This window comes from Sinorhizobium americanum (assembly GCF_001651855.1).
Taxonomy (GTDB): Bacteria; Pseudomonadota; Alphaproteobacteria; order Rhizobiales; family Rhizobiaceae; genus Sinorhizobium; species Sinorhizobium americanum.
Window position 1 is genome coordinate 1 of the sequence record NZ_LNQC01000059.1, and the last position, 46,664, is coordinate 46,664.

The window sequence follows — 46,664 nt, forward strand, 5'->3', positions numbered from 1 at the left end:
CCAATGGCTGGCCGAGCAGCGAAATCGACGCACTCATGCCGTGGAACTACGTCGGCTGAATGGCCTCAGCTTGCCGCTTACGGTCGAGCGGATGAACCGGACGCGCAGGACCGCCTAGTGAAGGAACTGCGGCTGCGCGGCATCGACACGATCGAGGCCGCCAATGCCTATGCACCGGAATTCATCGCCGACTTCAATCGTCGCTTCGGCAAGGTGCCGCGCAATCCGAAGGACATGCATCGGCCGTTTGTCGCCTTGTGCCGCAAGGAGCTCCGCAAGCTGTCGCAGGGCCTGGCACTGCGCTATGACAAGGTGATGTTCCTCCTCGAACCGAGCGATCTTGCCAGAACGCTCGCCGGCCAGAAGGTCATCGTCTGCGACTATCCCGATGGCCGCCTCGAGGTCACCCAGGATGGGACCTCCCTGCCCTACAGAACCTTCGACACCCTGCGCTCCGTGCACCGGTCCGAGGTGGTTGAGAACAAGCGTCTCGATGACATGCTGGCCGTGGTCACCGAGATGCAGGCCGGCGAGAGCAACAGCGCAGCAAGGGAGGACCGCGCCGCACCGGCCAGACGAACCATATGTTCGGGATTCCCGACGGCAGCCAAAGCAATGGCTATCAGAAGCGTGGCCGCAAGCCGGGTCCAAGGACGGATTTCACCAACGATCTTGTGGTGATCGCCCGGCGACAGCAAGCCCTTGCGCAGCTGAAAGCGGCGGAGTGATCGGGCGAGCGAGCTGTCAAAGCTAAAGTTTATCTTGCAGCTGGAGCAATCCGCCGCCGACCGGCCCGCGCAACCCTGACCAGCTCCAGCCGGTCGGCGGCTTGCGTTTGTGTACTGAAAAAATCTAAGCATATGCAGTCCTAGTTCCGCTTCTCCTGCAGGAAAACCATGCAATTGCAGCAAATTGCAATCTGTTTGACGACTGCACAAATGCACCCGCTGAAGCCAACAAAAGATTTCCGACCTGCCAGGGTACGCGAAATATTAGAGGTCGAATTTGGCAGTCAATCTGGAACAACATGGAATGTCTATGATCCACACACACCAGCGCGCACCATTGGCACAGCCGCATCTAGGAGAGTGATGAAAGGCTGCCTCAAAACTGCGACCAGGAGAAGGATCGCGAATGCGATGAACGTTCTCAGCAAGAAAGCATGGGCCATTTTGATATAGGCGACTTTTGCATTCACTTCGTCGCGGTTCATCCGCGTCGTAACCAACAAATCGCGTATCAGGGCGCTGTTGGCGTCGGGCTCGCCCCAGAGGTGAACAATGTCTGTCGCATCGATGCGGTTATGGGTCGAGACAGCCAAGGTGCGGAAGGCCCATATTCCACTTCTCACGAGGTATATGACGCCCAAAACGAACAGCCCTAAAAGCACAGTCTGCCAGCCAGGGCTCATGTCGGGAAGTTCCTCGCCGTAGAGGTCTTTTGGCAACGAAACCAGGACTGGGAAGATTGCTGCAATCACCGCCAGGTAAATGGAGGCTTTGCTTTCAGATGACCTCTTCCTTTCGGTTTCTTGTTCGTTAAGCGCCCGCGCGCTTTCGAGCGCTATCTCCGGATTCTTATCCCATTTCGCGCCTTTGATCAGCTGCATTTCCTGGTCTCGCAACTTGGCTTGATCTTCAAGCTGCAACGTGGTCGGGCACGAAAGCCGTGGCCAAAAAAACTCAAAGATGCGGATCATTCTGCTGCAATCCTTTCCAGCACGTCTACGATTGCTGCCGATACGGGGAGCCCGGTGCGATTTTCGATCCAGGCCCACTGACCGTTCGGATTGCATTCAAGAAACCAAAACTTGCCATCCTCGCCCAACACGAGGTCTATGGCACCGAAGCGCAGCTTCTGCTGCCGGACGAGTTCTATACAGGCCGACTGAATGTCGACGGGAAGAGTTATTACCTCGTGCCTGATGTTCGGGTTTGTGCCGCGTCGCCAATCCAAAGACGATTCGTCATACTCTTGCGAGTGGATTGCCACGGGAAACACTCGGTCGCCGACGACGGTTACCCTGATGTCGAGCTGTTTGGGTATGAGCCTCTGAAAAATCACCGGAGCGCACTGAAGAGATTCACGGTCCTCCTCCGCGAGCGTCTCGATCCGGCTGGTGAACATGACATGCTCAACCCCTTCGATCTCGACGAGAGCTTGCCGATGAGGTTTTCCAACAATCGGTCCTTGCGCAAACAACCTGCGAGCAGCATCCAGATCGTTCGTGATGACCGTATCCGGGACATTGAAGCCGAGCATTTTGGCCAGATACATTTGCGATGGCTTATCTTCAGCAATGAGAATGTCACGTGGATGGCTGAGCCATCTGCTTCCAATCAACAAATAGAGTGATTTCAGCAGTGCTGACCATTCCGCCGCCGCATACGCCCTCTGTCCGGCGTCACGATCCAGGTTGTTCAAGTCGGGGAGTTCTGGCCTACGAAAATATGCTGCTTTTGCCCGATCAAGCTGGACAGTACGCTCTCCAACGGACACTGCCAATGACTTGGAAGCTGGCTCGAGGGCAAACGATATGTCATCGATTGCATTCGTGTTAAGTCGGAAATGGTCCCGCTTCCTTCTTTGCAGCTCCCTCACAACAAAGTCGGTTGTCAAGTCCCTTTCATTGCTGACAATCAATATCATGGAGAGATAGGCTCGCTAGAGAAAGCCATGAACGCGCGGTGATGTGTCGTCGCTTTCCATCTGCACATCAGTCTTTGTCGTGATTTCAAGCAAGTGGCCTGCAGTGTGCTGAACCTGGTCGTCTCCCTCGACGTGAGTTGAGGTCTTCGTCTGTATTTCAAGGAACGGCGCAGGCGTGTCGTCGCTCTCTTGCTCGACCTTGGTCTTCGTCGTGATTTCGATCAAAGCAGACTTGGTCCCGATGAGAGGAACAATTCCCAGGGGGCTTGTAACCACCCACATTCCAAAGTCATCAGAGTATTGCCCAGGGATGGGCTCGCCTGCAGTTCTAGGGGAAGCGAACCGCGTTAGAAACGCACGTTGACCGACGGTCTCATTAGTCACGAGGGAACTCCGGGATGATTTCGTTAGAAGTCATTCAACTAAAACGCATGAAAGACAATGGGTTGTGGCTCTGCTGAAGCCTTTGTCAACAACCGACTGCAATGATGTCCCATTGAAGATATCTCATAGAAAGATCGTCACCAGACATCTATCGTGTATCAATTAGGTCAAATTAAAATACACAAAAACTATGCGCCAAAAAAGATCGAACGTGAGAAAGCCACCGCTCTGGCTGGCGACAAAAGTTTTGCTGCATTACTAGGGCCTGTATGGTTATCCCAACCGCCAACCATAAAACAGAACGCCATGATGTAATTCAGGCCTGCAATCAGTCAACTGATCGAAGGATGAACGCCCGTCATCCGCGCTAGACTTGGGCGAATTCCGCCGTTAATCATCGCCAGCCATGTCGTCTAAGTTATTAGATTTCTTTCCGTCCGGATTGGTTCGCAAATGCGGCTTAGCGTTGCTGCGGCGAACGGAATGTGCATTAGAAATCTCGCCGCGATCCGCCATTTCCATCGCCTTCTTCAACGGAGTGAAATTCTTGTTTCCTTTGAGCTTTACGTGCGTGATGTCGCCTTCACCATCCGCGCGGGCGTCGATTACCTTCCTTGGTGCCATATTCCATCTCCTGATCTTTCCTGATGCTTCAGTTTCAGTCCAGTCGCCGGTTTCCTCTCCGGAGCAAATGTTAAAGCAACTTATCTCATTCGATGTGAACCGGAATGCCTTCCTTCTGCATCCTAAGCTTGTCGGAAATTGCCTTCTACGTCAAAGTCCGTGTCGGAGGCTGAGACATGCGAAAGCGGTATTGGATTACCGGGGCAATTCTATTCTATGTCGACCGTCGGCTGATAGACGGTGGCCCTGGTGGGGACGATGTCAGTGTCGCGAAAGTTTGCGAGGAAACTTGCAACGTCGTAGCGCCCACTATTTTGTGTCCGCAATGCCTTTACGGGATCGTCTTTGCTCATAGATTCTCTCAAACAGCTCAGCGCGCCGACGTTCAGCTACAAACTTGTCGCGTAGCTTGAACAATTCGCAAAGCTCTTGCCCGGTCGCATCGTTGAAAGTTGCCTGGTAGGCTGGTTGTTCCGCCATTGACGGTATCTCACCTCGAAGCCAGTCGAGAAGAAATTCCTTTGACTTCCCCGACACCCACCCCTGATTCACAATCATGGAAGCTTGCTCGACTAGATGCACCATTTGGTAGGCGTGGAATTCTTCGCTTTTCCACCCGTAGATGCCCGCCACATGAGCTTTTTCGCGCTCTGATGACAGCTGGCGCGTCAACTCAATAACCGTTGCAAGGTTTCGTGCCTTAGCAGATTGAAATATGGCGACGGCTGCGCCGATGACCGCTAAAAAAGACCCAAATGCGCCTAGCGCGGTGATGACGTCTAACGCATTCACACTATCGGGAAACATACGCCATTGGGTCTGCTTCTCGTATTCACGCAGCAAGCAGGATACGGTTGTCGATATCTCTGAAGCGCTGCCCCACAGATACTCAATCAATTCTGGTATCATTTCTTCTCGGAGGAGGCGGGCCCGGTCTGTGCCGTCGTCTGTTCGGTGCTCGTAGCCGCCGGTCTTATCACAGGCGTTTTCATGTAGCTGTTTGTTTCCAAGTTCGGAGGGCTTGTGGCGCGCCCATGAGACACAGCGATGTCGGCTGGTGTCCTGGAGTCATTATTCGACAAAGAATTCTCCTATTTTTTGAAGGCGTTGAAGATTGCGAAGGTGGCGTCGAAGAAGCCGCAGGACTACCCACCGGGGCGACGATGACCGGAGTTGGTTTATAGCCTTCGGTTATAAATACATGCTTACCGCCTTTCATAGTATTCTCCTATCGTAATTCAACTCGAATACATTATTCAACAATTAGTCTCTTTTATCCTTCTCCTTCTCTTGTTCTCTCTCTTCGCGCTGCTGCGAAGTTGTGGTCGGTCTGATAAGCGGAGTAGAGAGATAGCCGCCCTGCGGCTTTGAAAGTCCACCACGAGGGATCATCAGTCCCTTCAGAGGATCGAACGGAAATCTCTTAATCATCGTCATTCTCCGCTGACAGGAAGGTTAAAACCTGGCGCTCTCGACTCGGCAGCCGAACAATCCGCAAACAAAATCATCTTAGAGTGAGTCGCGCTTCAGTCCAGACCGGATCTGCGGTTAACAGGTCGCCATTATCACTCATTGATCTTTGCGCTATAGCCCTCCGGTGGAAGGCGACGAAACGCCTTTTCGAAACTGTCGAGTTGTTCGCAAATCAACTTAGAGATTGTATTTAGTTCCGCTATGTACGTGGTGGTCTCTGGTCCAATGCGCGTCACGAAGTCGTGGAGAAGCTGGCGGTATTGCTCGTGCTCGAATTCATAAGGCAGCTCCAGCCTCAATTCGCTGACCTGGGGCAGGACCGGATCGGCAAAAAGCTGCTCCAGGATTTGCTCCGACGTGCCGACGACAGCGGGCGAACAAGGTGCGCCGCTCGCCCTGCGGCGAAAGCGTCCGCTGATGACGGCCGTCAGCATAGGCTTGATATCGGCAGCGTGTTGCCCCCTCGGCGCTGTCGAAAGGCACGATCACCCGGCCGAGTGCGACACGGCGCCGAGGCTCGGCGGCGCGATAGGTTTTGATCAACCTGTATTGAGCGACGAAGAAATCGTCGGTCCCCTCCCCAGTTATCACGTTGCCGGTCAACAGGTTGAAGCCGTTGCGGCCAGCCCAATCGGCCGAGCGCTGCGACCCGCCGCCGTACCAGATCCGGTCGACCAGGCCCTTGGCGTAAGGCTGCAGGCGCGGTCGCTGCGGACCGGAGGGCGTCTTGATCAGGGTCTGTTCGTCGCCGAGATAGGTACCGCGCAGCTTGTCGGCCAAGCGCAACACCCGATCATGCGAGAAAGCATAACTTCTCCAGTCGCCGTCGAAGGCGAGCGGGCCAATCAGCTCGGCGTGCAGGGGCTTTCCGGCGCTGACGCCGATATTCAGCCGCCCGCGCGAGAGAACATCGACGGTGGCGAGATCTTCGGCCAGCCGATAAGGGCTTTCATAGGCGATTGGAATGACCGCCGTTCCGAGCTCGATCCGGCTGGTTCTCTGTGTGGCCGCCGCCAGGAAGGCGCTTGCGGAAGAGATCCCCGGCTCTAGATGCCGCTGGCGGACCCAGGCACTATCGAAGCCCAGCTCCTCTCCATATTGCAGTTGCTGGAGCGTCTGCTCAAGTCCCTGCAGGGGATCGTCATCAGGATAATTGCCGGGGGTGAGGAAGCCGATATGGCTGATCGATACGATGCGGTCGCTCATGTCATTCTTCCCGTCCGTGCCGTCCGATCCTCAGTATTTCGGTAGGCCGGGCGGGTTGGTCTCCGATGCCGGCAAGGCTTCCTCGGTCAGATGCCAGTGGTCGAGGATTTTCGCGTAGGTGCCGTCCCTGATCAGACCGTTGGTGGCGATGGTCAGCGCATCGGCGAGCCCACTCCCCTTGCGGGTGGCGATGGCGACGTCCGAACGATCGGGCCAGCCGGCGCTCAGCGTGCCGACGCGCTTGATGTTCTTGTCGCGCGCGGCGATGAAGACGAGTTGCGCGTGCGGCTGAACAATGACGTCGGCCCGGCCCGAATGGAGCGCGATCAGGCTTGCTGCCTCGTCGTCGTAATATTGCAGTTCGATCGGCTTCAGGTCGGCGGCGAAGTCTTCGTCGCTCCACCTTAAGAGGATGCGCTCCTGGTTGGTGCCGGCGCCGACGATGATCCTGAGGCCGGCGGCATCTTTCGGTTCCTTGATCGAGGCGATGGGGCTGTCGGATTTCACGAAAAAGCCATGCAGGCCCTGACGGTAGGTGGAGAAATCGAACTTCTCCTTGCGCTGCTCAGTAACCCCGACATTGAAGATGACGGCCTCATACTTGCCCGAGGTGAGGCCGAGCGGCCAGTCGATCCAGGCGACAGGCAGGATTTCGAGCGTTAGGCCGAGGCTGTCGGCGATGGCGTAGGCATAGTCGGGATCTGCTCCGATCACGGTCTTGGCATCCGTGGCATAAGTCGCAAGCGGCGGACCGCCGGGACTGACGGCGATGGAGAGCTTCCCCGGTGTGACGAACTTGAAATCCTTCGGGATCGCCGCGATCGCCGCATCGTTTCTCGCGGCATGAAGCCGGCCCGGCTGTTGTGGACTGAGGTCGAAATCATCGGCCGCATGGCCAGCGCTGAGGGAAAGGCCAAGCGCCGTGGCAGCAATCAACAAGGTCCGGGATGCCTGAAGGGCAATCATCGTCTTCTATCTCCAAGTTGTCAGGCAGGATGGGGCCGGCAAGAATCCCGGCCGGCCCGGTAAGGAGCCATCAGGAGCCGCTCTTTGGCAGGCCGGGCGGATTGGTCTGAGCCTTGTCGATCGCCTCAGGGCCGAGATTCCAGATATTGAGGATCTTCTCGTAAGCGCCACTGGCGATCAGGTCATTGATGACGGCAGTCAAAGGAGCCGCCAGACCGCTGTCCTTGCGCGTGGTCACCGCGATCTCGGCCGTAATCGGCCAGCCGCCACTCACAGTGCCGACAAGCTTGGTCTTGCCGTTCAGTCCCGAGGCGTAGGCCTGCGTCGCATTGACGCTGAAGACGGCATCAGCTCTGCCGGATTGGACAGCCAGGTCCTTGACCGCGTCGTCGTCGTAATATTGCACCTCGATCGGCTTCAGCCCAGCCGCGACGTTATGGCGGTCCCATTCCAGCAGGATCTTCTCCTGGTTGGTGCCGGCATCGGTGATGACCCTCAGTCCGGCAATATCCTTCGGTTCCTTGACCGAGGTGATCGCACTGTCGGCCTTGACGTAGAAGCCGAGCTCGTCCTTGCGGTAGGTCGAGAAGTCGAATTTCTCCTTGCGCTCCTCCGTTACCGTCACATTCGAAATCACTGCATCGAACTTCCCGGAGGTCAGTCCGAGCGGCCAATCGGCCCAGGCGACGGAAACGAGATTGAGCTTCAGACCCAGGCTGTCGGCAATCGCCTGCGCCAGATCGACGTCGTAGCCGATGACGGTCTTGGAATCGGAGGCATAATCATGCAGCGGCAGATTTCCGCTCGTGCTGATGCCGATGGTGAAGACGCCGTTCTCGACAAACTTGAAGTGCTTGATTTCGGCGATGCGCTTCTCGTTCTTTTCGACCCGCACCCGGTTCGGCTGCTCCGGGCTGAGATCGAATTTCTGCTGCTGCGCCTGAGCGGAACCAAACCCGATCGCGCCAATGGTTACAGCTCCCGCTATGAGAAGCCTTGCCCTATTTGCAAATGTCATGCCCCTTCTCCATTTCGTTTTGAATTGTCGTGGTTGCTAGTCAACCGGAGCAGCCAGTCGCGGCCCGGCATTTCACCAGCGCTGGCCGGCGCTAGAGAACCTTGGCGAGGAATTCGCGTGTTCGGGGATGCTCCGCTTGCGTGAAGACGCGGGCCGGCGGTCCGGCCTCCAGAATGCGGCCGCTTTCCATGAAGACGACGGTGTCTGCAACCTCCCGGGCAAAACCGATTTCATGCGTGACGATGACAAGGGTCGTGCCGGTGCGGGCCAGTTCCTTGATGACGTCGAGCACTTCGCCAACAAGCTCCGGATCGAGCGCGGAGGTCGGCTCGTCGAAGAGCAGCACCTTCGGGCGAAGCGCCAGCGCCCGGGCGATCGCCACACGCTGCTGCTGACCGCCGGAGAGCTGGCGCGGATAGGCGTTGATCTTGTCGCTGAGGCCGATGCGAGCAAGCAGGTCCTGCGCCAGCTGCACGGCTTCCTGCCGGCCGACGCCGCGGACCTGGATCGGCGCTTCGATCAGGTTTTCGAGCACGGTCAGATGCGGAAAAAGATTGAAGCTCTGAAAGACCATGCCGATGTCGGCCCGGCGTTTGAGGATGTCCTTCTCCTTCAGCTCGTAGAGCGTGTCGCCCTTTCTTCTGTAGCCGACGAAATCACCGTCGACCGAGATGAAACCCTCGTCGACGCGCTCTAAATGATTGATGGCGCGAAGCAGCGTCGACTTCCCTGAACCAGAGGGGCCGAGCACGGCGGTCACGCTGCCGGCCGGCAGATTGAGCTCAACATCGTCGAGCACCCTCAGCGAACCGAAGCTTTTTGAGATACCGTGAATCCGCACAATTCCGCCCGCTGCCCGCAGGGCCGCCGCATCATGGAAGCCAGTATTGCGGACTCTGTCGGTCGCGCGATTGAGGATAGGCAGCGGGCGGCGGAAACGGTCGAAGAATGCCTGAAAAGGCAGCGGTGCCGGGTTGCGCACGGCCCCCTTGGAGAAATAACGCTCGATATAGTGCTGGGCGACCGACAACCCGGTCATGATGATCAGGTACCAGACGGTCGCGACCATCAGCAGCGGAATGACTTCGAGATTGCGGCGGTAGATCACCTGGACCGTGTAGAACAGCTCCGGCAGCGCCAACACGTAGACGACTGACGTGCTTTTCGCCAAACCGATGAGTTCGTTGAAGCCGATCGGCAGGATGGAGCGCATCGCCTGGGGCAGCACGATGCGGAAGGCCTGGCGGCGGCGCGGCAGGCCGAGAGCGGCGGCCGCCTCCAGTTGACCGTGATCGACCGAGAGAATGCCGCCGCGGACGATCTCGGCGAAGAAGGCCGACTGGTTGAGCGTGAGCCCGAGGAAGGCGGCGGCAAAGGGCGTCAGCAGCTGCACTGTGGGATAATCGAGCAAGACCGTATCGGTGAAGGGAATGCCGATTTTGATCGTCTCGTAGAGATAGCCGAGATTGTTCAGGATCAGCAGCAGCACAATGACCGGGATCGAGCGCAGCAGCCAAATGTAACCCCACGAGAGACCGGAAAGCAGTGGCGATTTGGAAACGCGGGCAAGCGCCAGCGCGGTTCCGAGGATCGAACCCGATATGGCGGCAAGCGTGGTCAGGAGCAGCGTCCTGCCGAGGCCGACGAGCACCGGCTCGGCGAAAAACCATTCCGCAAACACGCCCCAACCCCAACGCGGATTCGTGAAGGTGGAATAGAGCACGGCGATGATGACGACGGCGGCGAATATCGTGCCTGCCAGCCGCTCCGGATGGCGCGCTGGGACGATGCGATACCGGGAATGATCCTGCTTCGGGTCTGCCGTCCTGCTGTCGGGCCTGATGCCCGCGAAATCCGTCGTCAGTGCCATTCTTGCTGCCCTTTGCTTGCCGGCCCTTGCCGGTTTAGAGACTTGCGCCTGCCGCGCGCAGGCGCGGTTTGGCCGCTGCGGGTTCGAAACCTGACGGAACGAGGTGGGTGATGTCTTTCTCGAAGGGCAGGCTCTTGTAGACCTCGGGATCGACGGCCGTGTCGAAGAGCGCCGAGTAGCCGTTAGTAAGGTAGAGGCCGACCGCTTCCGGCTGGCGGAAACCGGTCGTCAGGTAAATGCGGGTATAGCCTTGCCGGGCCGCCTGTGCCTCCAGTTCCACCAGCACCTTGCGGGCAAGGCCCTGGCGGCGCAGATCCGAGCGCGTCCAGATGCGTTTGAACTCGGCCGTGTATTCGTCGTAGTGCTTGAAAGCGCCACCGCCGATGGTTTGGCCATCGCGGATCAACAGGACAAAATTGCCTTGCGGCGGCGCGAAGGCTTCCGGGGGATAGCGGTTCAGTTCGGCCGCCGCACCTTCATCATTGAAATAGGTGCCGTAACGGCTGTCATATTCATGGATCAGTTCGTCGATCAGCGGCTTGGCCAGCGGATCAAGCGGCGTTGTATAGAGGAATCGATCGCTCATGTTCGCTCCTTTGGCTGATCAGGACAGGAAGGCCTCGGCGAGACCCACCCAGAACCGGGCGGCAGGCGCGATGATTTCGTCTTTGAAATCATATTGCGGGCTGTGAAGGGCGGCGCTGTCGCCATTGCCGACGAACAGATAGGAGCCCGGCCTCGCCTGCAGCATGTAGGCGAAATCCTCGCTTGCCGTGCGCGGCCTGAAATCATTCGCGACTTGCTCTGCCGGGAAGATTTCTTCGGCAACGCGGCGGGCAAAGCGTGTTTCCTCGGGATGATTGATCACGGCCGGGAAACCGCGCCGGTATTTCACTTCCGCCTGGGCGCCAAAACTCTCCGCCTGGGCGCGCGCCAGCGCCGGCACGCGCTCTTCAAGCTTGTCGCGCACCGCCTCGCAATAGGCACGCGCCGTCAGCTTCAGCTCGACGCTTTCGGGAATGACGTTGGAGGCCGAGCCGCCATGGATCGAGCCGACCGTCAGCACCGCCATTTCGAGCGGATCGACATTGCGGGCGACGATGCTTTGAAGCGCCGTGATGAAGGACGCAGATGCCAGGACCGGATCCACCGTCTCGTGCGGGGCGGCGCCATGACCGCCCCTCCCGATGATGCGGATCAACGCCTGGTCGACCGAGGCCATGGCCGGCCCTTCGACGAAGCCGAACTGCCCCGCCGTGACACCCGGCCAGTTGTGCAGCCCGAAGACCGCATCGACGGGAAAGCGTTCGAACAGTCGGTCCTGGATCATCTTCCTGGCGCCGGCACCAACTTCCTCGGCCGGCTGGAAAATCAGCGTCAGCGTGCCGGAGAACTTGCCGTGTTCGGCAAGATAACGGGCAGCCGCGAGCAGGATCGTCGTATGCCCGTCGTGGCCGCAGGCGTGCATGACGCCGGGGTTGCGGCTGGAATAGGCGAGATTGGTCGCCTCTTCGATCGGCAGCGCATCGATATCCGCCCGGATACCGATGCGCCTGCCGCCCGGCCCCCGCCTGAGTGTCGCGACCACCCCATAGCCGCCGACGCCCTCTACCACCTCGTAGCTGTAGGAGGAGAGGTATTTCGCCACAAGCTTGGAAGTCCGCCCTTCCTGGAAGGAGAGTTCCGGATATTGATGCAGGTCGCGCCGGATGGCGACGAACTCGTCGATCGAGGCAAGGATTATCCGTTCGGCGTCGTCGCGATGACGCGCGCCGTCAGTATGGATATTCATGGTCTTTGTTCCCGAAGGTTGAGCCGCGCGCGGGGCGCGGCGGGTTACCTCGTCAATGCCTCAGGCCCGGGCCCTTTCCGCCGCATCCCCGCCGCCCGCATAGATGCTTTCCCGCCGCGGAAGTCCGAGGTGATCGCGCAGCGTCTGGCCTTCGAGATGCGGATCGAAAAGCCCACGTTCCTGTAGGATCGGAATGACCAGCCGGATGAAATCGTCGAGGCCCTCGGCAATCACCGGGAAGCTGAGGATGAAACCGTCTGCCGCATCCTTCTCCACCCAGTCGATGATCTTGTCGGCAATGGCTTCGGCCGTGCCGACGAAACCCTCGCGCGGCGTCGCGGCCTCGAGCGCCGCTTCTCGCAGCGTTTGCCCCTTTTCCTTGGCAAGCTGTTTGATACGGTCGGTCGTCGAGCGGAAACTGTTCTTGCCGATATCGCCGAGTTCCGGAAACGGCGCATCCAAGTCGTAGACGCTGAAATCATGGTGGTCGAAGAAGCGGCCAAGATAGGCGAGCGCCTCATCGATCGAGATCAGGTTGCGGATGATCTGATATTTCTCCTCGGCCTCGGCCTGGGTAGCGCCGACGATCGGGCCAATGCCAGGGAAGATCTTCACGCCGTCCGCCGAACGCCCCTGCGCCACGGCCGCCTGCTTCACCCGCCGGGAGAAGGTCTGGTTGTCTTCGAGCGAAACGGCATGGGTGAAGACCGCGTCCGCGTGCTTGCCGGCAAGCCCGACGCCCGCATCCGACGAGCCCGCCTGGAAGATGACCGGCTGGCCCTGGGGAGAACGCTGGATGTTGAGCGGCCCCTCCACCTGGAAGAAGCGGCCCTTGTGGTCGAGCCGATGCAGTTTGTCACCGTCGAAGAACTTGCCGCTTGCCCGGTCGCGGACGAAGGCATCGTCATCCCAGCTGTCCCAGAGGCCGTTGACGATCTCCAGATATTCATCCGCCATCTCATAACGCAACGCGTGTTCCGGATGCGGGCGGCTGTAGTTCTTCGCCGTGCCTTCAAGCGGCGTCGTCACTGCGTTCCAGCCGGCCCGCCCGCCGCTCAGGAGGTCGAGCGAGGCGAACTGGCGGGCAACCGTGAACGGGTCGCTGTAGGAAGTCGAAACCGTGCCGGCGAGACCGATCTTCGACGTCACCGTCGCCAGTGCCGAAAGGATCGTCAGCGGCTCGAACCGGTTGAGGAAATGCGGGATCGATTTCTCGTTGATATAAAGCCCGTCCGCCACGAATGCGAAGGCGATGCCAGCCGCTTCCGCCTTTAGTGCCGTTGTCTTCAAGAACTCTAAATTGACGCTGGCGTCCGCCGGTCCGCTCGGATGCTTCCAGGCATTCATGTGGCCGCCGGCGCCCTGCAGCATGATGCCGAACGTGATCTTTTTTTGAGCCATGGATCAATCCTCCTTGGAAACGATCAGGCGACGAGTGAAAGCCGCTCTTTCGCGAGCAGCTCGATGGAGGCGAGGCGCTCGGCAGCCGAGAGCGCCGGCGTGTCGAGGACGAATTCCTTGACGCCGTATCGGCGGTGAAATTCGTCCAGTTCCTTGCGGATCTGTTTTGCCGTGCCGTGCAGCACGCTCGGCACCTTCTCCTCTATGCGATAATCGGTGACGCCAGCCTGGCGGGCAAATTCGACGGCCTGTTCCTCGCTGCCGACATTGACGGTCTGGCCGTTCGGCAGGAACACCTTGACAACACGCAGATTGCCGACGCGCGCGCGGGCATGTTCTTCGCTTTCGGCGGCAAAGGCTGCGAGCGCCAGGATCGGGCGCTTGCCACCGGATGCGCGCTCGTAAGCCTCGAAGGTCTTGCGCAGATTGTCAGGATCGCCGTTCAGATGGCCGGCAAAGACGAGCTCCCAGCCTTTCGCCGCAGCGAGTTCGGCGCTTCCAACGCTGGCGCCGAGCAGGAAGCGCTCGGGAGCGGTCGGCGGAAATGGCGTCGCCTGCGGACCGTCGGAATTCGGGTCTGCGGCAAGATAGGTGTTGAGATCGGAAAGCTGGTCCGAAAAATCCGGCCTCCTCGCCGGATCGACACCAAGCTGCAGGGCGCGCGTTGCGAGCGGAAAGCCGCCCGGCGCCTTGCCGACGCCGAGATCGACGCGGCCGGGTGCAAGCGATGCCAGAAGATTGAAAGTTTCGGCAACCTTGTAGGCCCTATAGTGCTGCAGCATGACGCCGCCGGAGCCAATACGGATCTTCGACGTCCTGGCGAGAAGATGTGCGATCAGCGCCTCCGGCGCGGAGCTCGCCAGATTGGACATGTTGTGATGCTCGGCGACCCAGAACCGGTGATAGCCGAGTCCCTCGGCCCGGATGGCAAGCTTTACCGTGGCCTGCAAAGCATCCGCTGCGGTGTGACCCTGTTCGATCGGGCTTTTGTCGAGAAGGCTGAGGAGGTAGGTCATGTGGCCGCAATCCGCTTGCTGGTTGCATTAGTCCATAAAATCAGTAGACAAACCTCATTATAAGAAATGACATTCTCTTTCGCAGGCATAGCGAGGAAAAAAGCAGCCGCGGCGGAAATGGGAGGTCGCGCGCTGGAAATGACGATCCACGGTGTCGTGGCAGACCTTACAATTGACCATTTGTTGATCTATATTGTGGTCCAATGGAGTAACCCGCATGAAATTGTCAGAACAGGTAAGGCCGATCAGCTATCTCAAGGCGCATGCGCCCGAGATCATCCGGACGTTGAAGGATAATCCTCAGCCCGTTGTCATTACCCTTCACGGCGAGGCGAAAGCGATCCTTCAGGACGTCGGTCAATACGAAGAAACGCAGGAGACGCTAGCGCTCTTGAAGGTGCTGGCGCTCACCAACCGGCAGGTCGAGGAGGGCAAGCTGCGGCCTGCTGCCGAATCCTTCACCCGTATTCGCAAACGTCTGGCTGACAGCCAGTCCTGATGCCGTACCGTGTTCTTTTCGCCGAGGACGCGGAACGCGACATCGAGGATCTTTACCGGTTCATCGCCGGTCGCGACGGCACTGAAACGGCAGAGCGCATCTTGAAGGAAATCGAAACCGCCTGCGCCGATCTCGAAGAGTTCCCCGCCCGCGGAAACATTCCGAAAGAACTGGAGAGTATCGGGCTCGCCGAATACCGGGAACTGCATCATAAGCCATGGCGCATGATCTACCGCATCATGGGCACCGACGTCGTCGTCTACTGCGTCGTGGACGGACGCCGCGACATGCAGACCTTTCTCGAGCGAAGGCTCATCCGCTGACTCCTGCAAGTGGCCTGCCTGCGATCACCATTCATCGACCATCCGCAGAGACCTTTGCGGGACCGCCGCACCGGTGAATGCCGGCACCTTTCCGGCTTCCGGCCGGCCGGCGCATTGCCGAGAAGCCCCATCAGCATCGGGGCCGATCGCGAACTCTCACTTTTCGCTTTGCAGCGTCCGCGAATATAGCCGAAGCCAAGGAGCGCCTTGGTGACGTCGCTTCGGAGGCCAAGGGTGGCCGCCGCCAGGAAACCGAGAAGGAGCGCCGCCGCCCCGCGATGACGCCGTAGAGGTTGGACCCGGCTAGAGGCGGGCCCCGAAAGGCAGATATTTCTCCAAGCGGCTGCACAACTGCACGCATGAATTTGGCCCCCTGTATTCCCAAATTCTCATAGCAATCAGCGGTTATCGTAAGCCCAGGAAATCTCTCGAAAGTTTCACTTTTCGGCGTTTGGATTAAGCTCCCCAGGGGTTCCGAGAGACCTCGATTTTGACTACCGATAAGGGCACGACATCGGAGGTCGTGCCTGCGGACTTCCCCGGCCTCGCCAGCCTGTATTGGCAGAGGAATGCCGCTCGGTCCATCGAACCGCATGGGCGCTCTATCGCGCCAACTGGCAGTTCATCTACCAAGACGATCTTGATGACGAGCGGGCTTTGATCGAAAGCCTGGTGGTCGAATTTGGGAATGGGGTGGGAATGGGGAATGGCTGCTCTGCACCGACGGCCCGCCGCCTCCGTTGCCAGTCGGGAGATCAAACCGTAGGAAGCGGACGAAAATGGCGGTGTTTATTTGGAACTGGGTTCGCGAAGACGCGGAAAACGGTTAGCCGCCCGACGGCGGCTGGCTTCCTCCTAGCTCGGGGATGGACTAATGGCGTGCTCCCCCCGGGGCAGTACAGAGTCACGACGGTAGTCGTCCTTCCAAATGACGGTTCCACATCACAAGCCACCCTTTTCCCCGGGCCTCTTGTAAACCGAATACTGGACGTAACACCACATTCCTGGATAGTCGGAAAGGATCAGCACGTTGCCGTTATCGGAATCCCACCATTTCGCAAATCGTCCCAATGAGGTCGTAGAGACTTTCGGCGGGCCGTAGATGTTTGACAGTGTGCCCTGCAGTGCGGGGCAGCTATGTATGTTTCGCAGCTGTAGTTTCACGGTTTCCAGTCTCCGAAACCTGTCAAAGTTGAACTTGGCCACGAATGCGAAATCGCCAGTTTTGTAAGGTGCCTCCAGCAGATGCAGCGGGCTGCCGCCCTCATAGGTATCCGGTCTCTTAGGCTTACGCGCCTGACCTTCCGAAGCCGCGACGACTTCCTGTTCGGTCATGCCCCAGCGTGTATACTGCCAGTCAGCTTGAGCCGCCGATGACCCCAGAAGCATCGCACAGACTAACCCAGATAATCTCAGCATCGCACCCCCTCCCCCAGACACGCGACAACACGACCCTAACGCGCGAATCGTCACCGCGCTTAATTTCCCGCGCACTAGGATGCCGCCTCGGGTTCGAGGTGAGCCGTTTCCCACGCAAATCCGTCCTTTGCGTTCGCCAACTCCGCACGTCGCGCAATGACCCTTTCCAACAGATTGAGAAACCGCCCATTCTCCTGCGCGCACTTCCAGAAATTCACGAAACGGCAGACGAGCTGGACATTCCCGATCTCATAGTGACCGTTACTGTCGATCCGATCCGCAGAGGCGAGCATGTCGAAGTCAATGTTCTCATTGCCATCGAGATGCATCGGCAGCTTCGTGATAGCGCATAACCCCTGCTGTTCTTTAATGAGCTCAGCCAGGTGCGCCGCTTCCGAGCAGAGGAGTTTTTTGTCCCTTAGAATCTTCAGGACCTGCTGACCGTTGGAGTTCTTTACGGTGTCCCTTATCGATTGCATCATCCGCGTAATAGCGAAGTCGGATAGTTCCACGTTGCGGCCGAGCGTCTTGCCTTTGTCTTCGCCGAGGCGTTCTCTCCAATCGGGACGGTTGTGCCATTCATCGAGCTGGTCACCGTCGATAAGTGCGCGGATGTAGGCTTTCATGTCGCCATTCGCGATACGGAAAACAGCCTGCTGAGAAGATAAATAACCCTTGGCCTTCGGGTGAATAGAGTTCCATGTTAGAGCCGCGAGCCTTTTGTTGCGCCGCGACCAACCGCGGACTGGCTTGGCGACCATCACTTGATCGCCATACGGCTCAAAGATCGCAGGCGGAAGGGTGCTCAAAAGCGCGTTCCCTCAGCGCTTGCCAGCCCGATTGGTCTTCGGGGACAAATGCCACGACGCCCAACTCCTTCAGGCCGCCGGCAGGTGTCCAGGACCATTGCTCCCGACCCTTCCCTGGGATGTTGTTGGTCGAGAATACGACCTTGTCCTCGAAGACCTCACGTCCAATTTGTGCACAACCCTCGATCGGGCCATCAAAACGTGGCTTGCCGCCAGTCGAGAACGAAATAACGAAAGGGCTGGCGTCGCAGGCATTGCCCCCATTCGAACTGCTGCCGATTAATGCCGGAATGCTGTCCACGATGACCAGTTCGTCGAAATGGAGAATGGCATTGCGGTGCAATTCGCGATCATCGAGTTTCAAGGCGCGCTCAGGGTATTCGCCCTCGATCCGAACGGTGTGTCCGAACAGACTTTCGATGTCGATCGCGTTCGCTGACTGAACTCCAGCAATGAAAACGGCAATCGCCACAACTGAAATGCTTCGTCTCATGCAGCCCCCTCGCAATCAACGGTAGTTTGTAACGCACCGTAAACGTCAGGGCAATTCGCCTTTGTTCCTTGCATCGCCAACTTTGGCGGTCCGGCACGCGAATGCGCCTCAGCGGGCGGCACGTGTCCCTGAGAGCAAATCCAATTTCCGACACTGGCGTCGCGCCCGGTCGCTGCGGGGAAATCGGCCTGTTGCAATATGGTGGCCGTTTATAAATCTCGGGTAGACACTTACCGACGTCGCTAGCAGTCGGGAGTGGAGCATGGACGTAAAGTCATCACAGGTAACGGGCAACACTGCCATGCATTATTCGGCATGGCAATTGTCCCGTAGGGGCTGGAACGTCATGTTGACTTCCAGAAATGCCAAAGGCAGCGACCTGTTTTGCTCGAACGATAACGAAACGATGTTTTTCGGAGTTCAAAGCAAAGGGCTGACGAAGCGCGACCCCGTTGGGCTTGGCGCAAATCTCGCCAACCTGAGGTCGGATTGGTGGATCATCACGATCAAGGCTAAAACCGAGGCTCCGATCTGTTTCATCATGTCGCTTAAAGAGGTCAAGGAGCTTTGCCACCACAGCGATCCGGCGAAGAGCAGAAATGGTGCGGCCTCGATCTGGCTCCAGCCATCCGCATATGACCAGCCGCATTTTAGAGAGGCTTGGCACAGGTTCGAAACGCTGACCTAGGCCATCGATCGTTGGCGTTGCAGGCCGAATCTAACGCGTTCCTCGCTGGCTACCGATAAGGAATGTTATCGGCATTCAGGATTGAAAATCCGCATATCTCGGATTGGAACCCAAGGGCCATCAGCTTCACTACCAGCGGTGTTAACGCTGGATTTGCAGGTGAAACCTATGCTTGCCTGACACGATCGACGCGACAGGATGCGAGGAAAGCTATGGCACCCCTGAGATGGTTTCTGGTTACGATGCTGGTTTTTTTCGGGGGGCCAGGCTCCGCGCAGGAGAACCAGCGAGAAGATCAACAGCAGACCTGCGAAGCCATCCTCGACATCCAGCCAGCGGCGGCGGAATGCAAGAAGGTCTTCGCAAAGGATGCCGATTGCTGCATCCAGTATGACGAGAAGAGACTGGCGAAGCGCTGCGAGAAGATGTCGAGCAAGGAGTTCGCTCTGATCTGCTTCACAGAAATCCATGAAGTTGGCTTATGGAAAACCGACCTAACGGGCGAAAACGAACCTGGTCTCGGTGCCCAGCAAGCGAAGCAATGGAAAAAGAACGTCATGCGCGAGTGCATGAAGGAGCCGACGAAGGCAGACGCCCTCGCCTGCGCAGTCCTGCAGAAGAGCGGAACGAAGTTCGTGTTCGGAGAAAAGAACGCCCAGGTCGGACGCGATGCTACGGAGGCCGATCCGATCATGAAGTTCTGCCGCAAAACCTTCGGAGACTACTGGGAAGGCGTCGAGCAGTGCGTGAAGGATCAACGGGCGGCCAAGAAGCGCTTGGGGCTATAGGGGAAGAAGGTAATGGCCGATCTCCCCGCCGAGCCTGTCATTGCAGGCGTCGACAGGCCATGCCTATCGCCGAATGACCGAAATCACTCTAGCGAATTGAAATAGCGCTGCCATATTGACGCAGTTTTCGCAGATCGGATGTCGATAAAATCTGGAAAGGAGACGCCTTACTCCGGAGTGTATTGGCGGAATCAAGTAACAGTCTTAGGTTGAAACAAATACCAAGCCGGGATTCGTCGATGACAAGTGTATATCAGGGCCGTGAGCAGACTGAAGCCAAGCATTTCATCCTGCGGCGGTATCTGCAGACACTGGCCTTCAAAACGCTTCATGGAGGCTGGGGCACCCTCGCGTATATCGACGGCTTCTCCGGGCCTTGGCAGTCAAAGACGCCGGATCACTCTGACTCGTCTTTCATGATCGCGGTCCAGGTGTTGAAGGATGCGCAGGCGAAGGTTCGCCAGTCGGGGAAGCGACCCCGTATCAAGTGCTTCTTCGCTGAAGAGAACCGAGATTCATTTGCCCAACTTCAGGCAGCGGTGGCATCGCATCACGATCCAGCGAATGGTTTCTTTATCGAAACGTTCAACGGGAAGTTTGAAAACGCGGTCGGCCATATCCAAAAGACAATGGCTAATTCGTTTGCTCTCACTTTCATCGATCCGACTGGATGGACTGGCTACGAGTTCGACAAGGTAAAGCCGATTTTTGAGCACGCCCCAGGTGAAGTGCTTCTCAACTTCATGTTCGACTTCGTAAATCGATTTACCGCCTCCTCAGACCCAGCAACTCTGGCGTCGTTCGACGGGATACTCGGTGCCAACTGGAAGGAGCGCCTCGATCTTTCACTGCCAAGAGAAGAGGCGCTGATGGCCCTCTTTACCGAACAGTTTCGGAAGGCGGGGAAATTTGAATATGTGCTCAGCACCCCTATCGAAAAAATATCGGATCGTACTCACTTCTACATTGTCTATGGGACGAGAAGCCCGGAAGGACTGGCAGCCTATCGCAACGAAGAGTACGCGGCGCTGAAAAATCACGGTATGCGGCGGGCAGCGGCTCGCGAGGAAATTCGCGAGAATAAGACGGGGCAAGCTGGTCTCTTTGGAGCAGAGGAAATGGCCTCCATGGCTGAGATTTCCATGGAGGTCCAGATCGCGAATATTAGGAACCAGGCAAAGGATTGGCTCCGCGCCCAACTGCCAGCCTGTCCCAAGCCATTTTCCGAAATCTGGCCACCTATGCTGGACAAATTCATGTTGAGAAAAACGGATGCCAAGCAAGTTTGCGTCGAGCTTGGAAAAGCAGGTGAGATTAAGGAGACGTGGCGGCTGAACGGTTCTAAGCGCCGCACGCCTGACGACGCGGATCGGATCGAGCGAACTTAGGCCGCGATTGCCGGCATGTTGTCCCACGTTCTCCCGCGATATGAGCGCCCAGTTTTCTTCTTATTTTGGCCTCCCCACTGTTTGAAGAAGAAGGCGATGTCAGCGTCGGTGCACATATCGAAGATTTCGTCGATCCACGCCGGGTTCATGGGGCGTGCCTTTGGGCCAGATTCGCCGCCGACGATGGCCCAATGAATGCTCTTAAGACTTCCTGCGGAAACCGAACCGATAAGCGGTTCGAAGGATACAAAGCGGACGGCTGCAGGGACGTGCCTTAATTCGTCCAGACGGTGAATTACCCGGCCATCTTCTACGCTTGCACCGAGCCAAACGTTCGGCAGCACATCGAAACCATGCTGTAGAATGGCAGCCATTCTGTCCGGCCTCTTTGTTAAAATCTGGTAGGTATGCCGAGGCGTCTCCGCCATAACGGACCAAACCTTGTGGACGAAGTCGACCGGGACATCCGGATGGAATAGGTCCGACATGGAGTTGACGAAGACGTTCCGTGGCCGAGACCATGTCTTGGGAATTTCGAGGGCGTTCTCATCGAGATAAAGCGCACCAGTCCACTTTGGGCGGCCGCCGCTCTTCCGTGTCAGGCCCCGGTACTTCTCGACGCCCATTGCTTCCAAACGCGCCGCCATGCGCATGGCGTAGCAGTTAGTGCAGCCAGCACTCATGATCGAGCAACCCGCGACCGGATTCCAAGTTGCATCTGTCCATTCGATAGTCGTCTCTGCCATCATACGCTCCCGAGGTGCTCGGGGAGTCTATCACGGTTGGTAAACAAAGCCGTAAAGGAAAGCGCCCAAGGCCACTTAGCAAAGGGCAACTTGGCCTTCTGCTCACCTGGGGTAACGGCGTCGCCTATTTGGGCAGGTGTGCAACTTTGAATCAGGTGTAATCTCTACAACCTTGATTGTAGAAGGTGTAAGCCGCGGTGGCCGATCCAAAATGGCTCTGCTTCTACAACGAGGCCTATCTGGTCGTCGCCGTCGTCTATTTCTTCATCTGCTTCGGAGCTTCCCGTTACAGCCGCTGGCTGGAGCAGAGGCTGGCCTCGTAGTGGGTTATTAGGACGCCATGAACATGTCTCTCAATTCTCAACCCAAAGCGGCTCTTCTCGCCGCTCTGGGTGGGCGCTGCATAGTGCTCATCGGCATGATGGGCTCGGGCAAGACGTCGGTCGGCCGGCCTCTCGCGGCGCGGCTCGGGCTCAATTTTGTCGACGCCGATGCCGAAATCGAAGCGGCGCACCGCATGACGATCCCGGAAATCTTTGCCCGGCACGGCGAGACCTATTTTCGCGACGGCGAGCGGCGGTTGCTCGCGCGGCTCCTGGCCAAAGGGCCGAAAGTGGTGGCGACCGGCGGAGGCGCCTTCATGAATGCCGAGACCCGCGCGCGGGTCGCGGAGCAGGGGGTGTCGATCTGGCTGAAGGCCGATTTCGACGTCTTGATCCGCCGCGTGCGCCGACGTGCCAACCGGCCGCTGCTGCAAACGCCTGATCCCGAAGGCGCCCTGCGCAAATTGATCGATGACCGTTACCCAACTTATGCTCTGGCCGACGTCACGGTGGTGTCCGACGAAGGCCCGCACGAAATGGTCGCGGCGGAAACGATTCGGGCTTTGATGTCCTATTTGAACGTTCACGCCGTGCCGTAGCCGCCCGGCCGCGACGGAAGAGAGTATCTTCATGACCGAGGTGCGGCTCGATTACGGACAGCGTGGCCCGATACTCCTGGTCGGCGAGCGATCGACGGAGGGGGCCGGCGCGGAAATTCTAGGTCCGCTCCCGTGCAGCCTGCGCGCTCGTTACGAAAGCCGCCTCGCGCGTCATCAGAGCGCGTCGGTTTCCGCCGATCATCTCACTACTCCGTGTGCTCACTCCTGTTGGCGCGGCCTGCGAGGAAACCTTCGTGCTGGCCCCCAACCGCGCCGACGCCCCTGTTCACCCCAAGGGCGACAGGCGGGCGAGCGTGTCGGCGCGCCGATCGCTGTGCAGCAGCTGCAGGCAATGCTGCTTGAGGCGCACGAAGTCTGCGGAAGCCATGATCCCCGTTCCGCGCGGCCTGTCAAAAGGCACCACGATCTCCTCCTGGATTTTGCCCGGCTCAGCCTGCATGACGATGATGCGGTCGGCGAGGAGCAGCGCCTCGTCGATGTCGTGCGTCACGAAGACGATCGTCTTGCGGAACTGTTCCCAGATATCGAGCAACAGTTCCTGCATGCGCAACCGCGTCAGCGCATCCAACGCGCCAAACGGCTCGTCCATCAGAAGCAGGCGGGGCTGGTTGACGAGCACGCGGGCAATCTCCACCCGTTGCTGCATGCCGCCGGATAGCTGTCGCGGATACCGATCGAAGAAACCGGAAAGGCCGACGAGGTCGAGCATGCGCTCGGCCTCGCGCCGCCGCTCGTCGCGGCCCACGCCGCGCATCTTGAGGCCGAAGGCGACATTGTTGCGCGCGCTCTTCCATGGAAAGAGCGTATGGTGCTGGAAGACGATCCCGCGCTCGGGTCCGGGCCCCCTCACGACCTCGCCGTCGACAGTGAGCCGTCCGGCGGCGGGAGCGATATGGCCCGCAAGCGCGCCGAGCAGGGTCGACTTGCCGCAACCGGACGGGCCGAGCAGGCAGACGAACTCGCCAGACGAGACCGCGAAGCTGACGTCGCTTACCGCCTCGAAGGCGTTGCTGCCGTGGCCGAGGCGAATGGAAACGTTGCTCGCCTCGATGCGGCCGGTCAGTGCGTGAAGCTTTCGGTCATGGCTGTTCATCATCTACCTTCCTTCGCATGCCAGGGCAGAAGTGCTGCGCCTGCCGCCTTGAGCAGCGCGCTGCTGCCCATGCCGATGAGACCGATGAGGATCATGCCGACGATGATGTCGGGGTAGTTCTGCAAGGTATAGGACTCCCAGGTATAGTAGCCGATCCCGAACTGACCCGAGATCATCTCAGCGGTCACGATCGATGACGAGGCCGGTGACGATGTTCGGCGCAGCGCCCGGGATGATGACCTCGAAAAGCATCGCCGTTCGCGTGCTGCCGAGGCTCAGGGCGGAAGCCACAAGCCGAGGATCGACGTTTTCCACCCCGTGAACGGTGTTGATAAGGATCGGGAACAGGGCGCCCGTGAACGTGATGAAGATCATCGATGCTTCGGAGGACGGAAACATCAGCACCGCGAGCGGGATCCAGGCAACGGCCGGGATGGGACGCAAGAGCTCGAGCGGCGTCTCAAGAATATCTCCAAGCCAGCGGGACCGGCCGATGACCAGGCCGAGCACGACGCCTGCGATGGCCGCGATGACATAGCCGGCCAGCACTCGTCGAATGCTGCTGGAGACATGGTCGTAAAGCCGCGGCGAACGTAGGAACTCCAGCGCCGCCGCGGCGACGTCAACCGGTCCCGGCACGTTCTGGAAGGTGACGACGCCGAGATCGAGCCTGAGGGCCGATGCCATCTGCCAGGCGATGAGGCAGATGGCAAGAGATCCGGCGCGGCGCATCCAGCGCCCGAGAGGACGGGTGCTCATGGCCAGCCTCAGTTGCTGGCCACGATCGATGCCTTGACGGCGTCGAAATCGAGCACGTCACCGCCATGCGCCTTTGCCCAGGCGTCAGCCCTGTCCTTCAGCAGGAAGGCGTCGACCACGCCGCCATCCGTGCGCACAAACCAGGCCTGCGCGCCGAGGAGCTTGATGCCGCTTTCGCGATCCTGCGCGTAGAACACGCGGACGGTCTTGCCTTCCGCCTCGAGCCCCCTGAAGGCACTCAGCGCAAGTTCAGGGGACGCGTAGCTGCGAACAAGCGGCTCGCCCGAGATCCAGAGCTGTGCAACGCGCTTGGCGTCGGCGATGGTCTCGCCTGTCGCCACGTCCTTGGCTTCGAGTGAAAGCTGGGCATAGTTCTTGAGTGCAGCCTCATAGTCGAGGCCCGAGGCCTTGAAGGCGGCGCGGATGAAGCGGTCGTCGATGAAGCTATCGACATCAAGCGAGCGGTCCGCCTTTTCAGGGACTTGAGCGTTTCGATGGCCGTACCGACGGCCTGGCGATACTCGGGCTTCCATGTGAGGTCCCGGGTCTGGAGACCAAGCGGCCCGTGGAAGAGGTAGTCGACCTCCGCCTCGACGCCGCTCACCTTGGCGATCAGTTCGCTATACTTTTCCGGTTCCCTGGCGATCAGCTGATCGGCCTCGATCGCGGCGCGCAGGTAGGCGACGACGATCTCGGGATATTTTTCCGCATAGTCCGCATCGACCAGCGCGCCATGGAAGGTCGGCGTCTTGGCCTGTGACCCGTCGTAGATCTTGCGGGCGATGCCGCGCCACGGGAACAGTTCGGCAAATGGAACGAAGTCGGCATGCCCCTCGATCTGGTTGGCCTTGAGAGCCGCGCCTGCGACCTCCGGCGCCTGGGTGATGATCTTGACGTCGCGCTCGGCGTCCCAGCCTTCCGCCTTGACGGCCCGCAGGAGCATGCCGTGCGAAGTGGAGGCGAAGGGCACGGAGATCGTCTTGCCCTTGAGTTCGGCAAGCGATTGAATTTCAGAATCGATAGGCACGACGATGCCGTTGCCGCTGCCGCCAACACTGCCGGAGAGCGGCGTGATGAAGAGGCTTCTGCGGCCGGCGTTGATATGGGCGAGGCCGTTGAAGGAGCCGGGGAAGTCGGCCATGACGCCGAAATCGAGCTTGCCGGCGATCTGCTCATTGGTGATCGGTGCACCGCTGGTGAAATTCTTCCACTGGATGTCGTAATCGACGCCCCGGTACTTGCCGTTATGCGGCAGGTATTTTTCGAGGAGCTTGAGTTCCCGGATCAGCAAGCCGCCCGTGGCGGTGTTGATCGTCGTATCCTGCGTGCCGATAGCAACGCGGATGGTTTCAGCATCGGCTGTTGAAGAGAAGCCGGCGGCCGCGAGCGCGATCGCAGCCAGATGGAGGCGAAAAGTCATGATCATACCTCTTGGTTTGCCGCAATTGGGCGACTGAAGCCTCCTGACCCCAGCGTCGATCGCCGAGCTGCTGTCGCGAAATTTATGAGGCGGCGGCCCGGAAGGAATAAGCAATTACTTGCGAGGCGCCAGCAGGCGGGAAGTGCCGGGACACGCGAAGTCGGCAACTCACGGCGATGCGCACCGAGTTCGTTCCTCTCGTAAAACCAATTACTTGAAGCGATCCGCTCCGAAATCTGAAGCGGCGACAATGTTTCATGTTCCGGCCCAACGGCGCAATTATTTTTCTTCTTAATTGGTAGATTATATCTACTTTGAAGGGGATCACGATCCTGGAAGGAGACCGATGTGAGCCTCGACGTCCGCGTAACCGCCGAAAGGGTAGCACGGCCAAAGCATACGACTTCTATCGACTTGCCCGCACCGGCCATCCTTCCTGGCGACCAGGCGCTTTTTCTCAGCGAAAGCATTGAAGGACTGGACGAAGGGGCACACTTTCTCGATGCCCTCAAGCCACAGGAATGGGAACGGCTGAGGGCACTCGGCCGCCAGCTTTCCTTTGCGACGGGCGAGGCAATCTTTACGCAAGGGGACAAGCACGGCGGCATCTTCATCATCGAGGCCGGTGACGTTCGCGTGTTCTACACCGCGCCGTCCGGGCGCGAGATCACGCTTGCCTATTGGACGAAGGGCCATTTCATCGGCGGCCCGGAAATGACCGGCGGCGGCACCCATATCTGGTCCGGCGAGGCGCTCAGCGCCTGTCGCATTCTCTTCCTGCCGGCGCCGGCAGTGGAGACGCTGGTGGTCGAGCTCCCAAGCTTCGCCCTCTGTCTTCTGCAGGGACTGGCCGCGAAGGGCCGGTGTTATTCGGCCATGGCGCAGATGCTCGGCACCCGCTCCGTCATCGAACGCCTGGCGCAGTTCCTCATCAATCTCGGCCATCTCCATGGCGTGCGAGACGGGCGGGCGATCATTATCAACGCCAAGGTCACCCACGATCAGATCGCAGCCATGGTCGGCTCGACCCGGCAATGGGTGACGATGATGATGAAGCGGTTCCAGACAGAGGGGGTGGTGACGGTAACAGCGCGCCATATCCGCATTGAGCGGCCGCATGCGCTGCTGGAGATGGTCTCGAAGCGCGGCGCCTGACGCCGCGCTCTCAAACGATGCCTAGACGAAACGGGTGAGCGCCCAACGCACCGTCTTGCGCACATCGGGATCCGCATCCGAGACGTGCACCATCAGGGCGGCGTGCGAGGACGGATCGGCGATCTCGCCGAGGGCTGCTGCCGCTTCCTTGCGCAGCGAAGCCAGGTCGCTCGATAGCAGCGCTGCAATTTCCGACACGACGGTCCGAGCCTTCAGCCTGCCAAGTGCGTTCAGACACTTCTGCCGGACCTCCCAATAATCGTCCGAAAGGCCGACGGCGAGGCCGTCGATGGCCGAGGCATGACCGATCCGGCCAAGCGATTCTGCAGCCGCCGCCCTCACCTGCCAGCTCTCGTCGTGCAGCGCGGAGGTGACGGCGAAGGCCGCCGCAGCCTGATTGCTGAACGACAGGGCATTGACTGCCACGGCGCGAACGGCCGCCTCGGCATCGCGGGTGGCAGCGATGAGCGACGGCAGGGTTTCTTCCCGCTTGAGATAGGCAATGACACCAAGCGCTTCGGCTCGCACCTCGGCGCTCTCATCCTTCATGGCCGCCAGCGCGGGGCCCAGTGCTGCCTGCGAACGAAGACCCTTCAACCCGCGAAAACCGGCTGCACGCACGAAAGCGTTGTCATCGAAGGCAAGCGGCAGAATGACAGGCGCCGCGCCGGCATCCTTCACCTCCGCAAGCCCATCCGCCGCGGCCCGCGCCACCGCCACATCCAAATCGGTGACAAGCGTCGCGAGCGCGGCGGCAGCCTCCACAGTTCCGAACTCCGCAAGCGCGATGGCCACCTGGAGGCGCACGCTTTCATCGCTGTCTGATACTGCGGCAAGAAGATGGGGAAGCCCGTCAGCGCTCGCAGCCTCGGCAAGATCTATGACGGCGAGGCGGCGCACGGCAGCGTCGGCATCGGCAAGGCGGGCCGCAATCTCCTCGGCATCGCCAAAGTCTTCAAAGGGATCGAAAGCACTCATCTCAACGCAACAGATAGGGAATGTTGACGGTAACGGCGCCGGTAGGGCAGTCTGTCTCACAGGGCATGCAGTACCAGCACTCGTCGAACTTCATGTAGGCCTTGCCAGTGAGATCGCTGATCCGGAGCACATCGAGCGGGCAGACATCGACGCAAACGGTGCAGCCCTTGTCGGCTATGCATTTGGCATCATCGACGACGACAGGAACGGTGGTGGGCGAAAGAGCAAGCGGCATGGCTTTTCCTTGGTCAAGCTTGATTTAAGACGCGGAGACGGTCGTAGGCTGACCGCTCTTCGGTCTCGATCGGAACGACATAGGGTTGGATCGCCCGCTTCTCCGACGTCATGCGGCCATCGACCTTGCTGAGCAGCGTGTGGCAGAACCAGTTGTCGTCATCCTTGTCCGGATAGTCGACGCGGTGGTGATAAAGGCCCCAGCGGCTCTCGGTGCGGTAAAGCGAGGCGTGTGCTGCCATATCGGCGCAGTCGAGGATCGAGGAGACCTCCAGCGCCCGCATCAACTCATGCGCATTGCGCACCACTAGCGCCGTTTCGAAATCCTCCCGCACGTCCGCGAGGCGCGCCTGACCGATCTGCATCTTGGCCGTCACTTTGGGCGGCTGTAGATAGTCGTTGACGAGGCGACGCGCCTTGTATTCCAGCTGGTTCGGCGGAATGCCATCCTCGCGCCGCGTCGGCGCCAGCACACGCACACGCTCCAGCCGCACGAAGTCGGGATCATAGTCCGGCAGATCAATCTCCTGCGCGACCTCGGCGGCATGCTCACCGGCGACGGCGCCATTGGTGAAGGCACCGAGCATGTAATTGTGCGGAACGCTCGCCATGTCGCCGGCGGCATAGAGCCCGGGCACCGTCGTGCGGGCAAACTCGTCGACGAAGACGCCCGAGGCGCTGTGGCCGGAACAGAAGCCGATTTCAGAAATGTGCATCTCGATCATTTTCTCGCGGTAATCAGTGCCACGCGCCTCATGAAACCTTCCGCGCGACGGACGCTCGACCTTGTGCAGGATCTCCTCGATCTCGCCGACCGTGTCGGGATGGAGGTGATTGAGCTTGAGAAAGACCGGTCCCTTGCCCGACTGCAGTTCATTATAGAACTCCTGCATCATCTGCCCGGACCAATAGTCGCTTTCGATGAAGCGTTTACCTTCGCTGTTGGCCGTGTAGGCACCGAAGGGACCGGCGACGTAGGCGCAGGCGGGGCCATTGTAATCCTTGATCAACGGATTGATCTGGTAGCATTCGAGATTGGCGAGTGCGGCACCCGCATGATAGGCCATGGCATAGCCGTCGCCCGAGTTGGTCGGGTTCTCGTAGGTGCCAAAGAGATAGCCGGAATGCGGCAGCCCCAGCCGGCCGGCAGCCCCCATGCAGAGGATCACGGTCTTGGCGCGCAGCACGAGGAATTCGGCGCTGCGCGTGTTGACGGCGACGGCGCCGGCGATCCGCCCTTCGCGCGCCGTCAATAGACGCGTCGCCATGAAGCGGTTGGAAATAAGGATGCGCTCCCGCTTCAGCTGGCGATAGAGCGCCTTCTTGACCGTATCGCCATTTGGCATCGGCAGCACATAGGTGCCGAGATGATGGACTTTCTTGAGATCGAAATCGCCATTGGCATTTTTCTGGAAACGGATGCCGAAGCGGTCGAGCTCCTCAATGATTTCGTAGCAGCGCGAGGCATATTTATACACCGGCGCCTGATCGACGATGCCGTCATTGGCGATCGTGATTTCCTTGGTGTATTGCTCCGGCGTCGCATAACCCGGCACGACGGCATTGTTCAGACCATCCATCCCCATCGAGATCGCGCCCGACCGCTTAACATTGGCCTTCTCCAGTAGCACCACATTCAGCGCCGGGTTCTTCTGCTTGGCCTTCAGCGCGGCCATCGGCCCGGCGGTTCCTCCGCCGATCACCAGCACGTCGCAGGTAACCTCCGTTAGACCTTCGACAAAATTGTCCATTTGCTTTCCTCGAACTCATGAACTGGCGAGCGCGCGCAGATACTCCCAAGGGTAAATGCCGCGGTCGTGGCCATCGGAGAAAACCAGGCGCACGGCATAGGCGCCGATTGCTTCAGCGCCCGTAAGCGTTACCCCCTCGAATGAAGCGGCACGACCTTCGATCTCGGCGCGCACCTGGCTCGCGGCGCGGCTATGGGCGCGCAGCACTGGCGCCGGGATGTCAGACACAAGCCCGTCATCCCATGTGACGGCGAGGCTGCTGCGCGCTGCATTGATCTTGAGGCTGAGAGCGATCATGGCGTTTCCTGATGGTGCGCCCCACCTTAAGAATCGCGGAAGGCGCAAACACGCAATAAATTGCCAAGGGGCTGGCTACGGCATCATCGAATGCACTGACCCGCAGTCAATCCGCATGTAATTACCGCGCCTCATACTGCTGGCGTCACGGTGATCGACCGCACGCCGGCGCGCAGAATTGAGCGGCGTCGTTCGTTTCGGAAATGCCCTCGAGCTGCAATCATGTTGCCATCGAACACAGCACTTCCACTAATGAATTCACATTCGACCCATCGAGGTTGCTGCCGACAACCAGTGTTCGGGTGCAATCGCAAGATGTTCTAAAATCGGCGAACGTTCCATCATTTCCGTGACGGAATGCCGGGCAAGATCGGAATAATCTACCTTATTTATAGACATAGTTGCAGCTAACGTTGAGCAATCGACAAGGCCGTGCGGCTGCCCGTGGCGGGTAGTCCGCAGCCGGCCAAACAAGAGGAGATAGCATCATGACAGGACAGGTCGTTGCTCTCGACAAGCCGTTCGAGCGGATCGGAATCAAGCAGATCGCTGGACGGATTGGAGCCGAAGTGACGGGCGTCAAGCTCGGTGGTTCGCTTGACCCGGACGTCTTCGCAGAGCTCGAGCGGGCTCTCCTGAAGCATAAGGTCATTTTCCTGCGAGACCAGGACCACCTCGACGATGCGTCGCATGAGGCTTTCGGTGGGCTTTTCGGCAAGGTAGTGGCGCATCCCACTGTTCCTGCACCGCAAGGCACGCGCATCTTCGAACTCGACTCTGCCGGCGGCGGTGGCCGAGCCGATTCGTGGCACACGGACGTGACCTTCGTCGAATCCTTCCCGAAGATTTCGGTGCTGCGTGCGGTCATCGTGCCGGAATTTGGTGGTGACACCGTTTGGGCAAATTCAGTGGCGGCCTACGAGCAGCTTTCCCCTACCCTGAAACAATTGGCGGAACAGCTCTGGGCAGTCCATAGCAACGACTACGACTACGCGGCGGTCCGCCCGACGATCGACCAGGAGCGGCTGAAGCATCACGAGAATGTTTTCGTCTCCTCCGTCTTCGAGGCGGAGCATCCCCTTGTGCATGTGCACCCACAGACCGGCGAACGGTCGCTGCTGCTCGGACACTTTATCAAGAGGCTCATAGGGCTATCGACCGCGGAGTCCACGCGAATATTTGAAATCCTCCAGAACCGCTCGACACAGCTCGAAAACACGGTGCGCTGGCGGTGGCGGGCGGGTGACGTCGCGATCTGGGACAACCGCGCCACGCAGCACTACGCCATCAATGACTATGGCGACGCAAAGCGACTGGTGCGACGCGTCACGGTCGAGGGCGCTCCAGCCGTTTCGGTGACCGGCGAGCGGAGCCGCACGCGCCGGCGTCCTGAGCCCGTAAACGATGACAGCGTCAAGGTGGCAACCGCAGCGTCCTGAAGCCGGTCAACCGATGCCGCGACGTTGAGTCGGAGGGACGTGTCGTGCGTACCGGCGAGCCGGCACTTTATCGGTTCGGAGAGGCGAGCGTGCCGTGCTTGCCCTTAATCGCGATGCGCTTCTGCTTGCCCGATCGCCTGTAACGATCCTGCAGGCGGCGACTGTCCATTGGCGAGAAGCGCGTCGACGGCTCTCGACCTCGCGCAGGTGAACTCCACGCCCGCCGCAGTCGCGGCCGTGGGCAGGCTAGCGACCACCATCGAGATCGCCTTCCCGTTGGAAGGCACGCGCGGCACCGGGCACCTGCTCGCCGAGCTCGGGCGCATGCTGTTTACCGAGTGAACTGAGCTTACTCGCCGGCGATGAGCGCTTCCTCGACCGTCTTCGTCCGGTCCTTCGAGACGAACTGCGCAAGCGTCATGTTGTCGAGGATGGTGGCGATCGCGTCGCGAACCTCTGTCATCGACAGGCGAACCTGACAGCCGACCGGATCGTTGCAATCGTCGCAGGCTTCGAAGGCCGTGCGGCTCGCACAGCGGATCGGAGCAAGCGGACCGTCAAGCGCGCGGATCACCTGGCCGATCATGATCTCCGTGGCGGGCTTCGACAGCGAATAGCCGCCATTGGGGCCCTTCTTCGAACGCAGGATGCCGGTGTTGCGCAGTTCCAGGAGGATGGTGTCGAGGAACTTCTTCGGAATATCGTTGCGCGTCGCAATCTCCGTGACGAACGCGGTTTCTCCAGGACCAAGGCGCGCCAGATCAACAAGCGCCTTCAATCCGTACTTGCCTTTTTTCGTAAGCATTGCGGGTCTCGGATGTGTGTCGATCGTACACGCGCCGGGTGCGCGCGCAGAGACGTCTATCATTTCTTATTTGGTGAATTAATGTGCAAGCCCCTGGCCGAACAATGATCACCAACGCCGCCGCCCTGTTGTCGGTGAGATCCGTCGCATACTGCTTCTCGGCCGTGACGGTCGCGACTAAATTCGCGCTCCGACGCTTTGTGCGAGAAGGTGCAGGCCTTCAACCTGAAACCTATACCGACCAAATTCTTCTGGCCGCGGGATCAATGTCGTAAAGACGGAGCTTGTCCGTAATTGGCACGCGGGCTGCCCGCTGAACTTTGAGGCAATCGTGTCACCTAGCACGTCATACCATAGCCCGGTCGCAATCCGGGTTCGGATGAGAGCGAGTACATCATCGAGAACGGCGGTGACCTGAGAAGGCCGAACAATCCATATCCGGCTTTCCAGCGCCCGTAGCCGCTAGCAATGTTGATATGCCCGGCCTCGCCGAGATCGATGAGAGCGCTCCCCCAGCAGCGGGCCGTAAGGCGTAGTCTTTCCATGGACATGTAAGGATCGTTGAGACTTCCGACGACGAGGCTCGGGAACGGCAGTCGCGAACGTGGCATCCGGCCGAAGTTGATCACGCAGGGATGCAGCTCCTCCGTCGTTTCGAGGTCACATGGCGCCACCAGCAGTGCGCAACGCACGCGTGATGCAAGGCGATGGTTCGCAAGGTTTGCTGCTAGCACACAGCCGAGGCTATGGGCGACCAGCCCGATACCGCCCGGGCTGGCTTCAATGGCGCTTTCGAGGCACCCTATCCAACTGTCCAGATCGGGACAGATCCAGTTGTCCTGCTCGACAATTTGGCTGTCCGTATTGTCCCGCGCCCAATGACGCTGCCAATGATCTTCGGGCGATCCATTAAGCCCCGGAAGTATGAGAGTTTCGATGTCCGGAACCACTGACCTCATGCGTGCAACCTCCTTCGGGACGGTTCCTGTCACTTACGTCCGCCGTGCCAAGTCCTTCCACCTGCCCGTGGAGAAGCGCTCGAAGTTTTGTCACTGGCAGCGGATTGGGGTCCATTTCCAATGCCGACGCGGCCATGGTTCGCCTATACCTCGTCGAGAATTTGCGCCTGCAATGAGACGGCTGCGGTGTCCGCCGCCCCACGACGCGGGCGGGGAAGGTCGATCGGCATGTCGAGGGCGATCCCGCCGTCGCGCAGGACGATCACCCGATCGGCAAGTGCGACCGCCTCGGCGACATCGTGCGTGATCAGGACCGTCGTAAAGCCGTGCTCGTTCCAGATGCGTTCCAGAAGGCGGTGCATCTCCATGCGCGTGAGGGCATCGAGAGCCGCGAATGGTTCGTCCAGCAGGAGGACGCCCGGCCGGCTCACCAAGGCGCGCGCGAGGGCGACGCGTTGGGCTTGGCCACCCGAAAGAACGGCCGGCCAGTCATTTGCCCGATCCGCAAGCCCGACATCGGCTAGTGCCGCCGCGGCGCTATCGCGCCAATTCTTCGTCCGAGCGATTCCGACATTGCTGATTACCCGATGCCAGGGAAGCAGCCTCGCATCTTGAAACAGGAGCCGCACATTCGACTGAAGCGACTTTACCTCAGCACCGCCCACTGAAATCACACCGCTGCTCGGCCGGTCGAGGCCGGCAATGAGACGCAGAAGCGTGGACTTGCCGCAACCGGATCGCCCGACGATCGCCAGCAATTGGCCGGCCGGAATCTCCAGATTCAGCCGCGAGAGCACTCGCCTGCTCGCGAACGATTTCGACAATCCGTCGAGGAGCACGGTCTTCCCATTTTCCGGCCGTTCCTCCTGTTTCCGCGGAATCAGCTCGCTGACGACGGTCCGCTCGGTCGGACCCGGCACTTCCCGGAGAAGGGGCCGGCCACGCACACGAAGATAGGATACAGGCTCGCTCATGATGTCGCTTCCCCGGTTGGGTTCATTCGATAGGCGGGATGCCAGGCGAGCGCGCGTGCCTCAATCAGGCGGGTGATGGTATCGGCAACCTTGCCGAGCAGCGCATAGACGATGACGCCGAGCACGACGACATCGGTCTGCAGAAATTCCCGCGCGTTCATGGTCATGTAGCCGATACCCGAGGTCGACGAGATCGTCTCGGCGACGATGAGGGTCAACCACATAATGCCGAGGGAAAATCGCAGACCGACCAGGATTGACGGCAAAGCGCCCGGAAGGATCACCCGCCAGAACAGGGCCAGGCGGCCGAGCCCGTAAACGCGTGCCATCTCGATCAAGCGGACGTCGATCGTGCGAATTCCGTGGAATGTATTCAGATAAAGCGGAAAGGCGGTTCCGATGGCCACGAGAAAGATTTTCGCCTCCTCGCCTATTCCGAACCACAGGATGACGAGCGGGATGATGGCAAGATGCGGTACGTTGCGGAGCATCTGCATCGAGGTGTCGAACACGACTTCGACAAGCCGTGAAATTCCGGCCAGGATGCCGAGGGCAAAACCTATCCCGCCACCGATGATGAGGCCCTTCAAAGCCCGTTCCGTCGAGATCGCAGCGTTCGTCAGGAGCGTGCCGTTGCGCACGCTTTCCAAAAAGGCCGCGGCGACAGCGCTCGGCGCCGGCAGGAGACGCATCGACAATAGTCCGCTGCGCGAGGCGATCTCCCATATGACCAGAAGACCCAGCGGCAGCGCCCAGGAAGCCAGGAACGTAAGTGCCGCGCCGCTTCTGGATTGAGGTAAACGGGTCGCCATCAGGACGCCTTTCTCGCCGGCCCGGCCGGCGGTCACTTCTGGACTGCGTCGGCGATCTTGATCGCCGACGGGATCAGACCGAGCTCATGAAACACGTCGGCGATCTTCTGCTGCGCGGCGACTACCTCCGGCGTGATCGGCTTCACGCCGTATTGCCGCCGCTCGACGGCGACTTCGAGCACCTCCTTCGGAAGACCGAGTGCCGGGGAGAACTGCTCGGCAACGTCGCTGCGGTTGGCATTGATCCAGGTGTCCACCTCGCCAAGCGACGCGACAATGGTATCGACCACCTCGGGATGCGCATTGATCAAGTTCCGCGAAGCAAGATAGAACTCGTGGTTGTCCACCACGCCGGTGCCATTCGCGAGTTGTCTCGCGCCTGTAGCGGATTCGGCGGCTGCGAGGAACGGCTCCCAAATCACCCAGGCGTCGACGGCGCCCTTTTCGAAAGCGGCGCGCGCATCCGCCGGCGGCAGGAATGAAACTTCTATGTCGGAATAGGAGAGCCCTGCCTTCTCAAGCGCCTTGACCAAGAGATAGTGGACGTTCGAGCCCTTGTTCAGCGCGACCTTCTTGCCCTTGAGGTCGGCAACCCCTTTGAGCGGGCTATTCTTCGGGACGATGATTGCCTCCGCTTCCGGGGCCGGCGGCTCATAGCCGACATAGACGAGCGGGGCACCAGCCGCCTGCGCAAAGATGGGAGGCGCTTCACCCGTCGTACCGAAATCGACGGAACCTACGTTGAGCGCCTCGAGGAGTTGCGGTCCGGCGGGAAATTCCGTCCACTCGACCGTATAGCCCTGCGGCTCCAGCTTTTCCTCGAGCAGCCCCTTTGTCTTCAGCAGAATGAGCGTGCCGTACTTCTGGAACCCTATCCTGACGATCTTGTCCTGCGCATCGGCAACCGTGGCGAGGCCAAGAGCGATACCCCCGGCGAGGGCAATCTTTGCGAGGTACCGTATAGCTGCGTTCATCGAAAAGTCTCCCAAAACCAGTGCACCTGATCGGGCAAGGCTGCCACTTACGGCCCCGCGAACCGGGAACTGCAATGGAGATTGCCGATGTGTCACCCTACCGGCTCGAAGACATCTCTCTCAAATAATAATCTACTAATTTCATCTAAATAATGGATAACATTTTTCGTCGGAGGCTGGCGCCTGGATGGGGGGGAGCGGCGCCGTTTCGCGACCTATCGCCCGCGGTCACCTGGATGAGGGGACAATATGGGTCGTCAGTGTGACGCCGAGCGCCAATCCGAAACCCGGAATGACGCTCGGCTGCCGAAACCGCCATCGCGTGCTGCTGCGAAAGGCCATATGATATTACTGTCCCGGCTTGTAGATCTGGTCGAAAACCCCACCATCGGCGAAGAATTTCGGCTGAGCTTCCTTCCAACCGCCGAATTCGTCAATAGTGACGAGTTTCAGATCGGCGAAGCGGGCGGTGTCCTTCGGGTCGGCAAGCTCCGGCTTGAACGGCCGGTAATAGTGCTTGGCGGCGATCTTCTGGCCGGCATCGCTGTAGAGATAGTTGAGATAGGCTTCGGAAACCTTGCGTGTCCCCTTGCTGTCGACATTGCCGTCGACAAGGGCCACCGGCGGCTCTGCCTTGATAGAAATCGACGGGGTGACGATTTCTAAATTGTCGGGGCCGAGTTCTTCCAGCGAAAGATAGGCTTCGTTCTCCCAGGCGAGCAGCACGTCGCCGAGGCCGCGTTGCACGAAGGTAGTGGTTGCGCCGCGCGCGCCGGTATCGAGGACCGGAACGTGCTTGAAGAGCTGCGTCACATATTCCTGCGCCTTGGCATCGTCACCGTTGTTGGCAGCACGCGCCCAGGCCCAGGCAGCGAGGAAGTTCCAGCGGGCGCCGCCCGAGGTCTTCGGATTCGGGGTGATGACCTGAATGCCCTCCTTGGTCAGGTCGCCCCAATCCTTGATGCCCTTCGGATTGCCCTTTCGGACCAGGAAGACGATCGTCGACGTATAGGGTGCGCTGTTGTTTTCGAGACGGGTCTTCCAGTCGGCCGGGATCTTGCCGGTCGCCTGTGCAATCGCGTCGATATCGGCTTCGAGCGCCAACGTCACCACATCGGCCTCGAGGCCGTCGATCACCGAGCGGGCCTGCTTGCCAGAGCCGCCATGCGAGGTCTGGATCGTGACGGTCTCGCCCGTATCGGCCTTCCATTTGTCCGCGAAGGCGGCGTTGAAGTCCTTGTAGAGTTCCCGCGTCGGATCATAGGAGACGTTCAAGATTGTCGTGTCTGCGGCGGCAATACCGGCTGAGCCGAGCTGCAGGCTTCCGACCACAAGTGCTAGTTTCATTATTCCGGCAAGTCTATTCGAACGCATGTCGACCTCCTTGTTGCGTAGATATAATCGACTGACACAACACGACAGATGACGAGGAAGGCTGTCCATCGAAAATGGCGTGTCCTCTTTGACATCAGCCGGGGAATTGCTTGCTTGCCTCGGATCGCACGATGCTCGCGCACGATCGACTGGGCTGAGAACGACGTCATGAGCCGTATCCTTGTTACTCCCCGCGAAATAGCTTCCACTTGGTGGGCCGGAACGCGATGCGGGTGCGGTCGGCGGAGGACGCACGCTCGGGCGACAACTCGATTTCAACCGAAGATCGTTCCTTACCTATTTCCAATTCGAGATGGCGGGTGCCCGCCACGCGGCGACTCGCCGTCACCCGGCCCGCGAGACAGCCACCAGATCCTTCGATGAGCTCGACGTCGTGCGGGCGAAAATAGAGGGTTGCCGATCCATCCGGTTCGTTTGCTGCCCGCAAGCCGATCGGCCTGTCCTCGAACCAGACCTCGTTGGCAGCCAATTTGACGCTCAGGCAGTTCGATTGGCCAATGAAACCATAGACAAAGGGCGAGACCGGGTGGTCGTAAATCTCGTCCGACGTGCCCACCTGCTCGATCACGCCCTTGCTCATCACGACAACGCGGTCGGCAAGCTCGAGCGCTTCTTCCTGATCGTGGGTGACGAAGACCGTCGTGTAGCCGGTGCGGTCGTGAATTTCCCGCAGCCAGCGACGGAGCTCCTTGCGGACCTGCGCGTCGAGCGCGCCGAAGGGTTCGTCGAGCAGCAGCACGCTCGGTTCGACCGCCATGGCACGGGCGAGAGCCACTCGCTGACGTTGGCCGCCGGAAAGCTGGGCCGGATAGCGCCTTTCGAGCCCCGCGAGTTGCACCAGCTCTATGAGGTCGATCGCCCGGCGGCGGATCTCGTCGGCCGGCGGACGCTTCTTGCTGGGCCGCACCTTCAAACCGAATGCAATGTTGTCAAGCACGGTCATGTGCCGGAACAGAGCGTAGTGCTGGAAGACGAAGCCGATGTTTCTCTCCTGCACCGTCTTCTTTGATGCATCCTCGGTGCCGAAAAGGATCATGCCTTCGGTCGGGCTTTCAAGCCCGGCAATCAGCCGGAGCAGCGTTGTCTTGCCCGAGCCGGACGGGCCGAGCAGCGCGATCAGCTCGCCTGAGTGGATATCCAGCGTCACATCCACGAGCGCCGGAAAGCGACCGAATTCCTTGCGTAGGTTCTCGACGCGGACTTCCATGAATGTCTCGTCCCTTCGATGCCTGCCGCGCCCAGCAGTCGCGGCGCCGTAGCGAAGCTCTTCGCCGTCTGTCGACCGGCATGAATCCTATCGACCCGGCTCGTAGATCTGGTCGAAGATCCCACCATCAGCGAAGAATTTCTCCTGAGCTTCGTTCCAACCGCCGAATTCGTCAATCGTCACCAGCTTGAGATCGGCGAAGCGGGCAATGTCATCGGGATTGGCAAGTTCTGGCTTGAAAGGTCGGTAGTAATGTTCGGCGACGATCTTCTGCCCAGCATCGGTATAGAGAAACTTTAGGTAGGCTTCCGCCACAGTCCGCGTGCCCTTTCTGTCGACATTGCCATCGATGAGCGCCACCGGCGGTTCGGCCTTGATGGAGATCGACGGGGTGATGATCTCGAAATTGTCTGGGCCGAGTTCCTCAAGCGCGAGATGGGCTTCATTCTCCCAGGCGAGCAGCACGTCGCCAAAACCGCGCTGGACGAAGGTGGTCATCGCTCCCCACGCGCCGGTGTCGAGAACGAGAACACGCTTGAACAGTTGCGTCACATATTCCTGCGCCTTGGCCTCGTCGCCGTTGTTGGCAGCACGCGACCAGGCCCAAGCCGCGAGGAAGTTCCAGCGGGCGCCACCCGAAGTCTTCGGATTCGGCGTGATGACCTGAATGTTTTCCCTCGTAAGGTCACCCCAATCCTTGATGGCTTTCGGATTGCCCTCGCGGACCAGAAAAACGATCGTCGAGGTATACGGAGCACTGTTGTTTTCGAGCCGCTTCTTCCAATCGGCCGGGATCTTGCCGGTCGCCTGAGCAATGGCGTCGATATCGGCTTCGAGCGCCAGCGTCACCACATCGGCTTCGAGGCCATCGATCACCAACCGCGCTTGCTTGCCGGAGCCGCCGTGTGACATATCAATGGTCACCGTCTCGCCGGTCTCCGCCTCCCATTTCTCGGCGAAGGCGGCATTGAATTCCTTGTAGAGCTTACGCGTCGAATCGAAGGACACGTTCAGGATCGTCGTGTCGGCGAGAGCGGAGCCGATTAAGCCAATCTGCAGAGCTCCGACCACAAGAGCCCGTCTCACGAGCCCGGCAAGTCTATCCGTTCTCATCTCGATCTCCATGCTTGGCCCGGTGAAACTACGCCCCAAACGCTGGATTGGGAAAGCAGAGATGAAGGCGGATTGCCGCGCTTGTCCGCGATCAACAACGTGCGCATATCCTCAAGAGCAAGATCATCTTTCTCGCCGTGATGATCAGGCGAAATTCGTCGGCACGTTAATTCGCCAAATCTATTTAGTCGAAACTAGGCTTTTCGCCACACAGGCAGGGCGTGGCGACGTGCCAGATCGGTCCCATCCGAGTTCGGGATTGCCGTGCACGGAGGCAGACTGGCAGTTCACACTGTACCTGTTCCCGCCTAAAGCACTGCAAAGATTAAAAGCGGTCCAGTCGCTTGGACTGAAGAACGACTTTCGCAGGCATATTCACGGCGCGGAGTTCATTCGCACCGGCTTTCACCATTCCGAGCGGCATTTGGTCATTCCTCCGGTTAGGGCAGCGAACAGCGTCGCCCACTCTGATGTTCGTAGCTATCCACCAAGCGCGTAGTACTGCCCATCGCGATAGACCAATGAACCACGATTGCCGAAGCGAATACCGACCACGCAGCCGAGGACGATCGCGTGGCTGTGCCTTTCGATGACCTCTTCAACTTCGCAATCGATGGCTGCCGCCGCATTCTCGAGGACCGGCGCGCCGCTCACGAGGCGGGTCCATTCTGCGCCGAGGTAACGTTCCGCCCCCTTCAGCCCGCCGAGACCGGCGAACTGGTTGGCAAGTGTTTCGTGGTCGTGTCCCACCACATTGACGCAGAAGTGGCCGTATCGCTCGACGACAGGCAATGTTGAGGCAGAACGGTTGAGGGTGACGATCATGCGCGGCGGATCGATCGAAAGAGCGGTCGCCGACGTGACAGTCGCTCCAGTTCGAGTCTCGCCCTCCCCTGCCGTTATGATGCTGACGCCGCCGCCAAGGGCGCGCAGGGCGCGCTTCAGCCCCTCGGCATCGACCCTGTGGTTGACGGGATGGCTCGTGGTGGCCTCGATATCGAATGCGCGCACAGAAGTCCGGACGGACATCTCAATCACTCCTCTGTTGAGTATGAATTCACTGCATTGCTAGCCCTGCCGCGCCAAATTGCCACCGATCAGGAAATTCGGTCATGCCTGCGATGGGCGGGCGCGAGCGGCTCGGCGCCCGATTGGTTTTCAGGGGCAGGGCAAAATCAAGAACCAGCCACAACCCGCATATTGCCGCCGTGACCGCCGCCGCCGAATACCTGGTGCTCGCCAAAGGTCGAACGGATCTGGTTGCGCGGGGGGCCGAGGCCGATCTCCGGGAAGAGCAATTCCGAGACGCGATAGGCTTCCTCAAGATGCGGGTAGCCGGAGGCGATGACCGTATCGATTCCGAGATCCTGATACTCCCTCAGACGCGCGGCGACCGTCTTCGGCGAACCGACGAGCGCGGTCCCCGCACCTGAACGAACGAGCCCGATGCCGGCCCAGAGATTCGGCGCCACCTCGAGCTTGTCGCGCCGGCCGCCGTGAAGGGCCAGCATGCGCGCCTGTCCGACGGAGTCGGAATTCTTCGCAAATCCCTCTTGCGCGGCGGCGATCGTCTCGTCGGAGAGCCTGGAGATCAGCCGGTCGGCGGCGGCCCAGGCCTCCTCGTCGGTCTCGCGCACGATGAAGTGCAGGCGGATGCCGAAGGTCACCTTACGGCCCTTGTCGGCCGCGGCCTTGCGGACCTTGGCGATTTTCTCGCCGACCTGGTCCGGCGTCTCGCCCCAGGTCAGGTACTTGTCTACGAGCCCTGCCGAAAACTCGATCGCTGCATCGGACGATCCGCCGAAATAGAGCGCCGGGCGCGGCTCCTGAACCGGCGGGAAACCGAGTTGCGCGTTGTGCGCCTTGATGTATTTGCCATCCAGGTTCGCCTTGCCGGTCTCGAGGAGCTGATTGAAAACCTGGAAGAACTCGTCCGCATGCTCGTAGCGCTCGTCATGTCCAAGGAAGACACCGTCGCCGGCGAGTTCCTGGGCGCTTCCGCCCGCGACGATATTGAGAAGCAGACGGCCATGCGAAACCCGGTCGAGCGTCGAGGCCAGCCGAGCGTAATAGGCAGGCGAGGCGATTCCGGGGCGAACGGCCACCAGGAACTTCAGCTTTTCCGTGAAGGCCGCAAGATTGGCCGCAAGGACGAAGGATTCCTCGCAGGCGACGCCGGTCGGGAGGAGCACGCCGGAATAGCCGAGGCGGTCCACAGCCGTCGCGATCTCACGAAAATAGCCCGGATCGGAGGGTCGGCTCAGGTCATCGGATCCGAGATAGGCGCCGTCCCCCGAGGATGGAATGAACCAAAGGAAATCAAGAGGCTTGCTTGTCGTCGTCATTGGCAGTCCTTTCAGATATTGCGTTCCAGAGAGTTTGCGTCGGGAGAACTTCCCTCACTGCGTGATAATGTGGCGATTGGCCGTCGTACCGCCGCGCGAGGCGCGGCACTTTGGCGGGCCCTGCCCTCGTCGATCACGGATGAAAGCAGTGCCGCGACCTTGCGCGCAACGAAGACCGCATGCTCGGTCACCTGCGGCAGGCCCATCAATTCGCCGAAGGTGCCGCGCGCAAGCGGTCCTGCTATGAACAGGCTTCGTTCGGCACTACCGGTGGCGTTGAGCGCATGGCCATCGCGATCGCAGGCTATGCCGAGGCCTGTCTCGCAAGGCGTTAGGACGCCCGCCTCTTCCAGCCCGGTCAGGAACGACTGGGACTTCAGGACCTCGCCGTGTGCCGGTCCGGTTGTGACGACGACCGCGTCCACTGCGATGCGACGTGGTGCGCCGGCTCTGCGCTCTTTGAGCTCGACCGCGATCCCCTCGGCCTCGATCGTCGCTGATCGAATCGAAGCCGCCATGACTTCGAGCCTGCCGCTTTCCACCGCTTGGTCGAGCACCTTTTGGACCTGCGGCGCTACGCGGAAACGGTGAACGTCCCAATGGGCGCGCGTGAACCGAGTGATGCGCCGCCGCTCGACGACCGGGAGGGCCTGCCAGATCTGCTGCCCCTGCGCCCGCACGGCGTCGATGACAGGATGCCAGCTCATGCCCTTTTGCGCGGCGAGGCGCAGCGTTTGGCGAATGCGACGGAGGAGCTCGGATGCGCGGGTGATCGGCTCGCTCACGAAATCGCCGAACGGGTCCTCAGCCGCAGGCGGATGACCGCGGGAGCGCAAGCCGCGCCGCGAAATTGAAACGATCGGTCCCTGATGGCCGCGCTCATCGAGGGCCGCGATCACATCCGCCGACGTCAGCCCGTTGCCGACGACAAGAACCCGCTCGGTGGGCGCGATGATGTCAAGTGCATTGGCCTTCGTCGGATCGGCGACGAGCTTCGGATGCGCCAGGAGCGGTCGCAGGGCCTTGGGCAGCGACGGCGCCGGGTGACTGACCGCGAGAACGACGACATCGGCGACAACCGGCTCGACATCCTCAGTGAGGATCATCCATGCTTCACCGGTGCGCCTTACATCGGCGACCCGCTTGCGCCGGTGTTCGATCGCCCCGCTTGAGAGCAGGGGCGCGATCTCCGCTGCGACATAGTCGCCGAAGACGGATCTTCGCGGAAAGGGGATTCCTTCAGCAGTATAGGCCGCCGGATCGTGGGCGCGTGTACCGGAGCGGGCGAGATAGTTCGCAAAGCTTTCCGGCTCGTCCGGATAAAGGCTCATTCTGTAGGCCGGTACATTGATGCGATGGGCCGGCTCGGTCGTATCATAGGCAAGCCCGGCGCCAAGCCTCTCGCGTGGTTCGAAGACGACGATCCGCACGTCCTTCCCATCGTTGAGGCCGCGTGCCAGGTGCAGCGCGACCGCGGCGCCGCTGAAGCCGCCGCCGATGATCGCGACCGTCGCTGATCCGAATTTTCCCATGCCGCACTCCTGCAATTGCACCCGTCAGACGCCGTTCGCCAACGACGCCGGTCGCGCCGCCGGTTTTTGATAAGCCGAGGGGCAAGTGAATACCCGTCCGCCTGCCGGTCCGTGAAATGCATCCAGACCCGCCGGATCTCAGATCGCGCCGTGCCGAGGTGGCAACAGGCCGTTCAGGTAATAGTTGCCGATATGGTGGTATTTCCATCGCACCGGGTCGTGCAGCGAGTGGGTGCGCGCATTGCGCCAGAAGCGATCGAGGCCATAGCTTTCGAGCGTCGAGCGCGCGCCGCCGAGTTCAATCAGCTTTGTCGCCGCAAACTCAGCGACTGCCGTTGCGAGCGCCTTGACCTCGGCAACGGCGATCGAGGCCGCCGCAACGGTATCGTGCGTCGGATCTGCCGCGGCAACGTCGAGCAGGCGGCCCGCGCGGGCGAGCAGCGCATCGGCCGCATGCACGCGGATCGACACGTCTCCGACGGAGTGGATTGTGTGCGGGTCCTCGTATCCGTGCTCGATCGAGAGCTCGAAGAAGGGCCGGGCATGAGCCCGGACATAGGAGATCGTCTCGGCGAGCGCACCGCGGGCAAGCCCGACCTGGACGGCCGAGTGGATGATCTGCGCAAAGGGCCCCATCGCCGTCGGCCGCTCGAAGACCACGTCGTGATCAACGATCTGGAAGGGCGTGACCTCAACGTCGTCGAAGGTGACCGTGCCGCTGCCAGTCGACCGCTGGCCGAACGACGTCCAGTCGTCGACGAGGTTGAGTCCGGGCGCTGCGCGGTCGATGAAGACGAGATTCACGCGCCCGTTCTCATCCCTCGCTACAGCAACGATGATGTGGGCAAAGAGCGAACCGGTCGAATAGAACTTCTGGCCATTTAGCAGCAGCTTGCCGTTCCGCTCGCGAAAACTTGTCCTGAAATCGACCGGCGTCTTCGTGCCGATCTCGGTAAAGGCGTTGCCAAGACGATCCCCATCGAGGATACGCGCGAAGAAATGCCTCTTCTGTTCCTCGCTGCCAGCGAGCCTCAGTGCTTCCACCATATAGAAGTGGTTTTGCGGAATCTGTCCGATGCTTGAATCCGCGGCCGAGATGATTGCTGTGACTTCGGCGAGCGTGACGGCGGAAACGCCTGCGCCGCCATAGGACTTCGGAACGGTGATCGCCCACAGGCCGGATTGGGAAAATCGGTCGATTTCCGCGATCGGCAGGCGCCGCTCACGGTCGCGCACGGCAGCGCCAGGGGCGAACTCGTGGGCGAGCTCACGAGCCACTGCGAGCGCTTCGGAGTCATCCTTAATTCGGTGGGCTTTGGTCCGGCGCGGCGGAATGTGCGGCGCTGGGCGCCCGGCCGTAAGCGCGGCCTCCCGATGCAGTTTGCGGTCGTTCTCGCTCATGCGCCTCGCCTCAATTCCAGGCATGACGCGGCGGATGAACGCCGTTCAGATAATAGTTCCCGACGTGGTAGAACTTCCAGCGGACCGGATCGTGCAACGTGTGGACACGGGCATTGCGCCAGTGTCGATCGAGGTTGTGCTCGGCAAGCGTCGAGCGGGTGCCGGCAAGCTCGAACAGCTTGTTGGTCGCAAGAATGGCGATTTCCGTCGTCAGCACCTTCGATTCGCCGGTCTTGATCGTCGCCTCGGAGACTGTCTCGAGCGTCGGATTGGCCCTTGCGGCGTCGATGCTGCGCCCGGCGATCTCGAGCATCGCCTCAGCCGCGTGCAGCTTGATCTTCAGGTCGCCGACGGCCGCGATCGTGAACAGGTCCTCGCCGGCGGTTTCCTTGGCGCTGTCGATCCACGGGCGGCTGTGGTTCCTGACGAAGGCTATCGTGTCCTCGATCGCGCCGCGCGCAATACCGACGTCGATCGCCGACTGGATGATCTGGGAAACCGGGCCACCGACCGTCGGATGATCGAAGGAGGTGACATGCACCGCGCGGGAACGCGGCACGCGGACGTTTTCGATCTTCACCGAGCCGGAGGCTGTCGTGCGCTGCCCGAAGCTCGACCAGTTGTTGGTGACCGTCAGACCAGGCGCGTCGCGATCGGCGAAGACCAGGTAACCCTGCCCGTTCTCGTCGACCGCGACGATCGGCACCACATGCGCAAGCAACGCGCCGGTCGTATAGAACTTCTCGCCATTGACGACCACGTCGTCGCCGTCGAAGACGACCTTGGTCTCGAAGGCCGCCACCGTCTTGCTTTTCAGTTCGGAGAAGGCATTGCCGTAGCGGATGCCCTGAAGCGCCCAGGAGAAAAACAGCTTCTTCTGTTCCTCGGTGCCGTCGAGATCGACGGTCGCGACGATGGCGAGATGGTTCTGGGTGATCTGGGCGATCGCCGGATCGGCGGCGGCGATGGTGGCGATAACCCGCGCAATTGTCGCATAGGAGACCTCCGCTCCGCCATAGGCCTTCGGTACGTTGATGCTCCAAAGCCCACTTTGTGAATACTCGTCCAGTTCAGCAATCGGCAGCAAGCCCTCGCGATCACGCAGGGCAGCGCCGGCCTTTAACTTCTCCGCCAGACGCTCGGCGATCTCGATCGCCTCCGCATCATTCTGGATGATGTGGGCCGGCGTCGCCGGCTTCGGACGCGGCGCCACCGGATCGCTGGAGTTCACCCGAGGATGGACGGAATAGTCGATTTGCGGATCGGGAAGGGTGCCCATGGTCTGATGCTCCTTGGGGAGAAGAGGGTTAGGTGCCGGTGGCAAGCAGCGCTTCGCTGCGCTTGACGCCTTCGATGTCGCGGTAACGTGCGCCGGGATGCGGGGCCGCGAGAAGCGGGCCGCGACCGAACAGCTTTTCGCGCAGCGTGCCCGGACGGTATTCGCAGGGATAGACCCCGCGCTTCTGCAATTCCGGGACGAGATGGCCGACGATGTCCTCGAAGGTTTCGGGGGTCACCGCATAGGC

Annotated in this window: 47 protein-coding genes and 5 pseudogenes; 11 read left to right on the forward strand and 41 right to left on the reverse strand. The window is 60.1% G+C overall.

The genetic code is table 11. The features are described 5' to 3' along the window. Positions 1-82 precede the first annotated feature (82 nt). Positions 83-728 (forward strand): annotated as a pseudogene (locus ATC00_RS17330) (ISNCY family transposase); the annotation flags it as partial. A 308-nt stretch (positions 729-1,036) separates the two neighbouring features. On the opposite strand, the gene ATC00_RS17335 reads toward ATC00_RS17330, so the two are convergent. The 14 genes and pseudogenes from ATC00_RS17335 to ATC00_RS17395 form a co-directional block, all read right to left on the reverse strand. Continuing rightward, complete coding sequence (locus tag ATC00_RS17335) at positions 1,037-1,699, reverse strand: hypothetical protein (protein WP_064253741.1); 663 nt, start codon at positions 1,697-1,699, stop codon at positions 1,037-1,039. Beyond that, positions 1,696-2,424: a hypothetical protein gene (locus tag ATC00_RS17340; protein ID WP_199275550.1), complete on the reverse strand. Its 729-nt coding sequence runs from the start codon at positions 2,422-2,424 to the stop codon at positions 1,696-1,698. The genes ATC00_RS17335 and ATC00_RS17340 overlap by 4 nt, the downstream gene beginning before the upstream one ends. A gap of 240 nt (positions 2,425-2,664) precedes the next feature. Then, the gene (locus tag ATC00_RS17345) at positions 2,665-2,874 is read right to left on the reverse strand and encodes a hypothetical protein (RefSeq protein WP_153045236.1); all 210 of its coding nucleotides are present in this window, start codon (positions 2,872-2,874) and stop codon (positions 2,665-2,667) included. Positions 2,875-3,423: 549 nt separating this feature from the next. After that, positions 3,424-3,657: a DUF3892 domain-containing protein gene (locus ATC00_RS17350; protein ID WP_064253744.1), complete on the reverse strand. Its 234-nt coding sequence runs from the start codon at positions 3,655-3,657 to the stop codon at positions 3,424-3,426. A 309-nt stretch (positions 3,658-3,966) separates the two neighbouring features. Further along, complete coding sequence (locus ATC00_RS17355) at positions 3,967-4,566, reverse strand: hypothetical protein (protein ID WP_064253745.1); 600 nt, start codon at positions 4,564-4,566, stop codon at positions 3,967-3,969. 354 nt (positions 4,567-4,920) lie between these two features. Then, a complete protein-coding gene (locus ATC00_RS32620; protein ID WP_161951926.1) occupies positions 4,921-5,088 on the reverse strand; it encodes a hypothetical protein in 168 nt (55 codons plus the stop codon). Positions 5,089-5,345: 257 nt separating this feature from the next. Further along, a pseudogene (locus ATC00_RS17360) lies at positions 5,346-6,336 on the reverse strand (LLM class flavin-dependent oxidoreductase); the annotation flags it as partial. Positions 6,337-6,366: 30 nt separating this feature from the next. Beyond that, positions 6,367-7,302 (reverse strand): ABC transporter substrate-binding protein, encoded by a 936-nt coding sequence (locus ATC00_RS17365; RefSeq protein WP_064253746.1) that lies wholly within the window; start codon positions 7,300-7,302, stop codon positions 6,367-6,369. Between the two features lie 70 nt (positions 7,303-7,372). Beyond that, positions 7,373-8,320: an ABC transporter substrate-binding protein gene (locus ATC00_RS17370; RefSeq protein WP_064253747.1), complete on the reverse strand. Its 948-nt coding sequence runs from the start codon at positions 8,318-8,320 to the stop codon at positions 7,373-7,375. 91 nt (positions 8,321-8,411) lie between these two features. Continuing rightward, positions 8,412-10,190 (reverse strand): amino acid ABC transporter permease/ATP-binding protein, encoded by a 1,779-nt coding sequence (locus ATC00_RS33975; RefSeq protein WP_072642875.1) that lies wholly within the window; start codon positions 10,188-10,190, stop codon positions 8,412-8,414. Positions 10,191-10,224: 34 nt separating this feature from the next. After that, entirely contained in the window at positions 10,225-10,776 is a 552-nt protein-coding gene (locus ATC00_RS17380) for a GNAT family N-acetyltransferase (RefSeq protein ID WP_064253748.1), read from the reverse strand. 18 nt (positions 10,777-10,794) lie between these two features. Continuing rightward, complete coding sequence (locus ATC00_RS17385) at positions 10,795-11,982, reverse strand: M20 aminoacylase family protein (protein WP_064253749.1); 1,188 nt, start codon at positions 11,980-11,982, stop codon at positions 10,795-10,797. A gap of 60 nt (positions 11,983-12,042) precedes the next feature. After that, the gene (locus tag ATC00_RS17390; RefSeq protein WP_064253750.1) at positions 12,043-13,383 is read right to left on the reverse strand and encodes an LLM class flavin-dependent oxidoreductase; all 1,341 of its coding nucleotides are present in this window, start codon (positions 13,381-13,383) and stop codon (positions 12,043-12,045) included. 23 nt (positions 13,384-13,406) lie between these two features. Next, the gene (locus ATC00_RS17395) at positions 13,407-14,399 is read right to left on the reverse strand and encodes an LLM class flavin-dependent oxidoreductase (protein ID WP_064253751.1); all 993 of its coding nucleotides are present in this window, start codon (positions 14,397-14,399) and stop codon (positions 13,407-13,409) included. Positions 14,400-14,616: 217 nt separating this feature from the next. On the opposite strand from ATC00_RS17395, the gene ATC00_RS17400 reads away from it, so the two are divergent. After that, the gene (locus tag ATC00_RS17400) at positions 14,617-14,898 is read left to right on the forward strand and encodes a type II toxin-antitoxin system Phd/YefM family antitoxin (RefSeq protein ID WP_064253752.1); all 282 of its coding nucleotides are present in this window, start codon (positions 14,617-14,619) and stop codon (positions 14,896-14,898) included. Beyond that, complete coding sequence (locus ATC00_RS17405; protein ID WP_064253753.1) at positions 14,898-15,221, forward strand: type II toxin-antitoxin system RelE/ParE family toxin; 324 nt, start codon at positions 14,898-14,900, stop codon at positions 15,219-15,221. The genes ATC00_RS17400 and ATC00_RS17405 overlap by 1 nt, the downstream gene beginning before the upstream one ends. Before the next feature lie 942 nt (positions 15,222-16,163). Here ATC00_RS17405 and ATC00_RS17415 read toward each other — a convergent pair. The 3 genes from ATC00_RS17415 to ATC00_RS17425 all read right to left on the reverse strand — a co-directional run bounded on the left by ATC00_RS17415 (position 16,164) and on the right by ATC00_RS17425 (position 17,942). Then, positions 16,164-16,640, reverse strand: a complete 477-nt coding sequence (locus ATC00_RS17415) for a hypothetical protein (protein WP_064253755.1) — start codon at positions 16,638-16,640, stop codon at positions 16,164-16,166. A gap of 74 nt (positions 16,641-16,714) precedes the next feature. After that, the gene (locus ATC00_RS17420) at positions 16,715-17,449 is read right to left on the reverse strand and encodes a hypothetical protein (protein ID WP_153045237.1); all 735 of its coding nucleotides are present in this window, start codon (positions 17,447-17,449) and stop codon (positions 16,715-16,717) included. Continuing rightward, complete coding sequence (locus ATC00_RS17425) at positions 17,421-17,942, reverse strand: hypothetical protein (RefSeq protein WP_234782344.1); 522 nt, start codon at positions 17,940-17,942, stop codon at positions 17,421-17,423. The genes ATC00_RS17420 and ATC00_RS17425 overlap by 29 nt, the downstream gene beginning before the upstream one ends. Before the next feature lie 262 nt (positions 17,943-18,204). Between ATC00_RS17425 and ATC00_RS17430 the strand changes: the two genes are divergently transcribed. The 3 genes from ATC00_RS17430 to tcmP all read left to right on the forward strand — a co-directional run bounded on the left by ATC00_RS17430 (position 18,205) and on the right by tcmP (position 20,806). Beyond that, positions 18,205-18,630, forward strand: a complete 426-nt coding sequence (locus ATC00_RS17430; RefSeq protein WP_064253757.1) for a hypothetical protein — start codon at positions 18,205-18,207, stop codon at positions 18,628-18,630. A gap of 62 nt (positions 18,631-18,692) precedes the next feature. Beyond that, positions 18,693-19,418, forward strand: a complete 726-nt coding sequence (locus ATC00_RS17435) for a hypothetical protein (RefSeq protein WP_153045238.1) — start codon at positions 18,693-18,695, stop codon at positions 19,416-19,418. 239 nt (positions 19,419-19,657) lie between these two features. Further along, entirely contained in the window at positions 19,658-20,806 is a 1,149-nt protein-coding gene (gene tcmP, locus ATC00_RS17440; protein WP_064253759.1) for a three-Cys-motif partner protein TcmP, read from the forward strand. On the opposite strand, the gene ATC00_RS17445 is transcribed toward tcmP, so the two are convergent. Continuing rightward, positions 20,803-21,552, reverse strand: coding sequence for a DUF5131 family protein (locus tag ATC00_RS17445; protein ID WP_064253760.1), 750 nt, complete (start codon positions 21,550-21,552; stop codon positions 20,803-20,805). The two genes, tcmP and ATC00_RS17445, sit on opposite strands and share 4 nt — an antisense overlap. Before the next feature lie 197 nt (positions 21,553-21,749). Between ATC00_RS17445 and ATC00_RS33845 the strand changes: the two genes are divergently transcribed. Both ATC00_RS33845 and ATC00_RS17450 read left to right on the forward strand, forming a co-directional pair. Then, positions 21,750-21,875, forward strand: coding sequence for a hypothetical protein (locus tag ATC00_RS33845; protein ID WP_268801736.1), 126 nt, complete (start codon positions 21,750-21,752; stop codon positions 21,873-21,875). A 23-nt stretch (positions 21,876-21,898) separates the two neighbouring features. Next, positions 21,899-22,474, forward strand: a complete 576-nt coding sequence (locus ATC00_RS17450) for a shikimate kinase (RefSeq protein ID WP_082912397.1) — start codon at positions 21,899-21,901, stop codon at positions 22,472-22,474. Positions 22,475-22,760: 286 nt separating this feature from the next. On the opposite strand, the gene ATC00_RS17455 is transcribed toward ATC00_RS17450, so the two are convergent. The 4 genes and pseudogenes from ATC00_RS17455 to ATC00_RS17465 form a co-directional block, all read right to left on the reverse strand. Continuing rightward, positions 22,761-23,588, reverse strand: a complete 828-nt coding sequence (locus ATC00_RS17455; RefSeq protein WP_064253779.1) for an ABC transporter ATP-binding protein — start codon at positions 23,586-23,588, stop codon at positions 22,761-22,763. Then, positions 23,588-23,764, reverse strand: a complete 177-nt coding sequence (locus ATC00_RS34075; protein WP_412458395.1) for a hypothetical protein — start codon at positions 23,762-23,764, stop codon at positions 23,588-23,590. Before ATC00_RS34075 ends, ATC00_RS17455 begins: the two co-directional genes overlap by 1 nt. A 1-nt stretch (position 23,765) precedes the next feature. Then, on the reverse strand, positions 23,766-24,347 hold the full coding sequence (locus ATC00_RS17460; protein ID WP_412458396.1) for an ABC transporter permease: 582 nt from the start codon (positions 24,345-24,347) through the stop codon (positions 23,766-23,768). Between the two features lie 8 nt (positions 24,348-24,355). Next, positions 24,356-25,767: pseudogene (locus ATC00_RS17465) on the reverse strand (ABC transporter substrate-binding protein). A gap of 408 nt (positions 25,768-26,175) precedes the next feature. Here ATC00_RS17465 and ATC00_RS17470 point away from each other — a divergent pair. Further along, positions 26,176-26,922, forward strand: a complete 747-nt coding sequence (locus tag ATC00_RS17470; RefSeq protein ID WP_064253780.1) for a Crp/Fnr family transcriptional regulator — start codon at positions 26,176-26,178, stop codon at positions 26,920-26,922. A 21-nt stretch (positions 26,923-26,943) separates the two neighbouring features. Here ATC00_RS17470 and ATC00_RS17475 read toward each other — a convergent pair whose 3' ends face one another. The 4 genes from ATC00_RS17475 to ATC00_RS17490 are packed head-to-tail and all read right to left on the reverse strand — an operon-like array spanning position 26,944 to position 30,182. Further along, positions 26,944-27,900: a HEAT repeat domain-containing protein gene (locus ATC00_RS17475; protein WP_064253762.1), complete on the reverse strand. Its 957-nt coding sequence runs from the start codon at positions 27,898-27,900 to the stop codon at positions 26,944-26,946. 1 nt (position 27,901) lies between these two features. After that, positions 27,902-28,135 carry a 4Fe-4S dicluster domain-containing protein gene (locus ATC00_RS17480; protein ID WP_064253763.1) on the reverse strand — a complete coding sequence of 78 codons (234 nt, stop codon included), beginning with the start codon at positions 28,133-28,135 and terminating at the stop codon, positions 27,902-27,904. Positions 28,136-28,148: 13 nt separating this feature from the next. After that, positions 28,149-29,885: a fumarate reductase/succinate dehydrogenase flavoprotein subunit gene (locus ATC00_RS17485; RefSeq protein WP_064253764.1), complete on the reverse strand. Its 1,737-nt coding sequence runs from the start codon at positions 29,883-29,885 to the stop codon at positions 28,149-28,151. A gap of 15 nt (positions 29,886-29,900) precedes the next feature. Beyond that, on the reverse strand, positions 29,901-30,182 hold the full coding sequence (locus tag ATC00_RS17490) for a gamma-butyrobetaine hydroxylase-like domain-containing protein (protein ID WP_064253765.1): 282 nt from the start codon (positions 30,180-30,182) through the stop codon (positions 29,901-29,903). A 488-nt stretch (positions 30,183-30,670) separates the two neighbouring features. Here ATC00_RS17490 and ATC00_RS17495 point away from each other — a divergent pair, with 488 nt between their 5' ends. After that, positions 30,671-31,621: a TauD/TfdA dioxygenase family protein gene (locus tag ATC00_RS17495; RefSeq protein WP_064253766.1), complete on the forward strand. Its 951-nt coding sequence runs from the start codon at positions 30,671-30,673 to the stop codon at positions 31,619-31,621. A 168-nt stretch (positions 31,622-31,789) separates the two neighbouring features. Next, positions 31,790-31,963 carry a hypothetical protein gene (locus ATC00_RS33570; RefSeq protein ID WP_234782345.1) on the forward strand — a complete coding sequence of 58 codons (174 nt, stop codon included), beginning with the start codon at positions 31,790-31,792 and terminating at the stop codon, positions 31,961-31,963. A 7-nt stretch (positions 31,964-31,970) separates the two neighbouring features. Here ATC00_RS33570 and ATC00_RS17500 read toward each other — a convergent pair whose 3' ends face one another. The 15 genes and pseudogenes from ATC00_RS17500 to ATC00_RS17565 all read right to left on the reverse strand — a co-directional run. Further along, positions 31,971-32,426 carry an RrF2 family transcriptional regulator gene (locus ATC00_RS17500; RefSeq protein WP_064253767.1) on the reverse strand — a complete coding sequence of 152 codons (456 nt, stop codon included), beginning with the start codon at positions 32,424-32,426 and terminating at the stop codon, positions 31,971-31,973. 338 nt (positions 32,427-32,764) lie between these two features. Further along, positions 32,765-33,385 (reverse strand): alpha/beta hydrolase, encoded by a 621-nt coding sequence (locus tag ATC00_RS17505; protein ID WP_064253768.1) that lies wholly within the window; start codon positions 33,383-33,385, stop codon positions 32,765-32,767. A gap of 143 nt (positions 33,386-33,528) precedes the next feature. Then, positions 33,529-34,359 carry an ATP-binding cassette domain-containing protein gene (locus tag ATC00_RS17510; RefSeq protein WP_064253769.1) on the reverse strand — a complete coding sequence of 277 codons (831 nt, stop codon included), beginning with the start codon at positions 34,357-34,359 and terminating at the stop codon, positions 33,529-33,531. Continuing rightward, on the reverse strand, positions 34,356-35,171 hold the full coding sequence (locus tag ATC00_RS17515; RefSeq protein WP_064253781.1) for an ABC transporter permease subunit: 816 nt from the start codon (positions 35,169-35,171) through the stop codon (positions 34,356-34,358). Before ATC00_RS17515 ends, ATC00_RS17510 begins: the two co-directional genes overlap by 4 nt. A 32-nt stretch (positions 35,172-35,203) precedes the next feature. Beyond that, positions 35,204-36,145: a sulfonate ABC transporter substrate-binding protein gene (locus tag ATC00_RS17520; protein WP_064253770.1), complete on the reverse strand. Its 942-nt coding sequence runs from the start codon at positions 36,143-36,145 to the stop codon at positions 35,204-35,206. A gap of 255 nt (positions 36,146-36,400) precedes the next feature. Next, positions 36,401-36,487, reverse strand: a pseudogene (locus ATC00_RS32625) (molybdate ABC transporter permease subunit); the annotation flags it as partial. A gap of 6 nt (positions 36,488-36,493) precedes the next feature. Beyond that, entirely contained in the window at positions 36,494-37,519 is a 1,026-nt protein-coding gene (locus ATC00_RS17525; protein ID WP_064253771.1) for a sulfate ABC transporter substrate-binding protein, read from the reverse strand. A 184-nt stretch (positions 37,520-37,703) separates the two neighbouring features. Continuing rightward, entirely contained in the window at positions 37,704-38,747 is a 1,044-nt protein-coding gene (locus tag ATC00_RS17530) for a sulfate/molybdate ABC transporter ATP-binding protein (RefSeq protein ID WP_064253772.1), read from the reverse strand. A gap of 87 nt (positions 38,748-38,834) precedes the next feature. Further along, positions 38,835-39,860, reverse strand: a complete 1,026-nt coding sequence (locus tag ATC00_RS17535) for a sulfate ABC transporter substrate-binding protein (protein WP_064253773.1) — start codon at positions 39,858-39,860, stop codon at positions 38,835-38,837. A 480-nt stretch (positions 39,861-40,340) separates the two neighbouring features. Next, positions 40,341-40,889, reverse strand: coding sequence for a flavin reductase family protein (locus ATC00_RS17540; RefSeq protein WP_064253774.1), 549 nt, complete (start codon positions 40,887-40,889; stop codon positions 40,341-40,343). 146 nt (positions 40,890-41,035) lie between these two features. Then, positions 41,036-42,205, reverse strand: coding sequence for an FMNH2-dependent alkanesulfonate monooxygenase (ssuD, locus tag ATC00_RS17545; RefSeq protein ID WP_064253775.1), 1,170 nt, complete (start codon positions 42,203-42,205; stop codon positions 41,036-41,038). A gap of 11 nt (positions 42,206-42,216) precedes the next feature. Continuing rightward, the gene (locus tag ATC00_RS17550; RefSeq protein ID WP_082912396.1) at positions 42,217-43,737 is read right to left on the reverse strand and encodes an FAD/NAD(P)-binding protein; all 1,521 of its coding nucleotides are present in this window, start codon (positions 43,735-43,737) and stop codon (positions 42,217-42,219) included. A 138-nt stretch (positions 43,738-43,875) separates the two neighbouring features. Further along, positions 43,876-45,138, reverse strand: coding sequence for an SfnB family sulfur acquisition oxidoreductase (locus tag ATC00_RS17555; protein WP_064253776.1), 1,263 nt, complete (start codon positions 45,136-45,138; stop codon positions 43,876-43,878). A 10-nt stretch (positions 45,139-45,148) separates the two neighbouring features. Further along, the gene (locus tag ATC00_RS17560) at positions 45,149-46,417 is read right to left on the reverse strand and encodes an SfnB family sulfur acquisition oxidoreductase (RefSeq protein WP_064253777.1); all 1,269 of its coding nucleotides are present in this window, start codon (positions 46,415-46,417) and stop codon (positions 45,149-45,151) included. Positions 46,418-46,445: 28 nt separating this feature from the next. After that, positions 46,446-46,664: pseudogene (locus tag ATC00_RS17565) on the reverse strand (5,10-methylene tetrahydromethanopterin reductase); the annotation flags it as partial.

Excerpts from the sequence above, each read along its gene's own strand:
- ATC00_RS17335 (WP_064253741.1), bottom strand. The coding sequence starts at position 1,699 with ATGATCCGCATCTTTGAGTTTTTTTGGCCACGGCTTTCGTGCCCGACC.
- ATC00_RS17350 (WP_064253744.1), bottom strand. The coding sequence starts at position 3,657 with ATGGCACCAAGGAAGGTAATCGACGCCCGCGCGGATGGTGAAGGCGAC.
- ATC00_RS17355 (WP_064253745.1), bottom strand. The coding sequence starts at position 4,566 with ATGATACCAGAATTGATTGAGTATCTGTGGGGCAGCGCTTCAGAGATA.
- ATC00_RS32620 (WP_161951926.1), bottom strand. The coding sequence starts at position 5,088 with ATGATTAAGAGATTTCCGTTCGATCCTCTGAAGGGACTGATGATCCCT.
- ATC00_RS17365 (WP_064253746.1), bottom strand. The coding sequence starts at position 7,302 with ATGATTGCCCTTCAGGCATCCCGGACCTTGTTGATTGCTGCCACGGCG.
- ATC00_RS17370 (WP_064253747.1), bottom strand. The coding sequence starts at position 8,320 with ATGACATTTGCAAATAGGGCAAGGCTTCTCATAGCGGGAGCTGTAACC.
- ATC00_RS33975 (WP_072642875.1), bottom strand. The coding sequence starts at position 10,190 with ATGGCACTGACGACGGATTTCGCGGGCATCAGGCCCGACAGCAGGACG.
- ATC00_RS17380 (WP_064253748.1), bottom strand. The coding sequence starts at position 10,776 with ATGAGCGATCGATTCCTCTATACAACGCCGCTTGATCCGCTGGCCAAG.
- ATC00_RS17385 (WP_064253749.1), bottom strand. The coding sequence starts at position 11,982 with ATGAATATCCATACTGACGGCGCGCGTCATCGCGACGACGCCGAACGG.
- ATC00_RS17390 (WP_064253750.1), bottom strand. The coding sequence starts at position 13,383 with ATGGCTCAAAAAAAGATCACGTTCGGCATCATGCTGCAGGGCGCCGGC.
- ATC00_RS17395 (WP_064253751.1), bottom strand. The coding sequence starts at position 14,399 with ATGACCTACCTCCTCAGCCTTCTCGACAAAAGCCCGATCGAACAGGGT.
- ATC00_RS17400 (WP_064253752.1), top strand. The coding sequence starts at position 14,617 with ATGAAATTGTCAGAACAGGTAAGGCCGATCAGCTATCTCAAGGCGCAT.
- ATC00_RS17405 (WP_064253753.1), top strand. The coding sequence starts at position 14,898 with ATGCCGTACCGTGTTCTTTTCGCCGAGGACGCGGAACGCGACATCGAG.
- ATC00_RS17415 (WP_064253755.1), bottom strand. The coding sequence starts at position 16,640 with ATGCTGAGATTATCTGGGTTAGTCTGTGCGATGCTTCTGGGGTCATCG.
- ATC00_RS17425 (WP_234782344.1), bottom strand. The coding sequence starts at position 17,942 with ATGAGACGAAGCATTTCAGTTGTGGCGATTGCCGTTTTCATTGCTGGA.
- ATC00_RS17430 (WP_064253757.1), top strand. The coding sequence starts at position 18,205 with ATGGACGTAAAGTCATCACAGGTAACGGGCAACACTGCCATGCATTAT.
- ATC00_RS17435 (WP_153045238.1), top strand. The coding sequence starts at position 18,693 with ATGTTATCGGCATTCAGGATTGAAAATCCGCATATCTCGGATTGGAAC.
- tcmP (WP_064253759.1), top strand. The coding sequence starts at position 19,658 with ATGACAAGTGTATATCAGGGCCGTGAGCAGACTGAAGCCAAGCATTTC.
- ATC00_RS17445 (WP_064253760.1), bottom strand. The coding sequence starts at position 21,552 with ATGGCAGAGACGACTATCGAATGGACAGATGCAACTTGGAATCCGGTC.
- ATC00_RS17450 (WP_082912397.1), top strand. The coding sequence starts at position 21,899 with ATGTCTCTCAATTCTCAACCCAAAGCGGCTCTTCTCGCCGCTCTGGGT.
- ATC00_RS17455 (WP_064253779.1), bottom strand. The coding sequence starts at position 23,588 with ATGAACAGCCATGACCGAAAGCTTCACGCACTGACCGGCCGCATCGAG.
- ATC00_RS34075 (WP_412458395.1), bottom strand. The coding sequence starts at position 23,764 with ATGATCTCGGGTCAGTTCGGGATCGGCTACTATACCTGGGAGTCCTAT.
- ATC00_RS17460 (WP_412458396.1), bottom strand. The coding sequence starts at position 24,347 with ATGAGCACCCGTCCTCTCGGGCGCTGGATGCGCCGCGCCGGATCTCTT.
- ATC00_RS17475 (WP_064253762.1), bottom strand. The coding sequence starts at position 27,900 with ATGAGTGCTTTCGATCCCTTTGAAGACTTTGGCGATGCCGAGGAGATT.
- ATC00_RS17480 (WP_064253763.1), bottom strand. The coding sequence starts at position 28,135 with ATGCCGCTTGCTCTTTCGCCCACCACCGTTCCTGTCGTCGTCGATGAT.
- ATC00_RS17485 (WP_064253764.1), bottom strand. The coding sequence starts at position 29,885 with ATGGACAATTTTGTCGAAGGTCTAACGGAGGTTACCTGCGACGTGCTG.
- ATC00_RS17490 (WP_064253765.1), bottom strand. The coding sequence starts at position 30,182 with ATGATCGCTCTCAGCCTCAAGATCAATGCAGCGCGCAGCAGCCTCGCC.
- ATC00_RS17495 (WP_064253766.1), top strand. The coding sequence starts at position 30,671 with ATGACAGGACAGGTCGTTGCTCTCGACAAGCCGTTCGAGCGGATCGGA.
- ATC00_RS17500 (WP_064253767.1), bottom strand. The coding sequence starts at position 32,426 with ATGCTTACGAAAAAAGGCAAGTACGGATTGAAGGCGCTTGTTGATCTG.
- ATC00_RS17505 (WP_064253768.1), bottom strand. The coding sequence starts at position 33,385 with ATGAGGTCAGTGGTTCCGGACATCGAAACTCTCATACTTCCGGGGCTT.
- ATC00_RS17510 (WP_064253769.1), bottom strand. The coding sequence starts at position 34,359 with ATGAGCGAGCCTGTATCCTATCTTCGTGTGCGTGGCCGGCCCCTTCTC.
- ATC00_RS17515 (WP_064253781.1), bottom strand. The coding sequence starts at position 35,171 with ATGGCGACCCGTTTACCTCAATCCAGAAGCGGCGCGGCACTTACGTTC.
- ATC00_RS17520 (WP_064253770.1), bottom strand. The coding sequence starts at position 36,145 with ATGAACGCAGCTATACGGTACCTCGCAAAGATTGCCCTCGCCGGGGGT.
- ATC00_RS17525 (WP_064253771.1), bottom strand. The coding sequence starts at position 37,519 with ATGCGTTCGAATAGACTTGCCGGAATAATGAAACTAGCACTTGTGGTC.
- ATC00_RS17530 (WP_064253772.1), bottom strand. The coding sequence starts at position 38,747 with ATGGAAGTCCGCGTCGAGAACCTACGCAAGGAATTCGGTCGCTTTCCG.
- ATC00_RS17535 (WP_064253773.1), bottom strand. The coding sequence starts at position 39,860 with ATGAGAACGGATAGACTTGCCGGGCTCGTGAGACGGGCTCTTGTGGTC.
- ATC00_RS17540 (WP_064253774.1), bottom strand. The coding sequence starts at position 40,889 with ATGTCCGTCCGGACTTCTGTGCGCGCATTCGATATCGAGGCCACCACG.
- ssuD (WP_064253775.1), bottom strand. The coding sequence starts at position 42,205 with ATGACGACGACAAGCAAGCCTCTTGATTTCCTTTGGTTCATTCCATCC.
- ATC00_RS17550 (WP_082912396.1), bottom strand. The coding sequence starts at position 43,737 with ATGGGAAAATTCGGATCAGCGACGGTCGCGATCATCGGCGGCGGCTTC.
- ATC00_RS17555 (WP_064253776.1), bottom strand. The coding sequence starts at position 45,138 with ATGAGCGAGAACGACCGCAAACTGCATCGGGAGGCCGCGCTTACGGCC.
- ATC00_RS17560 (WP_064253777.1), bottom strand. The coding sequence starts at position 46,417 with ATGGGCACCCTTCCCGATCCGCAAATCGACTATTCCGTCCATCCTCGG.